The organism is Nocardioides cavernaquae (assembly GCF_003600895.1).
Taxonomy (GTDB): Bacteria; Actinomycetota; Actinomycetes; order Propionibacteriales; family Nocardioidaceae; genus Nocardioides; species Nocardioides cavernaquae.
Window position 1 is genome coordinate 3,400,208 of sequence record NZ_QYRP01000002.1, and the last position, 54,794, is coordinate 3,455,001.

The window sequence follows — 54,794 nt, forward strand, 5'->3', positions numbered from 1 at the left end:
GTCTGCCAGGCCTGGGGCTGGCCGCACCGCGACCAGGCCGACATCGCCCGCGCCTGGAAGCACATCCTCGGTGGCGTGCGGGACTTCAACGACCTCGAGCCTGAGCTGCTGGGCCGGGTCGAGGAGCTCATCGACTTCGTGACCGCGCCGTAGGTCAGCTGCGCAAAGGGCGCCCGAACTGGTCCTTGGAGTCGCCCGCGAGGATCACGATGCCATCGATGAACGGCCACAGGCCGCCGATGCCGCAGGTGAAGATCGTGACGAGAAGCTGCGCGACGCCGAGGCCGGTCTGGCCCATGTACATGCGACCGATGCCGAGCGGGATCAGAATCTGCAGCAGACCGGCGACCAGCTTGGACTTGTCGGAGTACGGCACACCGGTGAGCGGGTGGACGCCGTACGGCGCGGCAGGGTTGAAGCCCGGCGCGCCATAGGCCGGAGCCTGGTAGCCATAGGGACCCTGCGGCGGGACGGGCGGCTGCCCGTATGCGGGCGGCGGGGGCAGCGGGGGCAGCGGCTGGGTCGGCTCGTGGCCCTCGGGAGTCTGGGGCGTCTCGGTCATGCGAGGAGCCTAGGGGCGACGGGCGACGCTCGTGACCGGATCGGCCAGGCTGCGCCACTCAGTCTGCGCCGCTCAGTCTGGGCCGCCCTCGTCGGTGATCTCCCACTCGACCTCGAGCACCTGCGTCTGCTCGAAGGACTCCAGCTCACCGATCGCATCGGCCTCGCCGATCAGACGACGACGAACGCCGTCGGCGATCCGGCTGCTCATCGTCTCGATGGACTCGTAGACCCGGGCGGCACGCTCGTCGTGGACGGCCTGGATCCGTCGGCTGCGCTCGCGGGTGGCCGGGATGGCACGCAGGATCCCGAACGGGATCGCCGCGATCGCGCGGTGGCTCACCCGGGTGATCGAGCTGCCCATGGCCACGGCGTCCGTGCCTGTCTGGACTCCGTCGGCGATCCGCGCACGCATCGTCAGGAAGATCGTGCGTTCGTTGGACCATGCCTGTTGGCGTCGCACAGCTCGTTCCGCAGTGACCAGGGCGCGATCAGTGGCGAAGAAGAGGCGCACGGCGACGGCGGTCAGCAGGCCGACCACGACCAGTGCACCGACGGCACTAGCGAGCAGCATGGACACGCACTTCGACCTCGAGGCCCTGGTCGGCCATCTCCGCCACCATCTCGCGGGAGGCCTGCTCCAGCACGATCTTGCGGAGGCGCTCAGGGGCCATCGCGGCCAGCACGCCCGCGGCCTTGTTGCGCGACAAGGCGACGTCGAGCGGGTTCAGGACCTCCACCACCAGCAGGCGGCGGTTGCCCGCGCCCAGCGTGGCCTCGAGATCGGGTGCCATCGGCGGAGCGGGCTCGAGGAGGGACACCTCGTCGGCAAGGGCCTCGGCGCGCAGCTTGAGCGTGCGCAGCTGCCACAGCAGCAGACCGCAGATCACGGCCAGCACGACAGCAACGATCAGCGCCAGGACAGCAATGGCGAGAGTCATGCGGGATCCCTCCGACGACGCGCCCCGGCGAGGGCGCCTCTCTATTGTGCGGTCACGGAAGCAATTGGTGTAACACCGCGTCAGCCAACAGGCGTCCGCGTGTCGTGAGCACCAGCCGCTCGCTGTCCTCCAGCGGGCCCGGTTCCAGCAGTCCGTCGCCCACCAGCCCTGGCACCGCAGCGGCGCCCGCGGCATCGAGCACGTCGAGCGGGAGCCCGTCGCGCAGGCGCAGCTCGAGCAGCACCCGCTCGGTCCGGCGCTCCTCGTGAGTGAGCAGCTCACGCTCGTGCGCGGGCGACTCTCCCGCCGCCAGCCGCTGCGCGTAGGCGCTCGGGTGCTTGACGTTCCACCAGCGGACCCCGCCGATGTGGCTGTGCGATCCGGGGCCGATGCCCCACCAGTCAGCGCCCTGCCAGTAGAGCATGTTGTGGCGGCAGCGGCTCGCCTCGTCACGGGACCAGTTGGACACCTCGTACCAACTGAGTCCTGCGGCGCTGAGGAGCTCGTCGGCGACGAGGTACTTGTCGGCGAGGTCGTCGTCATCGGGCATCGGCAGCTCGCCACGTCGTACGCGGCGGGCGAGGGCCGTGCCTTCCTCGACGATCAGCGCATAGGCGCTCACGTGGTCGGGCTCGCACGCCAGCGCGGCCTGCACGGAGGTCTCCCAATCGGCAAGGGACTCCCCCGGCGTGCCGTAGATCAGGTCGAGGCTGACCTGGTCGAAGCCTGCTTCGCGGGCCCACTCGACCGCCCGCGGGACCCGCTCCGGGTCGTGGGTGCGGTCGAGGGTGGCCAGCACCGACGGCACCGCGGACTGCATCCCGAACGAGAGCCGGGTGTAGCCAGCCTTGCGCAGCTCCGCCAGGTACTCCGGCGAGACGCTGTCGGGGTTTGCCTCGGTCGTGACCTCGACCCCTGGGGCGAGCCCGAACTCCTCATCGATCGCCTTCAGCATCCGGCCGAGGTCGTGCGCGGGCAACAGCGTGGGCGTTCCGCCACCGAGGAAGACGGTCTCGACCGGCCGGTCGACCTGACCAAGGACCCGGCGCGCGAGGGCCATCTCGGCGACCGCCGTCTCGGCGTACGACGCCTGGTCGGCGCCGCCACCGAGCTCGGCAGAGGTGTAGGTGTTGAAGTCGCAGTAGCCGCAGCGCACGCGGCAGAACGGCACGTGCACGTAGAAGGCGAAGGGTCGCTGCTCCTGACCGGCCAGCGCGGTCGCCGGCAGGGTGCCGTCGAGAGGCGCGGGCTCGCCGTCAGGTTGCTTCACGCGACCATTCTCCCAGCCCCGGCGACGTGCCCGGACCAGCCTCACAGGGAACGCACAGCCGATGCCGCGACGGCGTACAGGCTCACTGCGCAGACTCGCCACATGAGCGAGCACACGACGAACGATCACAGGGAAGGCCTGGCCCACGACCTGCCCGGGCTGATGGCCCGCGGCTACGGCCGGCGCGGACTCCTCGGCCTGCTCGGCGGCGTGGGTGCTGCCACCCTCGTCGTCGCCTGCAGCGCCGATGACGGCCTGACCGATGTCTCCACGGCGGTCGGCGAGGGCGAGATCCCCGAGGAGACGGCCGGCCCCTACCCGGGCGACGGCAGCAACGGGCCCGACGTACTCAGCCAGTCCGGCGTGGTCCGCGAGGACATCACGAGGAGCTTCGGCTCCGGCTCCGGCGTCGCAGCCGGAGTGGCCACAACGATCCGGCTGCGCGTCCTGCAGCTCGAGGACGGCGAGTCCACGCCGCTCGCCGGAGCGGCGGTCTACCTCTGGCACGCCGACCGCGAGGGCCGCTACTCGATGTACTCCTCCGACATCGCGGACGAGAACTACCTGCGCGGCGTCCAGGTGGCCGACAAGGACGGGTGGCTCCAGTTCAAGACCGTCTTCCCGGGCTGCTACCCGGGCCGCTGGCCGCACGTGCACTTCGAGGTCTATCCGTCGGTGGACGACGCGACGTCAGCCTCCAACCGGATGCGCACGACCCAGCTCGCGCTGCCCGAGGCCACCTGCCGCGAGGTGTACGGCGTGGCCGAGGGGTACGACAGCAGCGTGGCCAACCTGGAGCAGCTGTCCCTCGACAGCGACAACGTCTTTTCGGACGGCTACTCGCTGCAGCTGGCCAAGGTGACCGGCTCGGCGCCGGGCGGCTACACGGCCACCCTGGCCGTGCCCGTCTGACCCTGTCGGCTCAGCGGACCGGGTGACCGGCCTCGGCCAGACCGGCCTTGACGTCGTGGATGCGCAGCGTGCCGAAGTGGAAGACGCTGGCCGCGAGCACCGCGTCCGCGCCGGCGTCGACGGCCGGGGCGAAGTGCTCGACAGCGCCCGCGCCACCAGAAGCGATGACCGGGATGTTCACGGCCTCGCGGACCATGCGGATCAGCTCCAGGTCGAAGCCGTCGCGGGTGCCGTCGGCGTCCATGGAGTTCAGCAGGATCTCTCCGGCGCCGAGCTCGGCGGCCTTGACCGCCCAGGCGACTGCGTCCAGGCCGGTGCCGGTGCGGCCACCGTGGGTGGTCACCTCGAAGCCGGAGTCCGTGCGGGCCTCCCCCTTCACGCGACGGGCGTCCACAGAAAGCACGAGGACCTGGTTGCCGAACCGGTCCGCGATCTCGGCCAGCAGCTCGGGCCGGGTGATCGCGGCAGTGTTGACGCCGACCTTGTCAGCACCGGCACGGAGCAGGCGGTCGACGTCAGCAACAGCGCGTACGCCGCCACCGACGGTCAGCGGGATGAACACCTCTTCCGCGACCTTGCTGACGATCTCCATCGTCGTGCCGCGCGCGTCGCTCGAGGCCGAGATGTCGAGGAAGGTGAGCTCGTCGGCGCCCTCGGCGTCGTAGATCCGCGCCAGCTCCACCGGGTCACCGGCGTCGCGCAGGTCGAGGAAATTGATGCCCTTGACCACCCGGCCGCCGTCGACGTCCAGGCACGGGATCACGCGGACCGCGAGGCTCATCCGAGTCAGGCCTGTCGGTCGGTGGGCAGGGTGAGGGCCAGCGCGTCCTCGAGGGTGAAGCGACCCTCGTAGAGCGCGGTGCCGGCGATCGCGCCCTCGACGCCGATCGGGACCAGCGTCATGAGCGCCAGGATGTCATCGAGGGTGGTCACGCCACCCGAGGCCACGACCGGAGCGTCGGTGCGCTCGCAGACCTGGCGGAGCAGGTCGAGGTTCGGGCCCTGGAGCATGCCGTCCTTGTTGACGTCGGTGACGACGTAGCGGGCGCAGCCCTCGGAGTCGAGGCGGGCCAGGGTCTCCCACAGGTCGCCGCCGTCGCGGGTCCAGCCGCGGGCGGCCAGCGTGGTGCCGCGGACGTCGAGGCCGATGGCTACGCGGTCGCCCCACGTGGCGATCGCCTTCGCGCACCACTCCGGCTGCTCGAGCGCAGCGGTGCCGATGTTGACGCGGCGGCAGCCGGTGGCCATCGCAGCCTCCAGCGACTCGTCGTCGCGGATGCCTCCGGACATCTCGACCTTGATGTCGAGGGCGCCGACGATCTGCGCCTGCAGCTCGCGGTTGTTGCCGTGGCCGAACGCCGCGTCCAGGTCCACGAGGTGCAGCCACTCCGCGCCCGCGTTCTGCCAGCGCAACGCCGCCTCGATCGGGTCGCCGAAGACCTTCTCGGATCCGTCCACGCCCTGCACGAGCTGGACGGCGTGGCCGCCCTTGATGTCGACGGCGGGAAGAAGTTCGAGGTAGCTGCTCATGGGGTGAATCCTAGGCAACGCGGCGCGGATGCCCGGCCCTCAGCGCGTGGGGTGGAACGACTCAGAGGTTGCTGACCCAGTTGCGCAGCAGCTGCGCACCGGCGTCGCCGGACTTCTCCGGGTGGAACTGGGTGGCGCTCAGCGGGCCGTTCTCGACGGCGGCGACGAAGCGGTCCCCTCCGTGCTCGGCCCAGGTGACGAGGGGCGCGCGGGTGCGGTCATTGGTGACCAGGTCCCACGAACGCACGCCGTAGGAGTGCACGAAGTAGAAGCGCTCGTCCTCGACACCGGCGAACAGGGAGGTGCCAGCCGGAACAGAAACGGTGTTCCACCCCATGTGCGGGACGACGGGTGCCTGGAGCCGCTCGACGACACCGGGCCACTCGTCGCAACCGTCGGTCTCGACACCGTGCTCGACACCCTTGGCGAAGAGGATCTGCATGCCGACACAGATGCCGAGCACCGGACGACCACCAGCAAGCCGGCGACCGATGATCCGCTCCCCCTTGATGGCGCGCAGGCCGGCCATGCACGCGGCGTACGCACCGACGCCCGGGACCAGCAGGCCGTCGGCCTCCAGCGCGGTCTCGAAGTCGGAGGTCAGCGTGACCTCGGCGCCGGCGCGCTCGACTGCGCGCACGGCGGAGCGGAGGTTGCCGGACCCGTAGTCGAGAACGGCGACGGAAGGCGCGCCCATCGTCAGATGACACCCTTGGTCGAGGGGATGCCGGTCTCGCGCGGGTCGAGCGCGATGGCATCGCGGAAGGCCCGGGCGAACGCCTTGAACTGCGTCTCGACCAGGTGGTGCGGGTCGCGACCGGCGAGCACGCGGACGTGCAGCGCGATCTGCGCCTGGAACGCGATCGTCTCGAAGACGTGGCGGGTCAGGGAGCCGACGTAGCCGTCGTTGCCGATCTGCACGTAGATCTGGCCCTCGGGCTCCCCCGTGCACACGCAGTAGGGACGACCGGAGATGTCGACGACGGCCTGCACCAGCGCCTCGTCGAGCGGGACAGTCGCGTCACCGAAGCGCCGCGTGCCCTTCTTGTCGCCCATCGCCTCCGCGAGCGCCTGGCCGAGCACGATCGCGGTGTCCTCGACCGTGTGGTGAGCGTCGATGTGGGTGTCGCCGACGGTGTGGACGGTGAGGTCGATCAGGCTGTGCCGCGCGAACGAGTTGAGCATGTGGTCGTAGAAACCCACGCCCGTCGAGATGGAAGCCTTGCCCGTGCCGTCGAGGTTGACCTCGACGTGGACCTTGGACTCCTTGGTCTCACGCGTGATCGTGGACGTGCGGCTCATCGGAGCTCCTTCACAACATCGGTCAGTGCAGTCTTGAAAGCAGTCATCTCGTCCGGCGTGCCGATCGAGACCCGCAGCCAGCCGTCCGGCCCGGTCTCCCGGATCAGTACGCCGCGGTCGAGCAGGCCCTGCCACACCGCGTGCCGGTCCTCGAAGAGTCCGAACAGCACGAAGTTCGCGTCGCTGTCCGCCACCTCGAAGCCCCGGTCGCGGAGCCAGCCTACGGTTTCGTCGCGCTCCTTGCGGAGCTCATCGACCTTGCCGAGCAGCTCATCGGCGTGGCGCAGGGCGGCCAGCGCGGTGGCCTGGCTCACCGCAGAGAGATGGTAGGGCAGGCGCACGACGCGGATCGCGTCGAGGATCGCCTTGTCAGCGGCCAGGTAGCCGAGCCGTAGCCCTGCTCCGGCGAAGGCCTTCGACATCGTGCGGGACACGACGAGGTTGCGGTAGCGAGGCAGCAGCTCGAGGGCGCTCGGCACCCCCTCGCGGCGGAACTCGCCGTACGCCTCGTCGACAACGAGCAAGGCCGACTCCCCCAGCTCCTCGCAGAGCACGCCGATCGCCTCGGGCGGCAGCGCGGTGCCGGTCGGGTTGTTCGGGCTCGGCAGGAGCACGACGTTGGGCCGGACCTCACGGATCAGGGCAACGGCCGCATCGAGGTCGAGCGAGAAGTCGGTCTCGCGCCGGCCGGCCACCCACGTCGTGTGGGTGTCGCGGGCGTATTCGGGATACATCGAGTACGTCGGGGCGAAGCTCAGCGCCGTGCGACCGGGACCACCGAACGCCTGCAGCAGCTGGAGCATGACCTCGTTGGAGCCGTTGGCCGCCCAGATCTCGTCGCGCGTCAGCCCCTGGCCACCGTCGGTGTTCAGGTAGGCAGCAAGCCCCTCACGCAGCGCGGTGAACTCACGGTCGGGATAGCGGTTGAGCGTGCGTGCCGCCTCGCGCACCGACGCCGCGATGTCGTCGAGGCAGGCCTCGGACGGACCATAGGGGTTCTCGTTGACATTCAGTTGAACGGGCGCTGCGTCCTTGGTGAGCTGCGGCGCGCCGTAGGGCTCGATGCCGGCCAGCTCGGGCCGGATGGGAGGAAAGCTCATGCGAACCTCACCCGCACGGCAGCGGCGTGGCCCGGCAGGTCCTCGGCCTCGGCCAGCGTGATCACGTGGTCGGCGACCTCCGCCAGCGCAGCGCGGCTGTAGTCGATGACGTGCACGGCCTTGAGGAACGAGCGCACGGACAGGCCCGAGCTGTGGCAGGCGCAGCCGGCCGTCGGGAGCACGTGGTTCGAGCCGGCGCAGTAGTCGCCGAGCGAGACCGGAGCGTGGTTGCCCACGAAGATCGCGCCGGCGTTGGTCACGCGCGCCGCCCAGTCGGCAGCGTCGACGGTCTGGATCTCGAGGTGCTCGGCGGCGTAGGCGTCGACGACCGCCAGGCCCTGCTCGAGGTCGTCGACCAGCACGATCGCCGACTGCTCTCCACCGAGCGCAGTGTTGATCCGCTCCTGGTGCTTCGTCGCGGCAACCTGCGCCACGAGTTCGATCTCGACCGCATCAGCCAGTGCGAGCGACGGCGTGACCAGAACAGACGAGGCGAGCGGGTCGTGCTCCGCCTGGGAGATCAGGTCCGCAGCAACGTACGCCGCGTCGGCGCTGTCGTCGGCGAGCACCGCGATCTCGGTCGGACCGGCCTCGGAGTCGATGCCGATCTGACCCTTGAGCAGGCGCTTGGCCGACACCACGTAGATGTTGCCCGGACCCGTGACCAGGTCAACGCGACGGCACGGGCCGGCGCCGTAGGCGTACATGGCGATCGCCTGGGCGCCGCCCACGGCGTACACCTCGTCGATGCCGAGCAGCGCGCAGGCGGCGAGGATCGTCGGGTGCGGCAGGCCGCCGAACTCCTTCTGCGGAGTCGAGGTCAGCGCGATGGACTTCACGCCCGCGACCTGCGCCGGGACGACGTTCATGATCACGCTGGAGACCAGCGGCGCGAGGCCGCCCGGGACGTAGAGGCCGACGCGGTTGACCGGGATCAGCTTGTGGGTGACCGTCGCACCCTCGCCGAGCGAGGTGACCGTGTCGTGCTCCATCTCGGCCTCGCAGGTGATCCGCAGGCGCCTGATCGACTCCTCCAGACCGGCCCGGATGTCGGGGTCGAGGTCCTCCAGAGCGCGCGCGATCGCCGAGACCGGGACAGCGATCTCGGTCTGCGTCACCCCGTCGAACCTGGCGGAGTACTCCACGATGGCGTCGACACCGCGATCGCGGACGTCGTCGCAGATCGGGCGGACGACATGAAGGGCAGCCTCGACGTCGAACGCAGCACGCGGGACAGCGGTGCGGTAGTCGACAGGCGTCCCGGTCTGGGCGCCCCGGAGGTCGATGCGGCGGATCATGGGGCAATTCTAGGTGGGCGCGCGGTCGCGCTTCCTCCGGATTCCACGTCGGCCGCGCACTAGGGTTGTTGACGTGACCGAGTCGCTGCCCATGTTCCCCCTGAACACGGTGCTGTTCCCGGGCGTGACGCTGCCGCTCCACGTCTTCGAGGACCGCTACCGGGCGCTGGTGCACGAGCTGCTGCGGATCAAGGATCCGAAGAAGCGGCTCTTCGGCACCGTCGCGATCCGCGAGGGCTTCGAGGTCGGCGAGCGACTCGGCGGCACCAGCGCGCACGGCGGCCAGTCGCTCTACCGCATCGGCTGCCTGCTCCAGCTCACCGAGGTCGACCAGAACGGCGACGGCACGTTCGACATCGTCGCGGTCGGCCGCGGGCGGCTCCGCCTCGACCGGCTCGACACCAGCGGGCCGTTCCTCGCCGGCGAGGTCGACCTGCTCCCCGACGACGATGCGTACGTCGCCCAGGAGGTCGCCGACCGCGCGTTCCTCACCTTCGAGCGCTACCGCGAGCGGCTCTCCGAGCTGCACGGCCACGAGGTCCTCGAAGGCGACCTCCCCCACGACCCGACGTACCTGTCGTGGAGCCTGGCCGCCACCTGCCTGCTCCCCCTGCCCGACCGGCAGTCGCTGCTCGAGGCCGAGGACACCCACCTGCGGCTGGCCATGGTGACCAAGCTGCTGCGCGACGAGCTGCGGGCAATGACGGCACTGCCGTCACTGCCCGCGATCGACGTCGCCCGGACCGGCTGGTCCCCCAACTGATCAGTCGGTGGTGAGCCGCACCAGCGTTCGTTCCTCGTCACCGGTGACGGTCCGGCTGAAGCCGAGTGCCTTCAAGGGCTCGACATCAGCGCGGTCCTCCTTCGAGTTGGCTTTCACCAGCCAGTTCTCGGCGTCGAAGTCGATGAAGAGCACGCTCGCAGCGTCGCCGGCCTCCGGGAGCACGGACTCGTAGGTCTTTGACCCACCCAGGCCCGAGGTGCCGGCGAGGTCGGCCAGGTGAGCGGCGTCGAGACCGACGAGGACATCGTCGCCGTCGCGCTGCCAGACGAGCGTCGGAACAGCTGCTCCCTTGAGCTTCTCCAGGGAGGCCTCGACCTTCGCGGGATCGCCGTTCACACGGAACGCGACCGGCATGCCTCCGCCGTCGAACATCTTCTCCGGGTTGAACCCGTCCGGGAACACGACGGCGAACCCGTCGCCGCCGAGTGCCTCGATGTCGGCCGGGTAGTCGAGACCGGTGCTGTTCTCGAACTCCTTGATCATGCTCTTCTCCGAGCCGCCCCACATGCCCATGCCGAAGGCATCGAAGAGGTGCTCCTCCCAGCCGTCGGCCAGCCCCGCGCCGTAGGCGATCGGGGCGGTGGCCGGGAACGTGTCGAGCAGATCGTCACCGCCACTCCCCGCGGCCAGGTCAGCGGCCCCCAGGTCCAGGTGGTCGGCCACGAGCTCGAACTCCAGGGCTCCGTCGGCGAAACGCACCACCCCTCCGGCACCGCGGAAGCCACTCAGCGCCGCGCGGACGTCCTCAGGCACCTCCGGCGTCAGGAACTCATCCTCCATGGCGGCCATGTCCTCATCGGACATCTCCTCGTCCTTCACCGCGGGCATCTCGTCGTCCGCAAGCTCCTGCGCCATCTCGGCGGTCAGTTTCGCGTGCTCGTCCAGCATCTCCTGGCGCGCTTCCGGCGTGAGCTGGAGCTCGTCCATCTCCGCCTCGGACATCACCTCGGTCGGCGCGGGGCCGTACTTCTTCTCGAGGTACGTCTCCTGCTCCTCGGACGTCATCTTCGTGAGGCGCTTCTCCTCCGCCTTCGTCATCGGCGCGTACGAGACGTCCCCGTCAGCGCTTCCCAACTCCGCCACGCCCTCCATCTCGGAGTCCATCGCCATGCCGATCCCGAACAGCGGGACCATGCCAGCGCCCATCCCGATCGGGTCGAGGCTGCTCAGACCCGACGCGGCCATCATGGCCAGGAACGGCTCCTTCTCGGCGGCCTTGAGGATCGCGTCACCTGCGGCAGGCGCGGCGTACAGGGTGACGACGCCGGCGTCGCCGGCCTTGTCCGTCCACTGCTGGAAGTCGGTGTCCTGCGACAGCGGAGCCTCGGCGCCATCGGCCAGCACCGCCTTCGCCACGGCGTCGGTCCGCGCCAGGACCGCCCACTTGCCGAGGACGGCGTGGCCCTGAGTTCCGCCACCGCACTTCTCGGCCTCATCGAGGCCCCTGTCCAGCCCTGGTCCGTCGGTGACCTCGAGCACGGTGACGAACTCCGGCTTGTCGTAACCGACAACGGCGATGGCTGCGCGACTGCCCACCCACGGCTCGACGTCCTTGAAGCCGAGATCGCACGTCAGGTCCGACATCGCCAGGTTGAAGAACCGCTCGCGCAGGTCGCCGGACTTGCCCGTGCCGAGCGAAGGAAACTCTCCGAGGAAGTCGGCGGCTTCCAGCTTCTGGCTTCCTGACGGGTCGAGGTCCACGGCGGCGTAGGCCAGCGTCGAGGCGGGTAGCGCCTCGGCCGGCTGCGGGCCGCGGGCGAGGAAGGCCTGACCGACCCACACTCCCCCGCCGACCACCGCCGCGACACCCACGACGCCGGCAGCCGCCAGGGCTGTACGACGCCTGCGCGGCGTGGATGGCGGGACGACCAGCTGGTCTCCCAGCCCGAGTGGTGCGGCTGCGTCGGTCATGTGCGATGCCTTCCCCCTGATGCCGGGCACGCGCCCGAGATGCGCCCGCGGCAGGAAAATGCACAAGGGCGCTCGCGCAGCGTAAGCCGCACGAGCGCCCTCAGTGGCGGAAATCAGCTCACTCGGTGGTGACCGTCAGCAGCGAGTGGCCCACGTCGCCGTCGGCCCAGCCGCTGACGCCGATGCCCTGGAGGGGCTTCACGTTGTCAACGATCTCGTCCGGAGCACCGAGGTCCGACAGCAGGTTGTCGAGCCAGTGGCTGCCGGCGTCGAAGTTGATGAAGAAGACACCCGTCGCGTCCTCGTCCTTCGGCACGACCTTCTCGAAGAGGTCGGTGTCGCCCAGACCCTTCTCAGCGGCCAGCTTGTCGGCGTACTTCGCGTTGATCGTGACCACGACGTAGTCGCCGCTGGTCTTGCTGACCACGAAGTTGCGGGGCATGTCGTACTTCGCGCCAGCGGCACGGAGCTTGTCGATGACCTTCTCGATGGCCTTGGGGTCGCCCTTGATCTTCAGGCCGACCGGGATCGCGGTGAAGTCGCCCTGCATGATCGCGTCAGCGTCGAAGTCGGCGTCGATGGCGAGCGCCAGCGACTCACCGGTGAGGGTCTCGATGTCCTCGGGAACCGAGAGGCCGGTCTCCTGCTCGATCATCTTGACGAGGTCGTCGGTCGACATGCCCGACTCTTCCTCGAGCATGGAGCCGTTGGCGTCGAGAGCCTTCTCGACCCAGCCGTCGGGCAGTGCCAGGCCGAACATGGCGGCCGTGGTCGCGGGCAGCGAGCTCGCCGCGAGCGTGCCGTCCTTGCTGAGCTTGCCGGTCACCGCGTCCTCGGGCTGCTCCATCGCGAACTCTGCCTCGAGGGAGCCGTCGGAGATGCGAACCGAACCACCGGCGCCCTTGAAGTCATCGACGAACTTCTTCGCCTCGGCGGGCAGGTCAGACGCGGGCATATCAGCAGCGAAGGCGTCGAAAGCCACCTTGGCGGCCTCGGGCGCGGCGTACAGCGACATGATGCCCGGGTCGCCAGCGGCGTCGATCCACCGCTGGAAGTCCTCGTCGTCAGAGAGCGGCGCCTTCTCGGCGTCCTTCACGACATCCTTCGCGATGGCCTCGGTCTCGGCGATGATCGCCCAGTCGCCGCTGACGGCGTAGCCGCCTTCCTCGCCCGACTCCTCGGAGTCCTCGGCCATGCAGGATGCGACCTTCTTCAGACCGGACTCGGCCTTGGCGGCGTCCTTGACCTGGAGCACGAAGACCGGCGCAGGCGTCTTGTCCTTGCCCTGGTCGATCGCAGCGATCGCGTAGCGGTCGCCCAGCCAGCCGTCGACGTCCTTGCTGAAGTCGAGGTCCTTGCAGAGACCGTCCTTCTGCATGGCCTCGAAGACCTTCTCGCGGATGTCGTCCTTGGTGCCGAGGTCCAGCTCGTCCTTGAACGCCGGGAACTTGTTCAGGACCCGGACTGCCTCGATCTTCTGCTCGCCCGTCGGGTCGAGGTCGATCGCGGCGTAGCCGAGCGTCGTGGACGCCGGCAGTGCCTCGGCCGGCTGGTCGCCCTGCTGGGTCCAGGCCTGGTAGGCCCAGGCGCCACCACCGGCAACCGCGGCAACGAGGACGGCGCCGCCAGCGGCGAGCGCGATGCGCTTGCGGCCCTTGGGCTGCGGCTCCTCGATGACGGTGGTGGGCTCCGGCGCAGAGGCGTCGGGAGGAATGACGTCAGACATGTATGTGGCTCCCCGTGATTGTGGTGCTGAAGGTCACCGGAGCCTACCGGCTCAGCGGACTCAGGCCCGGGAGTTCTCCACCGGCGCGGGCGATGTCGTGAGCAGCACGGCCAGCGCGCCGAGCATCGCTGCGAACGGGAACACGCACCACGCCGCTCCCGGCTGGACGCGCAGCATGCCGGGCACGGTCGAAAGCTCGGCGGCGCTGCGCGCCGATGCCTGAGGGTCCGCCGGGCTGAGCAGCAGCCCGACGCCGATCATCACCGCGCCCGCGATCACCGACCCGGCCAGCACTGCGAGGACCATGGTCAGCGGGTCGCGCCGACACCACCAGGTCAGCACCAGGCCGAGGACGAGTCCCACCGGCGCCGCGATGGCGACGTACGTGCCGGTGGAGCGGAACTCGCCGTCGGGCATGAAGTACGGCTCCTGGCGGAAGACCACCGCCTCCGGCGCTGGGTCCCACAACGCCCACCAGCTCACCCCTGCGGCAGCGCCGATGAAGCCGAACGCGAGCATCACCGCCAGCACGCCCAGCACGCGGCGCCTGCGTCCGCCGTCAGTTCGCAAGGCAGCCCGGCCCGAGCAGCTGCTTGAGATCGGCGAAGAGCGCCGGCGTGGGGGTGACCCGCAGCCTGTCGTCGAGCCGCAGCACGGTCGTGGCGTTGCGTGCCATCAGCCGGAGCTGCACCTCGGTGACACCCGGGTGCGTGCCGAGCACGTCCTTGAGCTGCTCGACCACGGGAGCCGTGCAGCGCGTCGACGGAAGCGAGATCACGACCGGTCCGCTCGGCCCGTCGGACAGGTCGGGCACAGTGACCTCCTGCGCCATGATCTCGGGGGTGTCCTTGCTCCGCGAGAGCCGGCCCTTGACCGTGATGATCGCGTCCTCGGCGAGGTATGGAGCGGCGAGCTGGTAGCTGCTCGGGAAGAGCAGCACCTCGATCGCACCCTCGAGGTCCTCGAGCGTGACCATCGCCCACGAGTCGCCGCGCTTGGTGATCTTGCGCTGGACGCTCGTGATCAGTCCGGACACCGTCACGAACGAGCCGTCCTGCCGCTCCTCGTCGAGCAGCAGCGCGCCGATCGAGCAGTCCGCGCTCTGCGACAGGATGTGCTCGAGGCCGAGCAGCGGGTGGTCGGAGACGTAGAGGCCGAGCATCTCGCGCTCGTTGGAGAGCAGCGTCGACTTGTCCCACTCGTCGATGTCGGGCACCGCGACCGTGACACCGAAGCCGCCACCCCCGTCACCGTCGTCGTCGAGCCCGGCGAAGAGGGAGTCCTGGCCGATGGCCTCGTTCTTCTTGATGTCGACGTACTGGTCGACGGCCGCCTCGTGCACCGTGACCAGCGCACGCCGCTTGTGACCCAGTCCGTCGAAGGCGCCGGCCCGGATCAGCGAGTCGACCAGCCGCTTGTTGCACACCGGCGCAGGCACCTTGGACAGGAAGTCGTTGAAGTCGGTGAACCGGCCCTTGTCCTGGCGCGCCTCGACGATGCCGTCGACCACGTTGGCGCCGACGTTGCGGATGGCGGTGAGGCCGAACCGGATGTCGGTGCCGACTGCAGTGAAGTTGTGGGCCGACTCGTTGACGTCGGGCGGGAGCACCTGGATCTTCATGCGGCGACACTCATTGAGGTAGATCGCCATCTTGTCCTTGTCGTTCTTCACCGAGGTGAGGAGCGCGGCCATGTACTCCGTGGGGTAGTTGGCCTTCAGGTAGGCGGTCCAGTAGGTGATGACGCCGTATGCCGCGGAGTGCGACTTGTTGAACGCGTAGTCGGCGAAGGGGACGAGGATCTCCCACAGCACCTTGACCGAGTCCTGGGGATAGCCGCGCTCGAGCATGCCGGCCTCGAATCCGGCGTACTGCTTGTCGAGCTCTTCCTTCTTCTTCTTGCCCATGGCGCGACGCATGTTGTCTGCGGCACCGAGCGAGAAGCCGGCGAGAACCTGGGCGATCGCCATGACCTGCTCCTGGTAGACGATGAGACCGTAGGTCTCACCGAGCACCTCCTGGAGCGGCTCCTCCAGCGCAGGGTGGATCGGCACGATCGGCTCGCGACCGTTCTTGCGGTGCGCGTACTTGTTGTGGGAGTCGGCACCCATCGGGCCCGGGCGGTAGAGCGCGGAGACGGCCGTGATGTCGGCGAACTGGTCGGGAAGCATCGAGCGCAGCAGCGCACGCATGCCGCCACCATCGAGCTGGAAGACGCCGAGCGTGTCGCCACGCCCCATCAGCTCGTAGGTCGCCCGGTCGTCGAACGGCACCTCCTCGAGGACCACGGTCTCGTCGCGGTTGGCCAGGATGTTGGCCAGCGCGTCCTCGAGCGTGTGGAGGTTGGACAGACCGAGGAAGTCCATCTTGACCAGGCCGAGCTCTTCGCACTTGGGGTACTCGAACTGGGTGATGATCTGGCCGTCTTGCTTCGGGTCCATCAGCGGGACCACGTCGATCAGCGGCTCGCTGGACATGATCACGCCGGCCGCGTGGACGCCGGTCTGCCGGATCTGGCCCTCGAGGCCGATCGCGGTCTGGTAGATCGTGCGGACGTCGTGGTCGGCCTCGTAGAGCGCCCGGAACTCGCCGCCGTCGGAGTAGCGCTTGTGCTCCGGGTTGAAGATGTCCTTGAGCGGGACGCCCTTGCCCATCACGTCGGCCGGCAGCGCCTTGGTGATGCGGTCGCCGATCGCGAAGCCGTGGTCGAGGATGCGCGCCGCGTCCTTGATCGCCTGCTTGGCCTTGATCCGGCCGAAGGTGGCGATCTGAGCGACACGCTCGGTGCCGTACTTCTCGGTGACGTACTGGATGACCTCGCCGCGTCGGTGGTCGTCGAAGTCGATGTCGAAGTCGGGCATCGAGGGACGCTCAGGATTGAGGAACCGCTCGAAGAAGAGGCCGTGCTCCAGCGGGCACAGGTCGGTGATCCGCAACGCGTACGCCGCGATGGACCCCGCGCCGGATCCACGACCCGGACCGACGCGGATGCCGTTGTCCTTGGACCACTGGATGAAGTCGGCAACCACGAGGAAGTAGCCGGAGTAGCCCTTGCCCGAGATGATCTCGAGCTCGAACTCGGCGCGGTCCTTGACCTCCTGGGTGAGGCGCTCACCCGGGTAGCGCGCCTCGAGGCCGCGGAAGACCTCCTTGCGCAGCCAGGACGCCTCGGTCTCCCCCGCCGGGATGTCGGCGCGCGCCATGTAGCCACCGGTGGACTCGGTGAACTCGACGTCGCAGCGCTCCGCGATCAGCAGCGTGTTGTCGCAGGCCTCCTTGAGGTCCTGCCTCCCCCACAGCTCACGCATCTCGGCAGCGGACTTGATGTAGTAGCCCTGGCCCTCGAACGCGAACCGCTTGCCGCCCTGGCTGTAGGGCGGCTCGGCCATGCGGCTGCCGGACTGGACGCACAGCAGCGCCTCGTGGGCGCCGGCGTCCTCGGGGTTGTTGTAGTGCGAGTCGTTGGTGGCGATGGGCTTGATGCCCATCTCCTTGCCGAGCTTGAGCAGGTCGTCGCGGACCCGCTTCTCGATGGAGATGTCGTGGTCCATCAGCTCGAGGAACACGTTGTCGCGGCCGAAGATGTCCTGCAGCTCACCGGCCTCGCGCAGCGCCTCGTCCCACTGGCCCAGCCGCAGCCGGGTCTGGATGGCGCCGGACGGGCAACCGGTCGAGACGATCAGGCCCTTGCTGTGCTCCTGGAGGAGCTCCTTGTCCATGCGGGGCTTGAAGTAGTAGCCCTCGAGGCTCGATCGGGACGAGAGCCGGAACAGGTTGTGCATGCCCTCGGTCGACTCGGCCCACATCGTCATGTGGGTGTAGGCGCCACCGCCCGAGACGTCGTCGCCGCCCTCCTCGGAGCGGTCGCCCTTGCCCCAGCGGACCCGGCGGCGCTCCTGGCGGGGCGTCCCCGGTGTCAGGTAGGCCTCGATGCCGATGATCGGCTTGACGCCGTACTTCCGGGCCTTGGAGTAGAAGTCGTAGGCACCGTGCAGGTTGCCGTGGTCGGTCATCGCGATCGCAGGCATGCCCAGGTCGGAGACGCGCGTGAAGAGCCCGTCGAGGAGCGAGGCTCCGTCCAGCATCGAGTACTCGGTGTGGACGTGGAGGTGAACGAACCCGTCCCCGGACCCTGCTGCCATGAACCTGTGGGCTCCTCTCAGAGCGCGCCGCAAGAGGCGGCAAGACGTGCGAAAAATGGGGCCAAGAATCAAGCTGGAACGGGGAAGGACCCCACTCTAGGTGATGCTGGACCCGACTCTAGGCAGGCCCACCGACACCGAGCGCAACGTCATCGGTCGCAGCAGAAATACCCGTTCATCGGCCGCCACCCACAGTGACTGTGGCCGACCCGCTGTTGTCCGCCGGGTCCATGTCCCAGGTCGGCGCCTGAGCCACGACGGTCGACGCCAGCGCGCCCTTGCTCGCGGTGACCGTCGTGCGGACGGTGACCGTGACTGTCGCACCTGGAGCCAGGCTGCCCAGGTTGCACTGCACGGTGGCCGGCGCACCTGCGGCGGAGCAGCTGCCCGCGGTGGTCGTGACGGACTGCAAAGTCAATCCGCTGGGCAGTCCCTGCGAGAGCGTGACGGCTGCCGCCGTCTGGGGACCGGTGTTCGTCACCTGCGCGGTCCAGATGGCGACCGCGCCCTTCTTCGCCCGGTCCGGCGTGACGGTGAGCCCGGTCGCCAGGTCGGCCGCGGCGTCCACGGTGAACGAGCGGGACGCCGGCGTCCCGTCGACGAGGCCCTCGGTATTGACCCCGCGGACTCGGAACTGATGGCTGGCGCCCGTCGTCAGCCCGGAGTACGTCGTCGGCGAGGTGCAGGCCTGCCAGGTTCCGGTATCGATCGAGCACTGGAACGACGCCGCCGCAGGGCTCGCGGTGAACCCGAAGGTGGCACTCGTGTCCCGCACCGTCCCGGTGGGCCCCGAGCCGATCGTGGTGTCGGGACCGTCGACCGTGAATGACCGGAGGGCCGGGGTCGGGTCGGTGTTTCCTGCGGAGTCGCTGGCACGGACCCGCAGCAGGTGCGAGCCGGCGGTCAGATCGGTGTAGATGACGCCGGGAGCACAGGCCTGCCAGGCCGTGGTCGAGTCCAGCGCGCACTCGAACGTCGCACCGGCCTCCGAGGCAGCGAACGAGAACGTGGCGGTCCGGGACCGGTGGACACCCGATGGACCCGCCGTGAACCAGGTGTCCGGGGGCGTCGTGTCCTCGGCCGGGGTGGCCCCTCGGAGCAGCACCAGGCCGTGGTTGTAGTCGGTGAGCATCAGGTCGGCCAGGCCGTCGTCCGAGACGTCGCCGATGGCGAGGCCCTTGGGGTCGTAGTGCGAGGCGTAGGGGATCTCGAACAGCGACTCGCCATGAGGCAGCGTGCCGGGCACGGCCTGCGGGAACACCCCGATCCGGTTCCATCCGCCGTGCGCGACGACGATGTCGCCCCTGCCATCTCCGGTCACGTCGGCCACCTCGACCGATTCAGGGATGTCGTAGGAGTCCAGCCGCACGGCAGGTCCGAGCGTGCCGTCGGGCTGCTGGCTCCGGGTCACCAGCCAGGCGTTGGGCCGGTTCCCGCCGACGCTTGCGACGACGTCCTGGAGCCCGTCGCCGTCGATGTCACCGGTGGCCAGTCCGTTCACTCCGGTCCATGGCGCCACGCCACCGGACGCATAGGTGACGGCGCCGGCGAAGCCGTGGTCGGGCAGCTGGGCCCACACCCGGATGCTGCCGGCACCCGCTCCGACAACGTCCGCCAGCCCGTCCCCGGTGACATCAGCAACCTCGACCTCGGTCTCGGGGCTCCCGGACAGCTGGGAACCGCGCGGGGACGGCATGAAGTCCCCCGCGATTGCCCACCACACCTCGATGCCGTACCGGGTGTTGACCACCAGGTCCGGCAGACCGTCCTCAGTGACATCCACGGCCTCGGCGTGGCGCGCCTCCTCGACCGGCACGGTCCACGAGAAGGAGAGCCCCTCGGGGCCCTGCGCGAAGATCATGACGCCCTCGGTCGTCACGACGGCGGCGTCCAGATCGCCGTCGCCGTCCAGGTCGGCGACCTCGACCGCCATCGAGCTGCCGTAGGCAGCGCCGGTGGCGAGAACGGCCGGGGCGTCCAGGCCTCCCCCACCCTGCTGCGGGTAGACCAGAAGGTTGAAGTCGGTGGCTGGCGACGCGTCGTACCCGGTGGTGACCAGCAGGTCGGGCAACCCGTCGCCGGTGACATCGCCCGTAGCCACCCCTTCGGCCTGCGAGCCCGGATTGATCGCGACGTACGGGTGGAACGACGGCACGATGTCGCCGCTCGCCGTCGCGGCGGGGCCCACGAAGAGGGTTGCCCCACCAGTTACGGCGGCGATGACGGCCGAGAGGTACCTGGCTGAGCGCATGGCTCCCCCAACACGGATGCGTCCGGATGTGTCCTTCAGGAACGCTAGCGGTCCGCTGCCGGCCTCTGCGACCGCGCATCGGGTCGATCGACGCAGCCGTCCGGGGGGTTTTCGGATGGCCCGAACTGCTCAGTCGCGGCCCGGGGTCGCGGCAGCGTCAAGGCTGGCCTCGATGATCGTGTGGACGATCCGCTGGACCGCCTCGGGCGGCAACAGCGGCACCATCGGAGCGATCCGCTCGGCGATCTGCTGCTCGCGCTCGGGGTCTCGGCCGGCCGGACCACCGACCGGCTTGATCTCCTGCACCGCCGCCGTCAGGGCAGTGCGCCGCGCCAGCAGCGCCGCGAGCTCGTCGTCGACCTCGTCGATCTGGGCCCGCAGGTAGGACAGCGGCTGCTCCCCCGCCCAGACCATGCGCAGGTCGGGTGCACCCTCGTCGTTGGCGCGGCCATCGGTCGACTCGAGCTCGAGCAGACCGTGCCGTGCGTAGAACGCCCGCGCGGGCACGTTGCTGGAGAAGACCCACAGGCCGAAGCCATCGGGGCGAAGCGCCTTCGCGAGGTCGAGGAGCGACGAGCCGACGCCGGAGCGCTGAGCCTCGGGCACGACGTACAGGTCGTCGAGCCAGGTGCCCGTCAGCCGGGCGAAGCCGACCGGGCCGTCACCGTCGTCGGCGACCCAGGTCTCGTCCATGCTCAGGCGAGCCGCGAGGTGCGCGCCCACCTCACGGTCGGCGTACGGGAGATCAGGCATCGGCGCGGCCTCGCGGGCAGCGCGCATCACCTGGACCAGCAGTGGCACGTCGTCAGCCACGGCGGGGCGCAGCATCAGGTCCGGATCGGCCGACATCGGATCAGTGGGCATCGCGGATGAGGTCGAGGGCCTTCTGGAGGTCGTCCGAGTAGGGCGACTCGAAGGTGACGTACTCCCCGGAGTCGGGGTGGACGAAGCCCAGCTTCACCGCGTGCAGCCACTGGCGCTCGAGCTTGACCCGCTTGGCGAGGGTCGGGTCCGCGCCGTAGGTCAGGTCACCGACACAGGGGTGCTTCATCGCGCTCATGTGCACCCGGATCTGGTGCGTCCGGCCGGTCTCGAGGTGGACCTCCAGCAGGCTGGCGAACCGGTGCGCCTCGAGGGTCTCGTAGTGCGTGATGCTGTGGCGCCCGTCGGCCATGACCGCGAACTTCCAGTCCGCCGAGGGATGGCGGCCGATGGGTGCGTCGATCGTGCCCTCGTGCGGATCCGGGTGCCCCTGGACCAGCGCGTTGTAGGTCTTGTCGACGGTCCTGTGGCGGAAGGCGTTCTTGAGCACGGAGTAGGCGTGCTCGGACTTCGCGATGACCATGACGCCCGAGGTGCCGACGTCGAGGCGCTGGACGATGCCCTCGCGCTCCTTGGCGCCGCTGGTGGAGATCCGGAAGCCGGCAGCAGCCAGGTGGCCGACGACGGTCGGACCGGTCCAGCCGGGGCTCGGGTGCACGGCAACGCCGACGGGCTTGTCGATGACCACGATGGAGTCGTCGTCGTGGATGATGCCGATGCCCTCGACGATCTCGGGCACGACCTCGAGCGGGTCGACCATCTTGGGGATGGTCACGTCGAGCATGGCGCCCTCGTGGACCCGCTCGGACTTGCCGACCGAGACGCCGTCGAGCTGCACGTGGCCGGCTGCCGCGAGGTCTGCCGCCTTGGTGCGCGAGAGGCCGAACATGCGGGCGATCGCGGCGTCGACGCGCTCACCGGCAAGGCCCTCGGGGATCAGGACGGTGCGCTGGTCAGTCACTGCTGGCCTTCTTCATCGGGGCGCTGCTGGGAAGGGGTGTCGCGCGAACCGTCGACGCGCACGCCTCGGAAGGACTGGATCACGATCAGCACGGCCGCGACATTGATGCAGATGTCCGCGATGTTGAAGATCGGCCAGCTGGGCAGCTCGAGGAAGTCCACCACGTGGCCGCGGAACGGCCCGGGAGCACGCAGGATGCGGTCGGTCAGGTTGCCGGCGACACCGGCGAGCAGCGCACCGAGGGCAACTGCCCACGTCCGGCTTCCCACGCGGCGGCTGACCCGCAGCACGATGACCGCAGCGACTGCCGCGATCAGGGTGAACACGATCGTGAAGGACGTGCCCGTGCCGAACGCGGCGCCAGGGTTGCGGGTCAGGTGCAGGCCGAGCAGGTCACCCAGCAACGGGACCCGCCCACGCCCGGGAAGCTCGGCGACCGCAATCACCTTGGTGACGACGTCGAGCAGGTAGAGACCAGCGGCAACCGCCACGAAGACACGCAGCGCCGCGCGCCGCGGTGCGGGGTCGGTCTGGTGCCCGGACTGATCCTGGCCGCTGGAGTTCAGCGACGCTCCTCGCGCTGCTTGCATGACATGCACAGTGTGGCACGCGGGAAGGCCATCACCCGCATCTTCCCGATGGGGTTGCCGCACGACTCACACACGCCGTAGCTGCCGTCCGCGATGCGCGACAGGGCACGCTCGGTCTGCGCCAGCATCTCGCGTGCGTTGGCGACCACGCTGAGCTCCTGGTCGCGCTCGAAGCTCGTCGCGCCCATGTCTGCCTGGTCGTGCCCGGCGCCGTCGCCGGCGTCCCGGAGCAGCCCGGCGAGCTCCTCCTCCTGCTCCTGCAGCTCACGGCGCAGTCGTGCTGCGTGCTCGTTGAGCTCGGCCAGCACCTCGTCGAGCTCGGCCTTGGTCCAGGCGTCCTCACCCTCGAGTACGGCGAGGCCCGCGGCGCCGCGCGCACGCGTGGCCGGCTTCCGGGCGGGCGTGGCCCGCTTGACCGCTGACGTGGCCGCCTTCTTCGCGGCGGAGGCCGCTGCCTTCTTCGCCACGGGAGCAGCCTTCTTCGCCGCATCCGATGCGGCCTTCTTGGCCACGGGAGCTGCCTTCTTGGCAGCCGACGTTGCGGCCTTCTTGGCGGTCGGGGCGGCCTTCTTCGCAGCGCTGGAGGCAGCCTTCTTGGCCGTGGGTGCGGCCTTCTTCGCAGCGCTGGACGCCGCCTTCTTGGCGGCACCGGTCGCGGCCTCGACGACGTCTTCGGAGCGCGGACGACGCCCGATCACCTTCTTGGCGGCGGTGACCGCTGAGCCCGTGAGCGTCTTCCTGCTGCTGCGTGCCATGGACCGTTGCCTCCTGCGCCGGGCATTGGAAACGGGTGACGTGCGCCACCCGGGTGCCGGAAGGCTAGTCCCCCTCTGGTCACGACTCAAACCGCCACTCGGGTAAATGAACCGGGACTCGCGAAATAGAAGGCGGCCGGACCCCTGAAGGGATCCGGCCGACGCTTCGTCGTGGCTGTCTTGCGAGGCTGAACTCAGCCCTCGTCCTCGCCGAGAATCGAGCGGAGGCGCTTGGGCGCCTGCGCCGACGACTCGGCCGGAGCGCCCTCAGGGGCGTTCTCGAGGGACTCGAGCTGCTGGGTGAAGTAGCTCTTCAGGCGCGAGCGGTACTCACGCTCGAAGGAGCGCAGGTTCTCCACCTCGGTGGTGAGCTTGGCCTGCTCCTTCTCCAGGTCACCGAAGAGCTGCGTGCGCTTCTCGGCGGTCTCGGAGTCGAGCATCTGGGCGCGCGTGCGGGCGTCGGACTCCATGCGGTCAGCCTTGACCTTGGACTCGGACTCGAGACGCTCGGCCTTGGTGCGGGCCTCGCCGACGATCTTGTCGGCTTCGTTCTTCGACTCCTCGACGAGCTCGTCCGCGTTGCGGGTCGCGATCTCCAGGAGACGTGCGGCAGCGTTGGAGGCATCGGCGACGGTGACGACCTTGATGGTCTCCACCGGAGCGGCGGGAGCCTCCACCTTCGCGGGCTCGGGCGCCTTGACGGGCTCCGGAGCCTTGACCGGCTCGGCAACCTTCGCCGGGGCAGGAACCTCGACCGGGGCGCCGCCCTGAGCCGCGCTCAGCTTCGAGCGCAGGTCTTCGTTCTCCTTGGTGAGGCGCGCGAGCTCAGCCTCGACCTCATCGAGGAACTGGTCGACCTCGCCCATGTCGTAACCCTCACGGAGTCGGACAGGAGTAAATCGCTTGTTACTCACGTCCTCCGGCGTCAACGGCATGACCTCACCCATTCGTATCTCGTAGCGATCGGAACTTCTGCGTGAACAATAGCGTCTGTATCGAGCCGCGCAGCATCGCGTCTAGGGACATCCCCCGGGGGCCCGAGAAAGGCCAGCGCCGATCCGGAGGACATTCCGGACCGGCGACTGAGCGATGAGCAATCAGCTCTGGTTGAAGAAGCCACCCTCGGCGATGCGTGCCTTGTCCTCGGCAGCGATCGTCACGTTGGGCGGGGAGAGCAGGAAGACCTTGTTGGTCACGCGCTCGATGGAGCCGCGCGTCGCGAAGACCAGACCCGCCGCGAAGTCGACCAGGCGCTTGGCGTCCTGGTCACCCATCTCGGAGAGGTTCATGATCACCGGAACGCCGTCGCGGAAGTTCTCACCGATGGTGCGCGCCTCGTTGTAGGTGCGCGGGTGCAGCGTCGTGATCCGGGACAGCTCTGTGATCGTCGGGCCCGCGGCAGGCGCAGGGCGACGACGCTCGCTGATGTCGGCCACCGGCGCGGGTCGCGGGGCAGCAGCCTGGCGGCTCGGCGCAGCGGCACGGGGCTCGGCAGGGTGACCGTCGTGCTCGTCGTAGTCATCGGCATACCGGCCGTCTTCGACCAGACCGAGATACTCACCGATCTTGCGCATGGTGCTCATGCGTCTGTCCTCCGATACTCGTCCGCCGCCTCGTGGTGGCGCCTTGCGTGTGACACTACTTGACTCCCGCGCGCGATCCGAGCACCGCGCTCCCAACGCGCACGTGTGTCGCGCCATAGGAAATCGCCTGCTCGAGGTCCCCACTCATCCCCGCGGACAGAACCGTCGCCGCGGGGTGCTCGTCGAGGAACCGACCGCGGATCGCAGCCAGCCGCTCGAAGGCAGCTGACGGGTCCTCCCCCAGCGGCGCAACAGCCATCAGGCCGCGCAGCGAGAGGTGGTCGGCATGCGCCACGGCCGCGGCGAGCGGGGCCAGGTCGACCGGGTCGGCACCGGCCCTGCCCCCGGCGCCGAGGGGATCGAGACTCACCTGCAGGAGCACGTCGACGAGCCGGCCTCGCGTGCCCGCACCGCGATCGAGCGGGCCGACCAGCTTGAGCCGGTCCACCGACTCGACCACGTCGGAGTACGCCGCGACGGCAGCCGCCTTGTTGGACTGCAACCCGCCAATGTAGTGCCACCTCAGCGGGAGATCGCCGCACTCTGCAGCCTTCGCCTCGGCCTCCTGGTGACGGTTCTCGCCCACGTCGGTGACCCCGAGATGGGCCAGGAGCCGCACGTCGGAGGCGGGGAAGAACTTCGTGACCACGACGAGCGACACGTCACCGTGAGGGCGCCCCGCAGCCGACTCCGCGGCGGCGATCCGCGCACGAGTGGCAGCCAGGTTGGCGGCGAGCTCGTCGCGACGCAGGACCTGGCCGGTCATCCACGGATCCTGATCAGGCCCGCCAGTCGCCCGGCCCGCGCTCCGTCGCGGCGGTGGGAGTAGAGCGCCTCGGTCTCGAGGGTGCACGGCGCGACCTCGATCACGGTGACGCCGTCCCGTTGGAGCTGCGCATGCACTCCGGCTCCGAGCGCCAGCGACGGAGTGCCCCAGGTGGTCGTCGCGCGGGTCGCGGGCTCGATGGCCGCGACCTCCTCCTGCATGGCGGGCGGCACCTCGTAGCAGCCGCCGCAGATGTGCGGGCCGATCCAGGCCGTGATGTCGGTGGCGCCGAGATCGCGCATGCGGGCAACCGTCGCCGGGACGACGCCCTTCTCCACGCCGAGTCGACCTGCGTGGGCGGCGCCGATCACCCCGGCAGCGGCGTCGGCCAGCAACACGGGCACGCAGTCTGCGACCCGGACCGCGAGCACGACGCCCCGGCGGTCGGTCACGATGCCATCGCAGACCGGTGACCGGCCGCCGACGCCATCGGTGAGCGCGACATCGTTGCCGTGCACCTGCTCCATGTCTGCCAGCACGGCCTCACCCGGAGCGAAGTCCGCCAGGACACGACGCCAGTTCTCCGCGATCGCGGCGGGGTCATCCCCCTGCGGGACCCGGGCGAGGTTCAGCTCGTCATAGGGGGACGCACTGACCCCGCCGTACCGGTCCGTGAAGGCAATCTCCACGGAACCCGGGCCGACGGGGCCGTGGGTCGATCTGTGTGCGTGCACTCCGGTTACTTGAGCCGGGTCACTTCAGGAAGTCCGGCACGTCCAGCTCGTCGTCGTCGAACTGGACCGGACGAGCGGGCCGGGTCGGCTGCGCAGGCTGGGCCTGGGGGGCAGGCTGCGACACGGGCGCGGCGGGGGCAGCCGGGCGGGACGGCGCCTGGTTGTTGATCTGCGTGGCAGCGGCGCGGACCTCGGCCTGCGTGGCCTGCGGCTTCTCGCGACGAAGGACGGTGCCCTCGTCGCGACGCTTCGGGACACCACCGTCGAAGCCGGCGGCAATGACGGTCACGCGGACCTCGTCACCGAGCGCGTCGTCGATGGTCGCACCGAAGATGATGTTGGCGTCGGGGTGCACGGCCTGGGCGACGAGCGCCGCAGCCTCGTTGATCTCGAAGAGGCCGAGGTCGGAGCCACCGGCGATCGAGAGCAGCACGCCGTGGGCGCCGTCGATGCTCGCCTCGAGCAGCGGGGAGGACACAGCCATCTCCGCGGCCTGGACCGAGCGGTCGTCGCCGCGGGCCGAGCCGATGCCCATGAGGGCCGAGCCCGCGTTGGACATGACCGACTTGACGTCAGCGAAGTCGAGGTTGATCAGACCGGGGGTCGTGATCAGGTCGGTGATGCCGGAGACACCCTGCAGCAGCACCTGGTCGGCCTGCTTGAACGCGTCGAGCATCGACACGCTGCGGTCGCTGATCGAGAGCAGCCGGTCGTTGGGGATGACGATGAGGGTGTCGACCTCTTCGCGCAGGCGGCTGATGCCGTCCTCCGCGGAGTTGGCGCGACGGCGACCCTCGAACGCGAAGGGGCGCGTCACGACACCGATGGTCAGCGCGCCGAGCGAGCGGGCGATGCGGGCCACGACCGGCGCACCGCCGGTGCCCGTGCCGCCACCTTCACCCGCGGTGACGAAGACCATGTCGGCGCCCTTGAGCACCTCTTCGATCTCGTCCGCGTGGTCCTCGGCGGCCTTCTCGCCCACGTCGGGGTTGGCGCCGGCACCGAGACCGCGAGTGAGCTCGCGGCCGATGTCGAGCTTGACGTCGGCGTCACTCATGAGGAGCGCCTGTGCATCGGTGTTGATGGCGATGAACTCGACGCCCTTGAGGCCGACGTCGATCATCCGGTTGACGGCGTTGACGCCACCTCCACCAATACCTACGACCTTGATGATGGCCAGGTAGTTCTGTGCTGCTGCCATGGCGGCTGTGCCTCTCCCGATCGATGTCTGGGTCTGCCCCGATGTGGGGGTCGTGCGGTGCTTGGGGAAGTCGCTGGGCCGGAACCCTAACCCTCAAGTCGAGGGTTATAGTTATGTCAACCTCGCGTTGGTGAAGACAGTACGGATCGCTGGCGCAAGGTCCAGACCGACACGCGGGACGCGCCGAACTTTTCGATCAACGGGTCGTGGGCTGACCCGGCACGCTGACGTCGTACGACGTGGCGTCCTTGCTCGTGGCGAGCAGCGCATCGAGGACCCGGGCCTTGTCGTGGGCCTGGTCAGCACTCCCCCACAGGACCTTCTTGCCGTCGCGAAGGGTCAGGATGATCTCGTCGCGCGTCTTCACGTCGACATAGGCGACCCGGCGCGAGACCTTCTCCGGGAGTACGCCGATCACCTCGGCGGCCTCCGACATCGCATCCGTGCGGGTGTCGGGCGCGGTGCGGATCAGAGGCAGGTCCTTGGGCCGGGTGGCGTAGGTGCGGAAGACGACACCGTCGGCGTCCATCCCACGGAGCCTGTCGCCCTCGTCGATGACCGCGACGGCCTGTCGCTCGGTCACATCGATGCGCACGTGGTGGGGCCACGAGCGCGAGACGTCGACGGACTCCACCGCCGCGAGGTTCTCCACACGGGCCCGGATGGCGTCGAGGTCGGCACGCGCGAGGGGCACGCCTTCGACGACACCGGCGGCCCGGGTCACCTGCTGCCTGGAGAGCATCGAGGTGCCGTGCACCTCGACCCCACGGACCGCCAGGACCGACGAGGCGAAGACCATCCAGACCAGCGCCACCAACAGGCCGACCAGGACCAGCAGCACCAGGGCGATGCGCCAGGTGCCCCAGCGCCGGGCCCACTGGCGTCGCGCGAACCGGCGCCGGGTCGCCTCGACGACGTCGGCACTCGAGCGCGGACGGCCCAGGAGGTCACGCATCGCGGGTCTCCAGGAGCGCCAGGACCTCCGGTCCGACCTTCGTGATGGTGCCGGCACCCAGGGTCAGCACCATGTCTCCGGGACGCGCCCGCTCCGCGAGCGCAGCAGCCACGTCGCCGAGCTCGGGCACGAAGGCGACCGCACCCTCGGGCAGCGGCACGGCGTCGGCAACGAGCTGACCGGTCACGGCCGGGTCGGCCTCCTCGCGGGCGAGGTAGACGTCGGTGACGACGACCTCGTCGGCGGCACCGAGCTCGACACCCATCTGCTCACCGAAGATGCGCGTGCGCGAGACCAGGTGCGGCTGGAACGCCACGATCAGGCGCCCCTCCCCGGCCACCGAGCGCGCGGCCTGCAGGTCGCCGTGGATCTCGCTGGGGTGGTGGGCATAGCTGTCGTAGACCCTGATGGCTCCGGCGCCCGCTCCCACTGTTCCCTTCAGCTCCATGCGCCGGCGGGTGCCGGTGAAGGCGGCCAGCCCTTCGCGCAGCAGCTCGGCGGAGAGGCCGAGCTCGAGGCCGACGGCCAGGGCCGCCAGCGAGTTCAGCACGTAGTGGGCGCCGGGGATCTGCAACGTCAGAACGCCCAGCGACACTCCGCCATCGGGGCCGCGGCGTACCTCGAAGGTGGTGCGGGTCCCGTCGTGGCGCAGGTCGTGGGCCGACAGGTCAGCATCGGCGGACAGGCCGTAGGTGACCACGCGGAGGCCACGGGCGCGCGCCTCGCCGGCGAGCGAGGCGGTGGCATCACTGTCGGCCCAGGTGATCAGCAGCCCACCCGGCTCGATGCGGTCGAGGAAGTCGACGAAGGCGGCCTGGTAGGCCTCCTCGGTCCCCCACTGGTCGAGGTGGTCGGCGTCGACGTTGGTCACGACCGCGATCTCGGGGCTGTAGACCAGGAAGGCGCCATCGCTCTCGTCGGCCTCGGCCACGAAGAGGTCGCTCGCGCCGTCGGCCGCGTTGACGCCGGTCGAGGAGAGGTCGCCACCGATCGCGTACGTCGGGTCGGCAGCGGCCGCCTGCAGGGCAACGGTCACCAGCGAGGTGGTGGTGGTCTTGCCGTGGGTGCCGGCGATGGCGATCGTGCGCTTGCCCGCCATGACCGCGAAGAGCGCAGCCGAGCGCGGCAGGATCCGCAGGCCCTGGGCCACCGCGGCGACGTACTCGGGGTTGTCCTCGCGGATCGCCGTGGAGACCACGAGCGTGTCGACGTCGTGCACCTGCTCGGCGGCGTGGCCGATGTGGACGCGGGCGCCCAGCTCGCGAAGCGCGTCGAGCGTGGGTGAGTCGTTGCCGTCGGACCCGCTGACCTCGATGCCGCGGGCGAGCATGATGCGCGCGATCGCGGAGAGGCCGGCGCCACCGATGCCGACGAAGTGCACGCGTCCCAGCTCGGACGCGGGCAGCAGGGTGTCGGGAACGGGAACCCTCATCGGGAAGCCTCCAGGATGAGAGCGGCGAGCTTGTCGTCCGCGTCGAGCGGGATGACGTCGGCCGCGGCAGCGCCCATCGCGGCGAGGCGGGACGGGTCGCTGAGCAGGGGCACGAGGTTGTCAGCGACCCAGCCGGGCGTCAGGTCGGCGTCGGCGACCAGCAGGCCGCCGCCGGCGTCGACGACCGGCCTGGCGTTGAGGGCCTGCTCGCCGTTGCCGATCGGCAGCGGGACGTAGACCGCGGGCAGGCCGACGCCCGAGGTCTCGACCACCGTGTTGCTGCCGCAGCGGCACAGGACCGCGTCCGCCGCGGCCAGCGCCAGGTCCATGCGGTCGACGTAGTTGACGACGACGTACGGCGCGGTGCCCTCGGGCCCGGCGGGGACCTCGAGGGTGTTCTTCGGGCCGATGACGTGCAGCACCTGGATGCCGGCCTCGCCGAGCGCCTGGAGCGCTCCGGAGACGGCGGCGTTGATGCGCTGGGCGCCCTGCGAGCCACCGGTCACCAGCAGGGTCGGCCGGTCGGCGTCGAGGCCGAACTCCGCACGGCCCTCGCCGCGCAGCGCTCCGCGGTCGAGGGTGGAGATCATCCGGCGGATCGGCAGGCCGGTGTAGAGCGCGGGCTCGCGCCTCTTCGCCCTCAGCGGGGTGTCCGGGAAGGAGATCGCGACGTGCGGGGTCAGCCGTGCGCCGAGCCGGTTGGCGATGCCGGGCAGGGCGTTGCCCTCGTGCACCACGATCGGGATGCCGCGCTTGCGGGCGGCGAGATAGGCCGGCACCGAGACGTAACCACCGAATCCGACGACCACGTCGGGCTTCACCCGGTCCACGATCTCGAGTGCGGCCCGCTTGGCGGCGCGAAGCCGCTTCGGCGTCTGCAGCAGCGCCTTGCCGGGCTTGCGCGGGAGGGGAACGCGCGGCACGAACTCGAGCGGGAAGCCCGCCTCGGGGATCAGCCGCGCCTCGAGGCCGGTCTCGGTGCCGAGGCACGTGATCTCGATCGTCGGGTCGTGCCGCAGCAGGGCCGCTGCGGTCGCGAGCAGCGGTGAGGTGTGACCGGCAGTGCCACCACCGGCGAGCAGGACGCGCATCACTGAACCTTCTTCTGAACCTTCTGTTGGCCCATCAGAGACCACGACGGGACTTGCCGGACAACCCCGCGGGCGCCTGGCGCTTGCGCGCCGCCAGGGCACGCGCGGCCTCCGGCTCGCGTCGGGCGAACCCGATCAGCAGACCCATCGCCACCAGGGACGGCAGGAGTGCGGAACCACCGTAGGACACCAGCGGGAGCGGGATGCCGATGACCGGGAGCAACGAGAGCACCATGCCCACGTTGACGATCATCTGACCCAGCAGCCACACGGTGATGCCGAACGAGACGTAGCGCACGAACGGGTCGCGGGTCTGGGTGGCGACGCGGATCGCGGCGTAGGCGATGGTGAGGAAGAGGCCGAGCACGAGGAGCGTGCCGATCAGGCCGAGCTCCTCGCCGAGCACGGCGAAGATGTAGTCGGTGTGCGCCTCCGGCAACGTGCCCCACTTCTGCTGCGAGGCACCGATGCCCTTGCCGAAGAAGCCACCGGTCGAGAGCGCCAGCAGGCCGTGAGCGGCCTGCCAGCCGGAGTCGTGGTAGTCCTTGAACGGGTCGGTGAAGTTGAGCAGTCGCCCACGCCGCTCGGGGCTCGTCGTCGCGAGGTAGAAGGCGCCGACACCGATGATCGACATCGCCATCGCGAAGAGGCGCATCGGGGCACCGACCACCCAGAGCATGCCGAGCATGATCGCGAAGAGCACGAGTGCGGTGCCGAGGTCGCGCTGCAGCAGCACGAGACCGGTCACCAGCGCCATGCCGGGCACGACCGGCACCAGGATGTGGTGCAGGTCGCCCAGCCGGCGCTCCTTGTTGGCGTAGACGTGCGCCGCCCACAGGATCACCGCGAGCTTGGCGATCTCGGACGGCTGGATCACGAACGGGCCGACACCGAGCCAGTTGGTCTGGTGGTTGCGGGTGACGCCGAGGGGCGTCAGTGTCAGCGCGAGCAGCACCATCGAGCCGAGCAGGCCCCAGGTCGAGAGCTTGCGGATCAGCGGCTGCGGCAGCCGGGTCGCGACGTAGGCCGCCGGCAGGCCGAGCACGACCCACATCAGCTGGCGCTTGACGATCGCGTAGGAGTCGCCCGAGTCGGCGTAGGACTCCACGCTGGACGCGCTCAGCACCATGATCAGGCCGAGGGTGAGCAGCAGGACCGACGAACCGATCAGCAGGTAGTACGACGTGAGCGGCCGGTCGAGAGCCTCCCGGGACGCGGCGAACCAGGTGGTCGCCGGCCGGGTCTCTTCGGGGTTCGCGGTCGTCATCGGGCCCATCCTCCCCGGAGCGACGGCGGCGTCCCGGCACATCTGGCGCGTGTCGCGCTCATGCCCCGCGGAGGCCGTCGCGCACGGCTGCAGGGGGTACGCCGTGAGCCAGCGCGAGCGCTGCGGCCGCGAGCGCGCGGGTCACCTCGACCGGGTCCTGCGACGGCAGGTCGGACAGTGCGCAGAGCTCCGCCGCCGAGGTCGAGCGCTGCGGGATGAAGGCACGCTCCACGAGCAGGTCCTCGACCAGGCCGAGCATGCCGACACCCGGGGTGCCGAGGGTGATGCCGATCGCGCGGGCGCCGTCGAGGACGTCTGCCTCGCGCACGAGCTCCTCGGTCGAGGGCGTCGTCGTGTCGGCGGTGATGTAGATGCAGGCCACCTGGACGTTCTCGTAGGCGACTGCGCGGACCGCCTCTCCCCCATCGAGCACGACGGTGGCGAGCGGGCTCATCGAGGTCAGGTCACGCAGCTGGGTGTCGTCGAGGGCCACGATCAACGCGTCGTACGGCGTGGGGTCCATGACCGCCTCGACGAGCGGGAGCCCGACGATGCCGGCGACCGCGGGCCGCAGGCCGCCCGCGAGCAGGATCCGCTCGGTCAGGAGGGCCACGTCGGCGACCCCTTCGCTGCCGGCCACCACGAGCCACGGGATGGACGTCTCGGGGTCGCGCAGGCGCCAGGCCAGCTCGACCTCGCCCCAGATGGGTACGCCGCGGCGACGGGCCTGCGTGAGCAGGCGTGCGTCGTCGGGGAACTCCGGGGAGGCGATCAGCAGGTCCGCGTGGTCCGGGAGTCCGAGGGTGGCCTCCGGGCCGAGCACGACCGAGGCGCCGAGGACGTCGAGCAGCTCGGCCTTCTCGTCGCGGCCCGGGTCCTCCTCCTCGGTGACCGTGTCGAGCGCCATGACGCTGGCGCCGAGGTGGTTGAGGTTGTCGGCGGCCGCGAAGCCGGCGCGGCCGAAGCCCGCGACGACCACGTGGACGCCCTCCCAGGGGCCCGACCGGTCGAACGAGCCGATCGGGCGGGGGTCAGACACCCGCGACCCATTCGGCGTAGAAGATGCCGACGCCGAGCGCGACCATCAGGCCGGTGATGATCCAGAACCGGATGACGACCGTGACCTGCTCCCACCCGAGCATCTCGAAGTGATGGTGGATCGGGGCCATGCGGAAGATGCGTTTGCCCTTGGTGGCCTTGAAGTAGCCCACCTGCATCATTACCGAGAGCGTCTCCATGACGAAGAGGCCGCCGAGGATCAGCAGCAGCAGCTCGGTGCGGGTCAGGATGGCGAAGCCGGCCAGGCCGCCGCCGAGCGCGAGCGAACCGGTGTCGCCCATGAAGATCTGGGCGGGTGAGGCGTTCCACCACAGGAAACCGAAACAGGCGCCCGTGATCGCCGAGCCCACGACTGCGAGGTCGAGCGGGTCGCGAACGTTGTAGCAGCTGCTGACCGCCTCGCTCAGGCCGCACTGCTGGTTGTTCTGCCAGATGTTGATCAGCGTGTAGGCGCCGAAGACCATCATCGACGCACCTGCAGCGAGGCCGTCGAGGCCGTCGGTGAGGTTCACGGCGTTGCTCGTGCCGGTCACGATGACCCAGATCAGCAGCACGACCAGGATCGCCGGAAGGGTCCAGACCTCCCAGTCGCGCAGGAACGAGATGTTGCGTGACGCGGGCGTGAGTCCGCGGTCGTTCTCGAGCCAGCTCGAGATCGCCAGGCCACCGAAGACCAGGGCCACGAACGTCTGGCCGATCATCTTGGCCCGGCTGCGCAGCCCGAGGTTGCGCTGGCGGTAGATCTTGATGAAGTCATCGAGGAAACCGACCAGGCCGCACCCGGCGAAGAGGAACAGCAGCAGCAACGCCGACGCCGAGGGCATCTCGCCCGTGATCAGCTTGGCCAGGCCGTAGGCGATCAGCGAGGCGAGGATGATCACGATGCCGCCCATGGTGGGCGTGCCCCGCTTGGTCTTGTGGCTGTCCGGCCCGTCCTCGCGGATCTCCTGGCCATAACCCTTGGCCGTGAGCACCCGGATCGCGTAGCGCGTGCCGATCAGGGAAAGCAGGAGGGAGAGACCACCGCTCAGCAGGATCGCTCTCATCGGCGCTACTCCTCCTCCAGCAGCCCTTCGGCCACCAGTTCCAGCGCGGCGCCGCGCGATGCCTTGATCAGCACCACTGCACCGCCACGATCCGCAACTGCTTCATTCCTGCAGTTCTCGCGCAACCATGCCAGAGCCGAGGCCCGGTCTGCTGCTGACACGGCGGTCCCGGACCACGATGTGACATTGCCCGCGCCCTCGAGCATGGGCGCAGCGGCCTCTCCGATCACCAGGAGTACGTCGACCCCGACGGTCGCGGCGTACGCACCGACACCTTCGTGTGCGGCCGCCGCGTCGGGCCCGAGCTCGCGCATCTCGCTGAGCACGGCGATCGTGCGGCGCCCCGTGCGGTCGCCGATGCCGCCCAGCGCGTCCAGCGCCGCACGCATCGAGTCGGGGTTGGCGTTGTAGGCGTCGTTGATGACGGTCACGCCGTCGGACCGGTCGTGCACCTCCATCCGCCAGCGCGACAGGCTTCGGGCCTGCTCGAGCGCGGTGAGGATCGTCGCAGCGTCGACGCCGGCACCGAGTGCCATCGCGGCGGCGGCCGCGGCGTTGAGGACCTGGTGTGCTCCGATCTCGAGCAGCTGGACGCGGGCAGTCGTGACGGGCCCGCCAGCGCTGGCGGCGAGCGCGAACCCGGCAGCGGGCCGCCCGAGCTCGTCCAGCTCCACAGGGCCGGTTCCGACGGTCCCGGCGATCCGGGCTCCGCTCTGGCCGGCACCCCACCAGATCACGGGTGCCTGCGTGCGCGGCGCCATCGCGGCGACCAGCGGGTCGTCGGCGTTCAGGACGGCCACCCCGTCAGGGGCGAGGCCCTCGATGATCTCGCCCTTGGCCTGGGCGATCGCCTCGCGCGAACCGAACTCCCCCAGGTGCGCGGTGCCGACGTTGATGACGGCCGCGATGTCGGGGCGGGCGATCTCGCAGAGGTAGGCGATGTGTCCGAGGCCGCGGGCCCCCATCTCCACCACCAGGAAGCGCGTCGAGGGCACGGCCCGCAGCACCGTCAGCGGGACGCCGATCTCGTTGTTGAAGTTGCCTGCGGTGGCGACGGTCTCCCCCGCGGCGGAGAGGACCTGCGTCAGGAAGTCCTTGGTGCCGGTCTTGCCCTGGCTGCCGGTGAGCGCGAGGACGGTCATCCCGGGCAGCGCGTCACGGACGTGGCGAGCCAGCTTGCCGAGTGCAGCAACAGGATCCGGCACGACGACGGTCGGTGCGTCAGTGGCCCGGGAGCCGAGAACACCTGCCGCTCCGGCGGCGACCGCGCCCGCGGCGTACGTGTGGCCGTCGACGTGCTCGCCGGCGATCGCGACGAAGAGTCCGCCCTGCTCGACCAGCCGGCTGTCGACGAAGGCCGGAGCCGAGACGAGGGTGTCGGCGCCGTGGAGCTCGCCTCCGACAACCGCAGCGATCTCGGAGAGCCGCAGCGGGATCACAGCTCCCCCCCGATCCGGGCAAGCTCCTCGCGGACCACGACGCGATCGTCGAAGGGGTGCACGACGCCTGCGACTTCCTGACCGGTCTCGTGGCCCTTGCCCGCCACCAGCACGATGTCCCCCGGACCAGCCGAGGACAGCGCCACCCGGATCGCCTCGCGACGGTCGCCGACCTCACGCACCTCGCCGGCGCCATCGCGGGTGCCCTCGAGCACGGCAGCCCGGATCACGGCGGGGTCCTCCGAGCGGGGGTTGTCGTCGGTGACGATCACCAGGTCTGCCAGCCTCGCTGCGATCTCACCCATCACCGGGCGCTTGCCGGTGTCGCGGTCACCGCCGGCACCGATCACGCAGATCAGCCGGCCACCCGCCTGCGCGGTGAGCGGGCGCAGCGTGCTCAGGGCCGCCTCCACTGCGTCAGGCTTGTGGGCGTAGTCGACGACGACATGGAAGTCCCGTCCCGTCTCCACCTGCTCGAGCCGGCCCGGGACGCCGCCGGAGCGACCGAGTCCCTCGGCCACCTCCTCGGGGTCGAAACCCGCCTCCGCAGCAGCGGCGATCGCGGCGAGGGCGTTGGAGACGTTGAAGGCACCCGCGATCGGGACCGACGTGACGACCCGGACGTTGCCCGGACCGGTCACCGTGAAACGCGAACCGTCGGCGCCCGCCTCGATGGCACTCGCCTGCCAGTCGGCGCGAGCGCCCGTGATGCTGAAGGTGCGGACCGGGATCCCGCGCGGGTCCGAGGCGAGCTGGTGGACCAGCAGCCGGCCGTGCTCGTCATCGATGTTGACCAGCGCGAGCCGCGCCCGGTCCCGGGCGAAGAGCTTGCGCTTGGCGGCGAAGTACTCGTCGAGGTCGGCGTGGAAGTCGAGGTGGTCGCGGCCCAGGTTCAAGAAGACCGCGACGTCGAAGGTGACACCGTCGACGCGGCCCAGCACCAGCGCGTGGCTGGAGACCTCCATCGCGCACGCGTCGACCTGCTTCTCCACCATGACCGCGAAGAGGCCGTGCAGATCGGGCGCCTCCGGGGTGGTCAGGGCGGTCTTGATGTCCACGCCGTTGATGCGCGTGCCGACCGTGCCGATGACGGCCGCGGGCACACCGGCTGACTCGAGCGCGAGCTCGGCAAGACGTGTGGTCGTCGTCTTGCCTTGGGTGCCGGTCACCGCGATCAGCCGCAGGTGGCGGGCCGGGTCGCCGTAGACGTGGGCGGAGAGCGTGCCGAGCACCGCGCGCGGGTCGGGGACCACGAGCACCGGGACGTCCAGGTCCAGCCCGGCCACGATCTCGGCGCCCGCGGCGTCCGTCACGATCGCCGCGGCACCTGCCTCGACCGCTGCCGCGGAGTACGACGCGCCGTGGGCGCGCGTGCCCGGGAGGGCGGCGTACAGGTCGCCGGGGTGGATGCGCTGGGTGCTGAGACTGATGCCCGTGACGCCGGCAGCAGCGCCGGGATCGGGCAGGCCGAGCCAGGCCGCAACCTGGACCAGTGGAGTGCTGTGCGCGGCAACGGGTCGTGGATCGGTCACGAGGTCACGCTATCGGGCACGCTCGGTGCCCCACGTGGTCTCGTACGGCGAGGCGGCCACGTCCGTCGGCGGGACGGCGTAGTGGCGCAGCAGGTAGCTCATGATCCGCTTGAAGGCGGGGCCGGCCGTCAGACCACCAGCGCCACCGTCGACGCCCTTGAGCACGACGAAGACGGTGAAGCGCGGCTCCTCGGCGGGCGCGAAACCGACGAAGGAGTTGTCGTTGATGTCATCGACGTAGACGCCGTTGCGGACCACCTGCGCGGTGCCGGTCTTGCCGGCGACGCGGTAGCCGGGAACGCGGGCCAGCGGCGCGGTGCCCTCTTCGGGGTCGAGGACCGTCTCCATCATCCGCGACATCTTGGCGGCCGTCTCGGCGCTGATGACGCGTTCGCTGGTGGTGTGGGCGGTGCCGACCTCGACGCCGTCCTCGCTCTTCGCGCTGCCCTGGATCAGGCTCGGCGAGACCCGGACGCCGCCGTTGGCGACGGTGTTGATCGCCGCGACCATCTGCAGGGGCGTGACCGTGAGGCCCTGGCCGAAGGCGATCGTCGCCTGGGTGAGTGCCTGCCACGGTGCCGCCGGGACAACGCCCGCGCTCTCGCCCCGGAGACCGACGTTGGTGCGGGTGCCCAGCCCGAACGCGGTGAGGTACTTGCGGAGATCCGCACTCTGGAGCAGCTCCGAAGCCATCGCGGTGCCGATGTTGGACGAGCGGGACAGCACACCGGCCAGGGTCAGCCGGATCGTGCCCTGGCGGCCGTGGTCGCCGATGGACCGGCTGTCGCGGATGAGCTTCTCGGGAATGGTGAGCCGGGTGTGAGGTTCGGCCTTGCCCTCGTCCATGACCGAGGAGAGCGTCAGCACCTTCTCGACCGAGCCGGGCTCGTAGGGCTCCTGAGCGCCCTTGGACCCGTAGTACTCCTTGTCGGTGCGCAACGGGTGGTTGGCATCGAAGGTCGGGTAGTCGGCGTAGGCGAGGAGCTCGCCGGTGCGGGTGTCCATGACGATCGCGGTGCCGGAGTCGGCGTGCCAGTTCTCGACCGACTTGGCCAGGACGCGCTGGGTGAACCACTGCGTGTCGCGGTCGATGGTGAGCGTCAGCGCCTTGCCGTTGGTCGGCTTGGTGACCGTGTTGTCGGCAAGCGGGAGCACCTTGCCCTTCACCTCGAGGTAGCGCGCGCTGCCGTCCTTGCCCGCGAGGACCTTGTCGAAGGTGCGCTCCAGACCGGCCAGCGGGCCGCTCTTCTCGTCCTCACCGACGAAGCCGACGATGTTGGCCGCCACGTCGTCCAGCGGGTAGGTGCGGATCGGGTCACGCTCGGTGGTCAGGCCATCGAAGCCGAGCTCGTCCGCCTTCTCCAGGACATCGCGCGCCTGGGAGGCCGGGACCCGTCGCGCGACGTACTGGTAGTGGCTGCCGTCGCCGGTCGTCTTGCGCAGCCGCGTGAGCGTCGTGAAGTAGTCGACGCCGAGCTCGTCGGCGAGGAACGTCGCCATCGCGCTGGCCCTGGATGCGGTGAGCTGGGGGTTGGCGATGACCATCAGGCCGTCCATGGACGAGGCCAGTTCCACGCCGTTGCGGTCGCGGATCGCGCCGCGCTCCGCCGGCAGGACGATGTCCTGCAGACCCTCGGCCTCGGCCAGCTTGGCGTAGGACTCCGGATCGAGCGCCTGCAGCTGCACGAGGCGAGCTGCGAAGAACGACAGCACGATCGCGATGACCAGGAAGCCGAAGCGGAGCCGGAACTTCCCGGATGCGGTGAGCGCACCGCGCGCTGCTCCCCCGCGACCCGGTCCCCGCGGGCCCTGGGACGGGCCATCGGCGGAGGCTCTGCCCGGAGACGGGCGGGGCGGCGCGGTGCGGGTCGACACGTGAGTCCTTCGGAAGGGTCGATGGGCCCAACAGGTCAGTTGGCCGGAACTCCATTAGACCGGGCGCCACGGGTCGTTGCGGTCTGCCCGGAGGGCGTGTCGCCGGTGTTCTGGGTGGTGTTCGTCGCGGTCTGCTTCGCCGCGGCATCGACCGGCTTGAGCTTCACGACCGTGCGCTCGGGAACGAGCGAGTCCGGGCGACGCGGCGCCGGCGGGCGTACGTCGAGGGCCTGGGACGGCTCGCCACAGCTCGGGGTCAGCTTGTTGGTGCCGAGGTAGAGGAAGCGGGGGCAGGCCGGCACCACCATGCCGAGCTTCATCGCCCGCTCGCCGATGCGCTGCGGGTCGCGGAGCTCGTCGAGGTCCGCCTGGAGCGACTGCTCCTGCGAGCGGAGGTCCGCGGCCTGCAGCTCGAGGTCCTCGGCGGTGAACGAGTTCTGCTGCATGGTCGTGTTGAACATCAGCAGACCGACGACGCCGGCCAGCAGGATCATGCTGACCAGCATCACGAAGGGCACCTTCGGTGCCCGCACCCGACTGCGCGGCACCACCCGCAGGCGGGCACGCTCGACGGCCTCCTCCGCAATCCTCTGGACGCGGATGCGGGACTGCTGCGGGGTGCTCACGAGAGGGCTCCTTCACGGACGCGCTCGACGGCGCGGAGGCGAACGCTGGCGGCTCGGGGGTTTTCGGTCAGCTCGGGCTCGACGGCCTTCTCGGCACCGCGCGTGCGGTTGACGAAGACCGGCTGACGGTCGGCGGGGACCACCGGCATGTCGTGGGGTACGTCGAGGCGGGTCACGGCGGTGAAGGCCTGCTTCACCAGCCGGTCCTCGAGCGAGTGGTAGGACTCGACGACGACGCGGCCACCGACCGCCACCGCCTTGAGAGAGGCCGGGATGGCGCGACGCAGGACGTCGATCTCGTCGTTGACCTCGATGCGGAGCGCCTGGAAGGTGCGCTTGGCGGGGTGCCCGCCGGTGCGCCGCGCGGGCGCCGGGATCTCGGCGTACAGGAGCTCGACGAGGCGACCCGAGCGGGTCCACGGCTCCTTCTCGCGCTCGGCGACGATCGCGCGGGCGATCTTGCGCGCGAACTTCTCCTCGCCGTACCACTGCAGGATCCGGGCGATCTCCTCCACGGGGTACGTGTTCAGGATGTCCGCTGCGGTCATGCCCGTGCCGTCGTTCATACGCATGTCGAGCGGAGCGTCCTCGGCGTAGGCGAAGCCCCGCTCGCGGACGTCGAGCTGCATGGAGGAGACACCGAGGTCGAACAGGACGCCCTGCACGGACGGCAGTCCGAGGTCCGCGATCACGTCGAGGATCTCGTCGTACACCGCGTGGACGCCGGTGAACCGGTCACCGAAGGGAGCCAGGCGCTCCCCCGCCATCCGCAGCGCGTTGGGGTCGCGGTCGATGCCGATGACACGGGCGTTCGGGCACGCGCTCAGCACAGCCTCGCTGTGGCCGCCGAGGCCGAGCGTGCAGTCGACGAGCACGGAGCCGGGCTGCTCGAGGGAAGGCGCCAGCAGCGCGACGACCCGGTCGAGGAGGACGGGGACGTGGCGGGGAGAGGTCATGGTGCGGACTACCCCTGCCCGCCGCTGGCGATGATCAGGAGCAACGCGAGGCTGCAGACGACTGACAAACCTGCCGAGAGCGCCATCACGGCCAGGACCTCGCGGGCCTGCTCGCGTACCCGCGGTGCGGGTGCGTCCGTGACGTTGGTGCTCATCTCGACCCTTCAGGTGCGGGGCGACGAGTCGCCCCATGACGTGATGCCGATTCGCCGGACCAGGTCCCTGCCCACTCCCGTGGTGGGGGAAGTCGTCGCCTGGAACCGGGGAAGGTGCCCCAGGGGACGGACAGGAGTGGGCACGAGACCTCGTCCTGCGAATCAGCTTTGGTGTTGTTGGTGGATCAGATCCCCGGGAAGACCTCATCCGAGAGCTCGGAGAACTTCTGCTCCTGCTCCTCGGAGTAGGTCGCCCAGGACGTCGGGTCCCAGATCTCGATCCGGTTCATCGCGCCGATCACCATGACGTCCTTCTCGAGGGACGCGTAGTCCCTCAGGACGGACGGGATGGAGATCCGGCCCTGCTTGTCGGGGATCTCCTGCGACGCGGCCGCGAACAGCATGCGGACGTAGTCACGAGCTCCCTTGTTGGTGACTGGCGCCTCGCGGAGCCGGTCGGTCATGCCTGCGAAGTCCGACATCGACCAGACGGTGAGGCAGCGCTCCTGACCACGAGTCACCACGAGCCCCTCCGCCAGCTGATCCCGGAACTTGGCCGGAAGGAAGAGACGCCCCTTGTCATCGAGCTTGGGGGTGTAGGTGCCGAAGAACATCTCGCCGCACCCCTTTCCCCCACTCTTCCTCCACTGCGCTCCACTTTACTCCACTACCCACCACCGTCAACCATCTGAGGCGCAATTTGCTCCCTTTTTCAGGGAGTAGCCGTTGCCGATGGAGCCGCACGGCGGGAGGTGTCGATTCGGACGCACTTTTCGAAGCGCTCTCCGGCTCCCTTCGGCGCGGCGCTACGGTGGCCTCGTGGCAGTGGAGACAGGCGACCTCGAGACGCTCACGCGTGTCACGGGACGGGTTCGCCAGAACATCGAGCGCGTGATCGAAGGCAAGCCCGACGTGGTCGGGACGGCACTCGTCGTGCTGCTCGCCGAGGGGCACTTGCTGATCGAGGACGTGCCCGGCGTCGGCAAGACGATGCTCGCCAAGGCGCTGGCCCGTTCGATCGAGGGCAGCGTCAAGCGCATCCAGTTCACGCCCGACCTGCTCCCCTCCGACGTCACAGGGGTCAGCGTCTTCAACCCCGACACCCGGACCTTCGAGTTCCATCCGGGCGTTGTCTTCGCCAATGTCGTGGTGGGCGACGAGATCAACCGCGCCTCACCGAAGACGCAGTCCGCGCTGCTCGAGTGCATGGAGGAGCGCCAGGTCACCGTCGACGGCAACACCGTCGAGCTCGAGTCTCCGTTCCTCGTCATCGCCACCCAGAACCCGATCGAGATGGAGGGCACCTACGCCCTCCCCGAGGCGCAGCGCGACCGCTTCATGTGCCGGGTCTCGATGGGCTATCCCCCACTCGCCGCCGAGCTCGCGATGCTCGACAGCCACACACGCCGCAACCCGCTCGACGACCTCGAGCCGGTCACCGACGCCGCCGAGCTCCGGAAGCTCGTGCACATCGTCGGCTCGGTCCACGTCTCTGACGCCGTTGCCCGCTACGCCGTGGCCCTGACCACTGCCACACGCACCAGCCCCGACCTCGTGCTCGGCGCATCACCCCGCGCGACACTCCACCTGGTCCGCGCGGCGAAGGCCCACGCCGCGCTGCAGGGGCGCTCCTTCGTCCTGCCCGACGACGTGCTCGACCTCGCACCCCTGGTGCTGACCCACCGCCTCATCCCCAACGTCGAGGCGTCGCTGTCCGGGCGCACTCCGGCGTCGATCCTGAGCGGCATCGTGTCCCGGGTTCCCGTCCCGGCCAGCAGCACCTCCCACGGCTGAGGGCAGCACCATGCGCAGCGGGCTCGGCGCCCTCACGACTCGGGGTCGCACGCTCCTGGCCGGCGGGATCACCGCCCTGTTCTGTGGCATCGCCCTGGGCCAGGTCGCACTGAGCCGGGTGGGGCTGCTCCTCGTCGTACTTCCCGTGGCGAGCGCTGCGCTGATCGGCCTCAGTCGCTACCGGCTCTCGCTGGCCCGCGCCGTGGAGCCCCGACAGGTTGCCGCAGGCCAGTCGTCCCTCGTCACCCTCGAGATCAGCAATGCAGGGCGCGCCCTGCTCGGCACGGTGCGGCTGGAGGACCAGGTGCCGTGGGCGCTCGGCTCGCGCCCCCGCTTCGTGCTCGGCGGACTGACTCGCGCCTGGGAGCGCCGGGTGGACTACACGGTGCGGTCCGACGTGCGTGGGCGCTTCGTCCTCGGGCCGATGACCGCCCGCGTCACCGATCCGTTCGGGCTGGTGGAGCTCTCCCGGTCCTTCCAGACCCAGGCGGAGCTGATCGTGACGCCGACGGTCGTCCGCCTGCCGATGACGGGCCTGAGCGGAGCGTGGACCGGCGCCGGCGACAACCGGCCCCGCGCCTTCGCGAGCGGCAGCGCTGAGGACGTCACCGTTCGGGAGTACCGCCACGGCGATGCGCTCCGCCGCGTCCACTGGCGCAGCAGTGCCCGCACCGGCGAGCTGATGGTGCGCCGCGAGGAGCAGCCCTGGCAGTCGCGGGCCACGGTCTTGCTGGACAACCGGGTCTCCGCACACCGGGGCCACGGCGCCGCGTCGTCACTCGAGACGGCCGTCTCGATGGCAGCCTCGATCGTCACGCACCTGGCCGAGCGCGGCTTCACCGTCCGCCTGGTCACGGCCGACGGGGCGAACGCAGCCCGCAGCGATGCGTGGCACGAGCGGAGCTCCGGCCCGGACACGCGCCGGCTCCTCGAGGAGCTGGCCGTCGTGGACGGCGTACGCCGCGGGGTGCTGGAGACCAGCTGGGTCGCTGACACCGCGCGCACGGGGATGCTCATCGCCGTGCTCGGCGAGGTGACCGAGCACGACCGTGCAGCCCTGCACCGGATGGTCCACCACTCCGAGTCTCCCCTCGCGATCGCGCTCGACGTCGACGGGTGGCTCGGCCGGCCGGCCGCCGACCCGGCACTGTCGCTACGCACCCTGGGCTGGCGGGCCGTTGCCGCAGGCCCCGGGGTCTCACTCCCGCAGCTCTGGCAGGACCTTGCCTCCGCACCCACCCGGCGCAGCTCATGAGGCGTGCCGGAGCACAGCCGCTCCTGACCGCTCTCACCGCGCTCACCTCGTGGGTCATCCTCGTTGCGTGGGAACGGCTCAGCGAGCTGCCGGGCGACCTGCTCGGACAGGTCTTCATCGGCATCGCCCTCATCGCCGCCACCGGCGCCCTGCTCCGCCTCGCCTCCCTGTCCTGGCTCGTGGTGCTCAGCGGCCAGCTGCTGGTTGCGCTGCTCGTGGTCCATGGCTTCTGGGGCTCCGGCGGGTTGCCGACGCCGACCTCGGTCCGGGCTGCCGTCGAGGCGGTCGCAAGCGCCGTCGACTCCGCGGGCACCTACCGAGCGCCGGTCGGCGACGACGTTCCGACGATCCTCCCGCTGCTGCTGGGCGGTGCCCTGGCCGTCCACCTGGTCGTCGACCTGGTGGCCGTCACCCTCGGCCGCGTGGCGGTGGCCGGGCTGCCGTTGCTGATGGCCTACACGGTGCCGGTGAGCATCCTCGGGACCCCGACCGCCTGGCCCGCCTTCGTGATCGGCGGTGCGTGCTTCCTGGGAATGCTCTTCGCTGACGAGCGCGGCCGGCTCGAGCGGTGGGGCCGCCGGATCGAGACCGGCGACCGACCACGCGGCGGAGCGCTGATCGGCGCCGCGGCGCTGACGGCGGCAGTCCTCGTCTCCGCAGTCCTTCCCAGCCAGCCCACGCTGACCCTTCCCGGGTTCGGCACCGGCAACTCCGGCCCGGTCCGGATCACCGACCCGATCGCCGACCTCAAGCGCGACCTCGTGCTCGGGGCGGACATCCCACTGCTCCGGGTGAAGGTGACCTCAGGGCCCAGCACCCCCGCCCCGTCCTACGTCCGGCTCACCGTGCTCGACGAGTTCGACGGGAAGTCATGGCGACCCGGCGACCACCCGCGGCCACAGAGCCAGTCGGCGACGGGCGAGATCCCGCTGCTCGGCCTTGACCCGAGCCAGCCCGGTGAGACCATCGGGTGGCAGGTGAGCGTCACCGAACGCCTCGCGTCCTCGTGGCTCCCGACCCCGCGCTACCTCCGCTCGATCGAAGCCGGCTCCGACTGGCGCTACGGCGCGGACACCCTCGACTTCCGCGCCGTCGACGACGTGACCACGGCTGGACTCTCCTATCCCCTGACCGAGTTCCGTCCCACCCTGACCGCCGACCAGCTCGCGGCGGCGGGTCCGGCGCCCGACCAGATCCAGGACGACTACACCCGGCTCCCGCGCGCCGCCGACAGCCTTCGCACCGTGGCGGAGCGGGAGACCCGGGGAGCGTCGACGGACTACGACCGCGGGGTGGCGTTGCAGCGGTTCTTCCAGTCGGAGTTCACCTACTCGACCCGGATCGCGCCCGGCAACGGGCTCGCCGCCCTGGAGCACTTCCTCAGCCCGGACGGCCGCGAGGGCTACTGCGAGCAGTTCGCTGCGGCAATGGCGGTGCTCGCCCGAGAGCTGGACATCCCTGCCCGCGTCTCCGTGGGGTTCCTGTCCGGCGACCGCACGACCACCGACACCTATGAGTTCAGCAGCCACGACCTGCACGCGTGGCCGGAGCTCTACATCGCAGGTGCCGGGTGGGTGATGTTCGAGCCGACGCCCACCTCGCACACCGTCGCCGTTCCCGGCTACACCCGCCCCACCGCGCAGCCGTCGAGCGGGCCCTCTGCGACTGCCACCCCGTCGACCGTTCGGCCGTCCATCTCGGCCGGCACGAAGCCACGCCCCGAGACCGGGTCGTCCGGGCAGGACACCTCCAGCGAGCTCCTCACGACCTGGCTTCCGGCAGTCGGCGTCGGCGCGTTCGCCCTGCTCCTGCTCGGAGCGCTGCCACGGGCACTGCGTCGCCGCCGCCGGGCCCGTCGGATGGCAGCAGCGACCCCCGAGGAGATGTGGGCCGAGCTCCGCGACACCGCTATCGACCTCGGCGTGCCGTGGCCCGAGGAACGGTCACCCCGCGCCACTGGTCTCGCGCTCGCCGGCACCGTCAACTCGGTGCCCGAAGCCCCGGCCGCGCTGCGACGACTGGTGACCACGCTCGAGACCGCGCGCTACGCGCCGGCCGGGGAGCAGCCACCGCTCGACGACCAGCTCGCCGTGGACACCGAAACCTGCCTCGAGGCGTTGCGCGACGGCGCATCGCCGGCAGCACAACGCCGGGCTCGCTGGTGGCCACGCTCACTGCACCGGCGTACGACGCGCAGCGGCGCACGCGTCAGGCAGGAACATGCTTCGGGCGTGGTCGATCAACTCGACCCGCCGGCAGACGCCTGAGGAGACGGCGCCTGAGGAGACTCAGTCCTCGTGGCGGTGGCGCCAGCGGTCCATGCGGTCGTGGAGCGAACCCTGGTCATGCGCCGACGGGGTCGGGCGGGCGCGCAGCGCAGAGAGCGCATAGGTCGCGCTGAGCAGCATGACCACAAAGCCCAGGACAGCAACCGGGATGAGCTCGGTCACCGCCCCGTCATCAGCAGGGCGACTCCACCGAGGAACGCGACCCCGGCCAGCAGTGCACGCTGACGAGCGGCCCGACGAAACGAGCTGCCACGCAAGGTGGACGCAAACTTCGGGTCCTCTTCGGTGAGTGCGCGCTCCATCTGCTCGAGCAGGCGAAGCTCCTCCTCCGACAGTGGCATGGCTCCTCCTCACCTGGGCCGCACGGATGATCTGCCATCAGTCTAGGCAGCCGTTCTCGCCGGTGGTAGCCGCCGGTCCGGAAATTTCGTGAATGTCTCGCGAATCAGTGCGTTGCGAGCACGTGGATCTGTGTTGCCAGAGGCAGGTACTCCGGTCTTTCGGCGACCGCTTGCTCGAGCTCGAGGAGCGCGTCAGCTGCCCCGACCTCGGCGTCGAGGACGGCGCCAGGAACCAGATCGGTGAAGACCCGCACCGCATGCTGAGCGGTCACCGCGAACCCAGCCGCGTCGAGCAGCGCGACGATCTCGGCAGCCGTCCAGCGGCGCCCGGTGCCACGCCCTCGCGCCGGCACCTCACCCGGACCACCGTCGAGGAGGGTCAGCGCCTGGCCGAAGTGGCCGGCCATCGCGCGGCCAGGACGGCGCATGGCGCTGCGCGACGAGCAGGCTGAGCGTGCCGCCCGGTCGCAGGACGGTGGCGATGGTCGCCAACGCGGCAGCCGGGTCATCGCTGACCTCCAGCACCCCGTGGCACAGCACGACATCGACACTGGCGCCCGGCACGAGCTCCAGCAACGTGGAGAGGTCGCCCTGCTGGGCAGTCACCCGCTCCGCAACGCCTTGCTCCTGCGCGCGTCGGCCAAGTGCGGCCAAGGCGTCCGGGCTCGGGTCGACCACGCGAACGTGATGCCCCAGCTCGGCGACCCGGACAGCGAAGCCACCCGTGCCACCGCCGATGTCGAGCACCGTTGCTCCGGGCTGGCCTGCCAGAACGGCGTCGAGAGCGTTCCACACCACTGTCGTGCGTGCGGCCGCACGGCGTTCGCCGGGTCGCTCGCGCTCGCTGCCTGCCACTCCACCGGTGCCTGCCATGGATCCCACCCTAGTAGGACAGAGATCAGGCGCCCGCGCGAAGCGCGGCCGGAACACGATCTCCTCCTCGACCGGCAGGTGCGGCGCCAGGCCCAGCGCCTGCTCGATCACGGAGAGGAAGCGGTCTGCGTCACGCACGAGGTCGTCCGCATCCCGCTCGGACACCGCACGACGCGAACCCGCCTCGGCTGCCGCGCGCTTGGACGCACCCGCGGCGAAGAACGCGGACCACTCCGTCAGCTCGGGCGCCACCTCCGCGAGCAGGACCCAGGCGTTCTTCTGGCGCCGGCGCTTGGGGTCCGGGTGGGCCCGGGCGGCGAGCAGTGCCGCCGCGGCGCGCAACGCAGCGACATGGGCGTGGGCGTAGCGGGTCGGGACGTCACTCGTCGTGATCGCTTCACGCAGCGACTCGGCAGCGCGCTCGAGGTAGGCGTGCGTCGTCGCGGGCAACAGCATCATCGGGAATCTCCTTCGGTCGTCGACCCGCCTGATCGAACAGTTGTTCGAACAAGAGGAACGCTACACCTGCCCTCCGACAACAGGACAACCTCGACCGCGTGCCCTGGGGAAAACTGGTCCGACTAGGGTCGAGGGCATGGACGAGCACCCCTCGATCACGAGTTTTCGCGCTGAACTGGAGCGTCTCGGCGGCACCGGCGAGGTGATCGTCCTCCCCGAATCCGCGCACACGGCAGCCCTGGCCGCCGCCGCGCTCGGCTGCGAGGTCGGTGCCATCGCGAACAGCCTGCTGTTCTCCAGCGACAACGAGCCCGTCCTGGTCCTCACCAGTGGCGCACACCGGGTGGACACGACCGCGACGGCCGCGCGCATCGCCGTACCGAAGCTGAAGCGGGCTGACGCCGACTTCGTCCGCAACCACACCGGGCAGGTGATCGGCGGCGTGTCCCCCATCGCGCACCCCAGCCCGATCCCGACCTGGGTCGACATCTGGCTGCAGAAGCATCCCGTCCTGTGGGCAGCGGCCGGACACCCGTCGGCGGTCTTCTCCACGACCTACGACGAGCTCCTCCGCCTGACCGGCGGCACCGCGATCGAGGTGGACTGAATGATCGAGATCTGGCTCAACCCTGCCTGCTCCAAGTGCCGCACGGCCGTCAGCGAGCTCGACGCCACCGGCGCGGACTACACCGTCCGGCGCTATCTCGACGAGCCGCCGACCGCCGCCGAGCTCGAGGATGTCCTTGCCCGCCTGGGCGTGGACCCGTGGCACATCGCGAGGACGGGCGACGCGAAGGGGCTCGGCGTGACGCTCCCACCCAGGGACGAGGCGCACCGCGGCGACTGGCTGGCGCTGATGGTGCACAACCCGCGCCTGATCCAGCGCCCGATCATCACCGCAGGCGACGGCACGACCGTGGTCGGGCGCGACGCCGAAAGCCTGGCAAAGGTCATCGCCGCAGGCTGAGCCGCCCGTTAGATTCAGCGCGTGGAAAGTCTTGCGCTCGTCTTCTCCAGCGGCTGGGCCAGCGGCGTCAACAGCTACCTCGTTCTCCTCGTGCTGGGGCTCGCGGAGCGATTCGGGACGTTCGGCCAGCTCCCCGACGTCCTGGGACGCTGGGAGGTGCTCGCCGCGGCCGGGTTCATGTTCGCCATGGAGTTCGTCGCGGACAAGATCCCCTACGTCGACTCGACCTGGGACGCGATCTCCACAGCGATCCGCCCCACCGTCGGCGCAGTGGTCGGTGTCCTGCTCGCCGGCGACGCCGACAGCCTGAACCAGGCCGTCGCGGGTGTCGTCGGAGGCAGCTCCGCGCTCGCCGCCCACAGCGTGAAGGCCGGCACCCGGCTGGCGATCAACGCCTCCCCGGAGCCGGCCACCAACATCCTGGCCAGCCTCGCCGAGGACTCGGCGGTCTTCGTCGTGATGCTCTTCGCCCTGCACCACCCCTACATCGCCGCGTCGATCGCCGCGACGCTGCTGGTGATCGGACTGGTCGTCCTCTACTACGCGATCAAGCTGATCCGGCGTGGCTGGCGGAGGTGGAAGCGGACGGACCGCCGTCCATCCGCCTACGCCTGACCCCTAGGGTGCGCTCATGGCACGTATTGCAGTGATCGGCGGCGGGTTCGGCGGACTCGCCTCCGCAGCCCGGCTGGCCAAGCTCGGCCACGACATCACCCTCCTCGAACGCGGCAAGCACCTCGGCGGTGCCGTCAGCACGATCGGTCCGAGGGCTTCACGTGGGAGCCGGCCCGACCTCGACGCTCCTGCCTGCCGTGATCCGGGACCTGTTCCGCAAGTCGGGCCGACCCCTCGAGAAGGAGCTCGACCTCGTCCCCCAGGACGTCGTGCGCGAGCACTGGTTCGAGGACGGCCCACCGTCGCGTGCGCGGCGGCTCACGCGGAGTGCAGTACGACGCGTCGAGGAGCGTCGAGGTCGGCCGGCATCCCACTGAAGCCCTCGGACCGATCGTGCTGACGCACCGCCGAGGTGCTTGCCGCGTTCGAGGAGGGTGATGTCGTGGCCGAGCTTGGCCAGCCGGGCTGCGGAGGCGAGTCCGCCGAACCCGCCGCCGATCACTGCAATACGTGCCATGAGCGCACCCTAGGGGTCAGGCGTAGGCGGATGGACGGCGGTCCGTCCGCTTCCACCTCCGCCAGCCACGCCGGATCAGCTTGATCGCGTAGTAGAGGACGACCAGTCCGATCACCAGCAGCGTCGCGGCGATCGACGCGGCGATGTAGGGGTGGTGCAGGGCGAAGAGCATCACGACGAAGACCGCCGAGTCCTCGGCGAGGCTGGCCAGGATGTTGGTGGCCGGCTCCGGGGAGGCGTTGATCGCCAGCCGGGTGCCGGCCTTCACGCTGTGGGCGGCGAGCGCGGAGCTGCCTCCGACGACACCCGCGACGGCCTGGTTCAGGCTGTCGGCGTCGCCGGCGAGCAGGACACCGACCACTGCGCCGACGGTGGGGCGGATCGCTGTGGAGATCGCGTCCCAGGTCGAGTCGACGTAGGGGATCTTGTCCGCGACGAACTCCATGGCGAACATGAACCCGGCCGCGGCGAGCACCTCCCAGCGTCCCAGGACGTCGGGGAGCTGGCCGAACGTCCCGAATCGCTCCGCGAGCCCCAGCACGAGGAGAACGAGGTAGCTGTTGACGCCGCTGGCCCAGCCGCTGGAGAAGACGAGCGCAAGACTTTCCACGCGCTGAATCTAACGGGCGGCTCAGCCTGCGGCGATGACCTTTGCCAGGCTTTCGGCGTCGCGCCCGACCACGGTCGTGCCGTCGCCTGCGGTGATGATCGGGCGCTGGATCAGGCGCGGGTTGTGCACCATCAGCGCCAGCCAGTCGCCGCGGTGCGCCTCGTCCCTGGGTGGGAGCGTCACGCCGAGCCCCTTCGCGTCGCCCGTCCTCGCGATGTGCCACGGGTCCACGCCCAGGCGGGCAAGGACATCCTCGAGCTCGGCGGCGGTCGGCGGCTCGTCGAGATAGCGCCGGACGGTGTAGTCCGCGCCGGTGGCGTCGAGCTCGCTGACGGCCGTGCGGCACTTGGAGCAGGCAGGGTTGAGCCAGATCTCGATCATTCAGTCCACCTCGATCGCGGTGCCGCCGGTCAGGCGGAGGAGCTCGTCGTAGGTCGTGGAGAAGACCGCCGACGGGTGTCCGGCCGCTGCCCACAGGACGGGATGCTTCTGCAGCCAGATGTCGACCCAGGTCGGGATCGGGCTGGGGTGCGCGATGGGGGACACGCCGCCGATCACCTGCCCGGTGTGGTTGCGGACGAAGTCGGCGTCAGCCCGCTTCAGCTTCGGTACGGCGATGCGCGCGGCCGTCGCGGTCGTGTCCACCCGGTGTGCGCCACTGGTGAGGACCAGGACGGGCTCGTTGTCGCTGGAGAACAGCAGGCTGTTCGCGATGGCACCGACCTCGCAGCCGAGCGCGGCGGCGGCCAGGGCTGCCGTGTGCGCGGATTCGGGGAGGACGATCACCTCGCCGGTGCCGCCGAGACGCTCCAGTTCAGCGCGAAAACTCGTGATCGAGGGGTGCTCGTCCATGCCCTCGACCCTAGTCGGACCAGTTTTCCCCAGGGCACGCGGTCGAGGTTGTCCTGTTGTCGGAGGGCAGGTGTAGCGTTCCTCTTGTTCGAACAACTGTTCGATCAGGCGGGTCGACGACCGAAGGAGATTCCCGATGATGCTGTTGCCCGCGACGACGCACGCCTACCTCGAGCGCGCTGCCGAGTCGCTGCGTGAAGCGATCACGACGAGTGACGTCCCGACCCGCTACGCCCACGCCCATGTCGCTGCGTTGCGCGCCGCGGCGGCACTGCTCGCCGCCCGGGCCCCCGGACCCCAAGCGCCGGCGCCAGAAGAACGCCTGGGTCCTGCTCGCGAGGTGGCGCCCGAGCTGACGGAGTGGTCCGCGTTCTTCGCCGCGGGTGCGTCCAAGCGCGCGGCAGCCGAGGCGGGTTCGCGTCGTGCGGTGTCCGAGCGGGATGCGGACGACCTCGTGCGTGACGCAGACCGCTTCCTCTCCGTGATCGAGCAGGCGCTGGGCCTGGCGCCGCACCTGCCGGTCGAGGAGGAGATCGTGTTCCGGCCCGCGCTTCGCGCGGGCGCCTGATCTCTGTCCTACTAGGGTGGGATCCATGGCAGGCACCGGTGGAGTGGCAGGCAGCGAGCGCGAGCGACCCGGCGAACGCCGTGCGGCCGCACGCACGACAGTGGTGTGGAACGCTCTCGACGCCGTTCTGGCAGGCCAGCCCGGAGCAACGGTGCTCGACATCGGCGGTGGCACGGGTGGCTTCGCTGTCCGGGTCGCCGAGCTGGGGCATCACGTTCGCGTGGTCGACCCGAGCCCGGACGCCTTGGCCGCACTTGGCCGACGCGCGCAGGAGCAAGGCGTTGCGGAGCGGGTGACTGCCCAGCAGGGCGACCTCTCCACGTTGCTGGAGCTCGTGCCGGGCGCCAGTGTCGATGTCGTGCTGTGCCACGGGGTGCTGGAGGTCAGCGATGACCCGGCTGCCGCGTTGGCGACCATCGCCACCGTCCTGCGACCGGGCGGCACGCTCAGCCTGCTCGTCGCGCAGCGCCATGCGGCCGTCCTGGCCCGCGCGATGGCCGGCCACTTCGGCCAGGCGCTGACCCTCCTCGACGGTGGTCCGGGTGAGGTGCCGGCGCGAGGGCGTGGCACCGGGCGCCGCTGGACGGCTGCCGAGATCGTCGCGCTGCTCGACGCGGCTGGGTTCGCGGTGACCGCTCAGCATGCGGTGCGGGTCTTCACCGATCTGGTTCCTGGCGCCGTCCTCGACGCCGAGGTCGGGGCAGCTGACGCGCTCCTCGAGCTCGAGCAAGCGGTCGCCGAAAGACCGGAGTACCTGCCTCTGGCAACACAGATCCACGTGCTCGCAACGCACTGATTCGCGAGACATTCACGAAATTTCCGGACCGGCGGCTACCACCGGCGAGAACGGCTGCCTAGACTGATGGCAGATCATCCGTGCGGCCCAGGTGAGGAGGAGCATGCCACTGTCGGAGGAGGAGCTTCGCCTGCTCGAGCAGATGGAGCGCGCACTCACCGAAGAGGACCCGAAGTTTGCGTCCACCTTGCGTGGCAGCTCGTTTCGTCGGGCCGCTCGTCAGCGTGCACTGCTGGCCGGGGTCGCGTTCCTCGGTGGAGTCGCCCTGCTGATGACGGGGCGGTGACCGAGCTCATCCCGGTTGCTGTCCTGGGCTTTGTGGTCATGCTGCTCAGCGCGACCTATGCGCTCTCTGCGCTGCGCGCCCGCCCACCCCGTCGGCGCATGACCAGGGTTCGCTCCACGACCGCATGGACCGCTGGCGCCACCGCCACGAGGACTGAGTCTCCTCAGGCGCCGTCTCCTCAGGCGTCTGCCGGCGGGTCGAGTTGATCGACCACGCCCGAAGCATGTTCCTGCCTGACGCGTGCGCCGCTGCGCGTCGTACGCCGGTGCAGTGAGCGTGGCCACCAGCGAGCCCGGCGTTGTGCTGCCGGCGATGCGCCGTCGCGCAACGCCTCGAGGCAGGTTTCGGTGTCCACGGCGAGCTGGTCGTCGAGCGGTGGCTGCTCCCCGGCCGGCGCGTAGCGCGCGGTCTCGAGCGTGGTCACCAGTCGTCGCAGCGCGGCCGGGGCTTCGGGCACCGAGTTGACGGTGCCGGCGAGCGCGAGACCAGTGGCGCGGGTGACCGTTCCTCGGGCCACGGCACGCCGAGGTCGATAGCGGTGTCGCGGAGCTCGGCCCACATCTCCTCGGGGGTCGCTGCTGCCATCCGACGGGCCCGGCGGCGGCGACGCAGTGCCGTGGCAGCGCTCCGAGCAGGAGCAGGGCGAACGCGCCGACGCCGACTGCCGGAAGCCAGGTCGTGAGGAGCTCGCTGGAGGTGTCCTGCCCGGACGACCCGGTCTCGGGGCGTGGCTTCGTGCCGGCCGAGATGGACGGCGAACGGTCGACGGGGTGGCAGTCGCAGAGGGCCCGCTCGACGGCTGCGCGGTGGGGCGGGTGTAGCCGGGAACGGCGACGGTGTGCGAGGTGGGCGTCGGCTCGAACATCACCCACCCGGCACCTGCGATGTAGAGCTCCGGCCACGCGTGCAGGTCGTGGCTGCTGAACTCATAGGTGTCGGTGGTCGTGCGGTCGCCGGACAGGAACCCCACGGAGACGCGGGCAGGGATGTCCAGCTCTCGGGCGAGCACCGCCATTGCCGCAGCGAACTGCTCGCAGTAGCCCTCGCGGCCGTCCGGGTGAGGAAGTGCTCCAGGGCGGCGAGCCCGTTGCCGGGCGCGATCCGGGTCGAGTAGGTGAACTCCGACTGGAAGAACCGCTGCAACGCCACCCCGCGGTCGTAGTCCGTCGACGCTCCCCGGGTCTCCCGCTCCGCCACGGTGCGAAGGCTGTCGGCGGCGCGCGGGAGCCGGGTGTAGTCGTCCTGGATCTGGTCGGGCGCCGGACCCGCCGCCGCGAGCTGGTCGGCGGTCAGGGTGGGACGGAACTCGGTCAGGGGATAGGAGAGTCCAGCCGTGGTCACGTCGTCGACGGCGCGGAAGTCGAGGGTCCGCGCCGTAGCGCCAGTCGGAGCCGGCTTCGATCGAGCGGAGGTAGCGCGGGGTCGGGAGCCACGAGGACGCGAGGCGTTCGGTGACGCTCACCTGCCACCCGATGGTCTCACCGGGCTGGCTCGGGTCAAGGCCGAGCAGCGGGATCTCGCCCGTCGCCGACTGGCTCTGTGGCCGCGGGTGGTCGCCGGGTCGCCATGACTTCCCGTCGAACTCGTCGAGCACGGTGAGCCGGACGTAGGACGGGGCGGGGGTGCTGGGCCCTGAGGTCACCTTCACCCGGAGCAGTGGGATGTCCGCCCCGAGCACGAGGTCGCGCTTGAGGTCGGCGATCGGGTCGGTGATCCGGACCGGGCCGGAGTTGCCGGTGCCGAACCCGGGAAGGGTCAGCGTGGGCTGGCTGGGAAGGACTGCGGAGACGAGGACTGCCGCCGTCAGCGCCGCGGCGCCGATCAGCGCTCCGCCGCGTGGTCGGTCGCCGGTCTCGATCCGGCGGCCCCACCGCTCGAGCCGGCCGCGCTCGTCAGCGAAGAGCATTCCCAGGAAGCACGCACCGCCGATCACGAAGGCGGGCCAGGCGGTCGGGGTCCCGAGGATGCTCACCGGCACCGTGTAGGCCATCAGCAACGGCA

The 54,794-nt window shown here is 70.1% G+C and carries 57 protein-coding genes and 2 pseudogenes (1 of these 59 cut by a window edge); 13 read left to right on the forward strand and 46 right to left on the reverse strand.

Features of this window, described 5'->3' with window-relative positions; all coding sequences use genetic code 11:
• Positions 1–153, forward strand: partial view of a DUF3097 domain-containing protein gene (locus D4739_RS16380; RefSeq protein WP_120061595.1) — the 3' end only. The gene continues 696 nt to the left of window position 1, outside the view; the window shows 153 of its 849 coding nt (coding positions 697–849); its start codon lies beyond the left edge, outside the window; it ends in the stop codon at positions 151–153.
• A gap of 1 nt (position 154) precedes the next feature.
• On the opposite strand, the gene D4739_RS16385 is transcribed toward D4739_RS16380, so the two are convergent.
• The 4 genes from D4739_RS16385 to hemW all read right to left on the reverse strand — a co-directional run bounded on the left by D4739_RS16385 (position 155) and on the right by hemW (position 2,772).
• A complete protein-coding gene (locus tag D4739_RS16385) occupies positions 155–562 on the reverse strand; it encodes a TM2 domain-containing protein (RefSeq protein WP_120061596.1) in 408 nt (135 codons plus the stop codon).
• 72 nt (positions 563–634) lie between these two features.
• Positions 635–1,135, reverse strand: coding sequence for a hypothetical protein (locus D4739_RS16390; RefSeq protein ID WP_120061597.1), 501 nt, complete (start codon positions 1,133–1,135; stop codon positions 635–637).
• A complete protein-coding gene (locus D4739_RS16395) occupies positions 1,122–1,502 on the reverse strand; it encodes a hypothetical protein (RefSeq protein WP_120061598.1) in 381 nt (126 codons plus the stop codon). The genes D4739_RS16390 and D4739_RS16395 overlap by 14 nt, the downstream gene beginning before the upstream one ends.
• A 52-nt stretch (positions 1,503–1,554) precedes the next feature.
• Positions 1,555–2,772, reverse strand: coding sequence for a radical SAM family heme chaperone HemW (hemW, locus tag D4739_RS16400; RefSeq protein ID WP_120061599.1), 1,218 nt, complete (start codon positions 2,770–2,772; stop codon positions 1,555–1,557).
• Between the two features lie 102 nt (positions 2,773–2,874).
• Here hemW and D4739_RS16405 point away from each other — a divergent pair, with 102 nt between their 5' ends.
• A complete protein-coding gene (locus D4739_RS16405) occupies positions 2,875–3,684 on the forward strand; it encodes a dioxygenase family protein (protein ID WP_120061600.1) in 810 nt (269 codons plus the stop codon).
• A gap of 10 nt (positions 3,685–3,694) precedes the next feature.
• Here the strand turns inward: D4739_RS16405 and hisF are convergent, their stop codons facing one another.
• From hisF to hisD, 6 genes are all read right to left on the reverse strand, one after another.
• Positions 3,695–4,465, reverse strand: coding sequence for an imidazole glycerol phosphate synthase subunit HisF (gene hisF, locus D4739_RS16410; RefSeq protein ID WP_120061601.1), 771 nt, complete (start codon positions 4,463–4,465; stop codon positions 3,695–3,697).
• Between the two features lie 5 nt (positions 4,466–4,470).
• On the reverse strand, positions 4,471–5,214 hold the full coding sequence (priA, locus tag D4739_RS16415; RefSeq protein WP_120061602.1) for a bifunctional 1-(5-phosphoribosyl)-5-((5-phosphoribosylamino)methylideneamino)imidazole-4-carboxamide isomerase/phosphoribosylanthranilate isomerase PriA: 744 nt from the start codon (positions 5,212–5,214) through the stop codon (positions 4,471–4,473).
• Between the two features lie 61 nt (positions 5,215–5,275).
• Positions 5,276–5,911 carry an imidazole glycerol phosphate synthase subunit HisH gene (gene hisH / locus D4739_RS16420; protein ID WP_120061603.1) on the reverse strand — a complete coding sequence of 212 codons (636 nt, stop codon included), beginning with the start codon at positions 5,909–5,911 and terminating at the stop codon, positions 5,276–5,278.
• A 2-nt stretch (positions 5,912–5,913) separates the two neighbouring features.
• Positions 5,914–6,516, reverse strand: a complete 603-nt coding sequence (hisB, locus tag D4739_RS16425) for an imidazoleglycerol-phosphate dehydratase HisB (protein WP_120061604.1) — start codon at positions 6,514–6,516, stop codon at positions 5,914–5,916.
• Positions 6,513–7,616, reverse strand: coding sequence for a histidinol-phosphate transaminase (locus D4739_RS16430; protein ID WP_120061605.1), 1,104 nt, complete (start codon positions 7,614–7,616; stop codon positions 6,513–6,515). The genes hisB and D4739_RS16430 overlap by 4 nt, the downstream gene beginning before the upstream one ends.
• Entirely contained in the window at positions 7,613–8,914 is a 1,302-nt protein-coding gene (gene hisD / locus D4739_RS16435) for a histidinol dehydrogenase (protein WP_120061606.1), read from the reverse strand. The genes D4739_RS16430 and hisD overlap by 4 nt, the downstream gene beginning before the upstream one ends.
• Positions 8,915–8,987: 73 nt before the next feature.
• On the opposite strand from hisD, the gene D4739_RS16440 reads away from it, so the two are divergent.
• Complete coding sequence (locus D4739_RS16440) at positions 8,988–9,677, forward strand: LON peptidase substrate-binding domain-containing protein (protein WP_120061607.1); 690 nt, start codon at positions 8,988–8,990, stop codon at positions 9,675–9,677.
• Here D4739_RS16440 and D4739_RS16445 read toward each other — a convergent pair whose 3' ends face one another.
• From D4739_RS16445 to mraZ, 27 genes and pseudogenes are all read right to left on the reverse strand, one after another.
• Positions 9,678–11,609, reverse strand: a complete 1,932-nt coding sequence (locus tag D4739_RS16445) for an Rpb4 family DNA-directed RNA polymerase subunit (protein ID WP_120061608.1) — start codon at positions 11,607–11,609, stop codon at positions 9,678–9,680.
• 118 nt (positions 11,610–11,727) lie between these two features.
• Positions 11,728–13,335: a DUF3352 domain-containing protein gene (locus D4739_RS16450; protein WP_120061609.1), complete on the reverse strand. Its 1,608-nt coding sequence runs from the start codon at positions 13,333–13,335 to the stop codon at positions 11,728–11,730.
• Between the two features lie 60 nt (positions 13,336–13,395).
• A complete protein-coding gene (locus tag D4739_RS16455; RefSeq protein ID WP_120061610.1) occupies positions 13,396–13,875 on the reverse strand; it encodes a hypothetical protein in 480 nt (159 codons plus the stop codon).
• 19 nt (positions 13,876–13,894) lie between these two features.
• The gene (dnaE, locus tag D4739_RS16460) at positions 13,895–17,476 is read right to left on the reverse strand and encodes a DNA polymerase III subunit alpha (RefSeq protein WP_120061611.1); all 3,582 of its coding nucleotides are present in this window, start codon (positions 17,474–17,476) and stop codon (positions 13,895–13,897) included.
• 175 nt (positions 17,477–17,651) lie between these two features.
• On the reverse strand, positions 17,652–19,727 hold the full coding sequence (locus tag D4739_RS16465; protein WP_120061612.1) for an FG-GAP-like repeat-containing protein: 2,076 nt from the start codon (positions 19,725–19,727) through the stop codon (positions 17,652–17,654).
• Positions 19,728–19,856: 129 nt separating this feature from the next.
• Entirely contained in the window at positions 19,857–20,576 is a 720-nt protein-coding gene (locus tag D4739_RS16470) for a GNAT family N-acetyltransferase (RefSeq protein ID WP_120061613.1), read from the reverse strand.
• Positions 20,577–20,580: 4 nt separating this feature from the next.
• The gene (locus D4739_RS16475; protein WP_120061614.1) at positions 20,581–21,510 is read right to left on the reverse strand and encodes an RluA family pseudouridine synthase; all 930 of its coding nucleotides are present in this window, start codon (positions 21,508–21,510) and stop codon (positions 20,581–20,583) included.
• Positions 21,507–22,100 (reverse strand): signal peptidase II, encoded by a 594-nt coding sequence (locus D4739_RS16480; protein WP_120061615.1) that lies wholly within the window; start codon positions 22,098–22,100, stop codon positions 21,507–21,509. Before D4739_RS16480 ends, D4739_RS16475 begins: the two co-directional genes overlap by 4 nt.
• Positions 22,073–22,855, reverse strand: a complete 783-nt coding sequence (locus D4739_RS17405; RefSeq protein WP_120061616.1) for a TraR/DksA family transcriptional regulator — start codon at positions 22,853–22,855, stop codon at positions 22,073–22,075. The genes D4739_RS16480 and D4739_RS17405 overlap by 28 nt, the downstream gene beginning before the upstream one ends.
• A gap of 194 nt (positions 22,856–23,049) precedes the next feature.
• A complete protein-coding gene (locus D4739_RS16490) occupies positions 23,050–23,802 on the reverse strand; it encodes a DivIVA domain-containing protein (protein WP_120061617.1) in 753 nt (250 codons plus the stop codon).
• A gap of 150 nt (positions 23,803–23,952) precedes the next feature.
• Positions 23,953–24,429 carry a cell division protein SepF gene (locus D4739_RS16495; protein WP_220699405.1) on the reverse strand — a complete coding sequence of 159 codons (477 nt, stop codon included), beginning with the start codon at positions 24,427–24,429 and terminating at the stop codon, positions 23,953–23,955.
• A 64-nt stretch (positions 24,430–24,493) separates the two neighbouring features.
• The gene (locus tag D4739_RS16500) at positions 24,494–25,204 is read right to left on the reverse strand and encodes a YggS family pyridoxal phosphate-dependent enzyme (protein WP_120061619.1); all 711 of its coding nucleotides are present in this window, start codon (positions 25,202–25,204) and stop codon (positions 24,494–24,496) included.
• The gene (gene pgeF, locus D4739_RS16505; RefSeq protein ID WP_120061620.1) at positions 25,201–25,893 is read right to left on the reverse strand and encodes a peptidoglycan editing factor PgeF; all 693 of its coding nucleotides are present in this window, start codon (positions 25,891–25,893) and stop codon (positions 25,201–25,203) included. Before pgeF ends, D4739_RS16500 begins: the two co-directional genes overlap by 4 nt.
• Before the next feature lie 306 nt (positions 25,894–26,199).
• Positions 26,200–27,139 (reverse strand): annotated as a pseudogene (gene ftsZ / locus D4739_RS16510) (cell division protein FtsZ); the annotation flags it as partial.
• A 196-nt stretch (positions 27,140–27,335) separates the two neighbouring features.
• Positions 27,336–28,094: a cell division protein FtsQ/DivIB gene (locus D4739_RS16515; RefSeq protein WP_120061622.1), complete on the reverse strand. Its 759-nt coding sequence runs from the start codon at positions 28,092–28,094 to the stop codon at positions 27,336–27,338.
• Positions 28,087–29,526, reverse strand: a complete 1,440-nt coding sequence (gene murC / locus D4739_RS16520) for a UDP-N-acetylmuramate--L-alanine ligase (protein WP_120061623.1) — start codon at positions 29,524–29,526, stop codon at positions 28,087–28,089. Before murC ends, D4739_RS16515 begins: the two co-directional genes overlap by 8 nt.
• The gene (gene murG, locus D4739_RS16525) at positions 29,523–30,617 is read right to left on the reverse strand and encodes an undecaprenyldiphospho-muramoylpentapeptide beta-N-acetylglucosaminyltransferase (protein ID WP_120061624.1); all 1,095 of its coding nucleotides are present in this window, start codon (positions 30,615–30,617) and stop codon (positions 29,523–29,525) included. Before murG ends, murC begins: the two co-directional genes overlap by 4 nt.
• Positions 30,618–30,651: 34 nt before the next feature.
• Positions 30,652–31,884: a putative lipid II flippase FtsW gene (ftsW, locus tag D4739_RS16530; protein WP_120061625.1), complete on the reverse strand. Its 1,233-nt coding sequence runs from the start codon at positions 31,882–31,884 to the stop codon at positions 30,652–30,654.
• 58 nt (positions 31,885–31,942) lie between these two features.
• Positions 31,943–32,923 carry a Mur ligase family protein gene (locus D4739_RS16535; RefSeq protein WP_120061626.1) on the reverse strand — a complete coding sequence of 327 codons (981 nt, stop codon included), beginning with the start codon at positions 32,921–32,923 and terminating at the stop codon, positions 31,943–31,945.
• Positions 32,916–33,989, reverse strand: coding sequence for a phospho-N-acetylmuramoyl-pentapeptide-transferase (mraY, locus tag D4739_RS16540; protein WP_120061627.1), 1,074 nt, complete (start codon positions 33,987–33,989; stop codon positions 32,916–32,918). The genes D4739_RS16535 and mraY overlap by 8 nt, the downstream gene beginning before the upstream one ends.
• 5 nt (positions 33,990–33,994) lie before the next feature.
• Complete coding sequence (locus tag D4739_RS16545) at positions 33,995–35,428, reverse strand: UDP-N-acetylmuramoyl-tripeptide--D-alanyl-D-alanine ligase (protein WP_120061628.1); 1,434 nt, start codon at positions 35,426–35,428, stop codon at positions 33,995–33,997.
• On the reverse strand, positions 35,425–36,960 hold the full coding sequence (locus D4739_RS16550) for a UDP-N-acetylmuramoyl-L-alanyl-D-glutamate--2,6-diaminopimelate ligase (RefSeq protein WP_182920458.1): 1,536 nt from the start codon (positions 36,958–36,960) through the stop codon (positions 35,425–35,427). The genes D4739_RS16545 and D4739_RS16550 overlap by 4 nt, the downstream gene beginning before the upstream one ends.
• Before the next feature lie 9 nt (positions 36,961–36,969).
• Complete coding sequence (locus tag D4739_RS16555) at positions 36,970–38,835, reverse strand: peptidoglycan D,D-transpeptidase FtsI family protein (RefSeq protein WP_120061629.1); 1,866 nt, start codon at positions 38,833–38,835, stop codon at positions 36,970–36,972.
• Positions 38,836–38,870: 35 nt separating this feature from the next.
• A complete protein-coding gene (ftsL, locus tag D4739_RS16560) occupies positions 38,871–39,461 on the reverse strand; it encodes a cell division protein FtsL (RefSeq protein ID WP_120061630.1) in 591 nt (196 codons plus the stop codon).
• Positions 39,458–40,417, reverse strand: coding sequence for a 16S rRNA (cytosine(1402)-N(4))-methyltransferase RsmH (gene rsmH / locus D4739_RS16565; protein ID WP_120058513.1), 960 nt, complete (start codon positions 40,415–40,417; stop codon positions 39,458–39,460). Before rsmH ends, ftsL begins: the two co-directional genes overlap by 4 nt.
• 8 nt (positions 40,418–40,425) lie before the next feature.
• Positions 40,426–40,572, reverse strand: a complete 147-nt coding sequence (locus D4739_RS16995) for a hypothetical protein (protein ID WP_182920237.1) — start codon at positions 40,570–40,572, stop codon at positions 40,426–40,428.
• A 185-nt stretch (positions 40,573–40,757) separates the two neighbouring features.
• Positions 40,758–41,186, reverse strand: coding sequence for a division/cell wall cluster transcriptional repressor MraZ (mraZ, locus tag D4739_RS16570; protein ID WP_120058515.1), 429 nt, complete (start codon positions 41,184–41,186; stop codon positions 40,758–40,760).
• A 205-nt stretch (positions 41,187–41,391) separates the two neighbouring features.
• Here mraZ and D4739_RS16575 point away from each other — a divergent pair, with 205 nt between their 5' ends.
• From D4739_RS16575 to D4739_RS16585, 3 genes are read left to right on the forward strand one after another with little or no spacing between them, the layout of a single operon-like run.
• The gene (locus D4739_RS16575) at positions 41,392–42,366 is read left to right on the forward strand and encodes an AAA family ATPase (RefSeq protein ID WP_238473439.1); all 975 of its coding nucleotides are present in this window, start codon (positions 41,392–41,394) and stop codon (positions 42,364–42,366) included.
• Between the two features lie 10 nt (positions 42,367–42,376).
• A complete protein-coding gene (locus D4739_RS16580) occupies positions 42,377–43,621 on the forward strand; it encodes a DUF58 domain-containing protein (RefSeq protein ID WP_120058519.1) in 1,245 nt (414 codons plus the stop codon).
• A complete protein-coding gene (locus tag D4739_RS16585; RefSeq protein WP_120058521.1) occupies positions 43,618–45,888 on the forward strand; it encodes a transglutaminase TgpA family protein in 2,271 nt (756 codons plus the stop codon). Before D4739_RS16580 ends, D4739_RS16585 begins: the two co-directional genes overlap by 4 nt.
• Positions 45,889–45,909: 21 nt before the next feature.
• Here D4739_RS16585 and D4739_RS17255 read toward each other — a convergent pair whose 3' ends face one another.
• From D4739_RS17255 to D4739_RS17270, 4 genes are all read right to left on the reverse strand, one after another.
• Complete coding sequence (locus tag D4739_RS17255) at positions 45,910–46,071, reverse strand: hypothetical protein (RefSeq protein WP_238473688.1); 162 nt, start codon at positions 46,069–46,071, stop codon at positions 45,910–45,912.
• Entirely contained in the window at positions 46,068–46,250 is a 183-nt protein-coding gene (locus tag D4739_RS17260; RefSeq protein ID WP_238473689.1) for a DUF3040 domain-containing protein, read from the reverse strand. Before D4739_RS17260 ends, D4739_RS17255 begins: the two co-directional genes overlap by 4 nt.
• 104 nt (positions 46,251–46,354) lie before the next feature.
• On the reverse strand, positions 46,355–46,657 hold the full coding sequence (locus tag D4739_RS17265) for a class I SAM-dependent methyltransferase (RefSeq protein ID WP_238473690.1): 303 nt from the start codon (positions 46,655–46,657) through the stop codon (positions 46,355–46,357).
• Positions 46,605–47,582, reverse strand: coding sequence for an SAV_6107 family HEPN domain-containing protein (locus tag D4739_RS17270; protein ID WP_238473691.1), 978 nt, complete (start codon positions 47,580–47,582; stop codon positions 46,605–46,607). Before D4739_RS17270 ends, D4739_RS17265 begins: the two co-directional genes overlap by 53 nt.
• 136 nt (positions 47,583–47,718) lie before the next feature.
• Between D4739_RS17270 and D4739_RS16605 the strand changes: the two genes are divergently transcribed.
• From D4739_RS16605 to D4739_RS16620, 4 genes are read left to right on the forward strand one after another with little or no spacing between them, the layout of a single operon-like run.
• A complete protein-coding gene (locus D4739_RS16605) occupies positions 47,719–48,189 on the forward strand; it encodes a YbaK/EbsC family protein (RefSeq protein ID WP_120058531.1) in 471 nt (156 codons plus the stop codon).
• The gene (locus D4739_RS16610; RefSeq protein WP_238473440.1) at positions 48,190–48,549 is read left to right on the forward strand and encodes an ArsC/Spx/MgsR family protein; all 360 of its coding nucleotides are present in this window, start codon (positions 48,190–48,192) and stop codon (positions 48,547–48,549) included.
• A 21-nt stretch (positions 48,550–48,570) separates the two neighbouring features.
• Positions 48,571–49,164 (forward strand): DUF4126 domain-containing protein, encoded by a 594-nt coding sequence (locus D4739_RS16615; protein ID WP_120058533.1) that lies wholly within the window; start codon positions 48,571–48,573, stop codon positions 49,162–49,164.
• Positions 49,165–49,180: 16 nt separating this feature from the next.
• Positions 49,181–49,564, forward strand: coding sequence for an FAD-dependent oxidoreductase (locus tag D4739_RS16620; protein ID WP_238473747.1), 384 nt, complete (start codon positions 49,181–49,183; stop codon positions 49,562–49,564).
• Here the strand turns inward: D4739_RS16620 and D4739_RS16625 are convergent.
• The 4 genes and pseudogenes from D4739_RS16625 to D4739_RS16640 all read right to left on the reverse strand — a co-directional run.
• Positions 49,490–49,681, reverse strand: a pseudogene (locus tag D4739_RS16625) (FAD-dependent oxidoreductase); the annotation flags it as partial. The gene D4739_RS16620 and the pseudogene D4739_RS16625 sit on opposite strands and share 75 nt — an antisense overlap.
• Positions 49,682–49,697: 16 nt before the next feature.
• Positions 49,698–50,291 carry a DUF4126 domain-containing protein gene (locus D4739_RS16630; RefSeq protein WP_120058533.1) on the reverse strand — a complete coding sequence of 198 codons (594 nt, stop codon included), beginning with the start codon at positions 50,289–50,291 and terminating at the stop codon, positions 49,698–49,700.
• Positions 50,292–50,312: 21 nt separating this feature from the next.
• Complete coding sequence (locus D4739_RS16635; protein ID WP_238473440.1) at positions 50,313–50,672, reverse strand: ArsC/Spx/MgsR family protein; 360 nt, start codon at positions 50,670–50,672, stop codon at positions 50,313–50,315.
• Complete coding sequence (locus D4739_RS16640; RefSeq protein ID WP_120058531.1) at positions 50,673–51,143, reverse strand: YbaK/EbsC family protein; 471 nt, start codon at positions 51,141–51,143, stop codon at positions 50,673–50,675.
• 136 nt (positions 51,144–51,279) lie between these two features.
• Here D4739_RS16640 and D4739_RS16645 point away from each other — a divergent pair, with 136 nt between their 5' ends.
• The 3 genes from D4739_RS16645 to D4739_RS17275 all read left to right on the forward strand — a co-directional run bounded on the left by D4739_RS16645 (position 51,280) and on the right by D4739_RS17275 (position 52,793).
• A complete protein-coding gene (locus D4739_RS16645) occupies positions 51,280–51,711 on the forward strand; it encodes an SAV_6107 family HEPN domain-containing protein (protein ID WP_120061631.1) in 432 nt (143 codons plus the stop codon).
• A 25-nt stretch (positions 51,712–51,736) separates the two neighbouring features.
• Positions 51,737–52,507, forward strand: a complete 771-nt coding sequence (locus D4739_RS16650) for a methyltransferase domain-containing protein (RefSeq protein WP_120058526.1) — start codon at positions 51,737–51,739, stop codon at positions 52,505–52,507.
• 103 nt (positions 52,508–52,610) lie between these two features.
• Positions 52,611–52,793, forward strand: coding sequence for a DUF3040 domain-containing protein (locus D4739_RS17275; protein WP_238473689.1), 183 nt, complete (start codon positions 52,611–52,613; stop codon positions 52,791–52,793).
• A gap of 178 nt (positions 52,794–52,971) precedes the next feature.
• On the opposite strand, the gene D4739_RS16660 is transcribed toward D4739_RS17275, so the two are convergent.
• Positions 52,972–54,794: transglutaminase TgpA family protein (locus tag D4739_RS16660; protein WP_147384976.1), on the reverse strand; the 1,823-nt coding region annotated here is incomplete at its 5' end.

What these genes read in the sequence shown, in the direction of transcription:
- D4739_RS16635 (WP_238473440.1), bottom strand. Translation starts at nt 50,672, where the DNA reads ATGATCGAGATCTGGCTCAACCCTGCCTGCTCCAAGTGCCGCACGGCC.
- D4739_RS16995 (WP_182920237.1), bottom strand. Translation starts at nt 40,572, where the DNA reads ATGAGCACCAACGTCACGGACGCACCCGCACCGCGGGTACGCGAGCAG.
- D4739_RS16445 (WP_120061608.1), bottom strand. Translation starts at nt 11,609, where the DNA reads ATGACCGACGCAGCCGCACCACTCGGGCTGGGAGACCAGCTGGTCGTC.
- hisF (WP_120061601.1), bottom strand. Translation starts at nt 4,465, where the DNA reads ATGAGCCTCGCGGTCCGCGTGATCCCGTGCCTGGACGTCGACGGCGGC.
- D4739_RS16470 (WP_120061613.1), bottom strand. Translation starts at nt 20,576, where the DNA reads ATGTCGGCCGATCCGGACCTGATGCTGCGCCCCGCCGTGGCTGACGAC.
- D4739_RS16495 (WP_220699405.1), bottom strand. Translation starts at nt 24,429, where the DNA reads ATGCGCAAGATCGGTGAGTATCTCGGTCTGGTCGAAGACGGCCGGTAT.
- D4739_RS16500 (WP_120061619.1), bottom strand. Translation starts at nt 25,204, where the DNA reads ATGACCGGCCAGGTCCTGCGTCGCGACGAGCTCGCCGCCAACCTGGCT.
- D4739_RS17270 (WP_238473691.1), bottom strand. Translation starts at nt 47,582, where the DNA reads ATGATGCTGTTGCCCGCGACGACGCACGCCTACCTCGAGCGCGCTGCC.
- hisH (WP_120061603.1), bottom strand. Translation starts at nt 5,911, where the DNA reads ATGGGCGCGCCTTCCGTCGCCGTTCTCGACTACGGGTCCGGCAACCTC.
- D4739_RS16650 (WP_120058526.1), top strand. Translation starts at nt 51,737, where the DNA reads ATGGCAGGCACCGGTGGAGTGGCAGGCAGCGAGCGCGAGCGACCCGGC.
- D4739_RS16640 (WP_120058531.1), bottom strand. Translation starts at nt 51,143, where the DNA reads ATGGACGAGCACCCCTCGATCACGAGTTTTCGCGCTGAACTGGAGCGT.
- rsmH (WP_120058513.1), bottom strand. Translation starts at nt 40,417, where the DNA reads ATGACCTCTCCCCGCCACGTCCCCGTCCTCCTCGACCGGGTCGTCGCG.
- D4739_RS16490 (WP_120061617.1), bottom strand. Translation starts at nt 23,802, where the DNA reads ATGGGTGAGGTCATGCCGTTGACGCCGGAGGACGTGAGTAACAAGCGA.
- D4739_RS16580 (WP_120058519.1), top strand. Translation starts at nt 42,377, where the DNA reads ATGCGCAGCGGGCTCGGCGCCCTCACGACTCGGGGTCGCACGCTCCTG.
- D4739_RS16450 (WP_120061609.1), bottom strand. Translation starts at nt 13,335, where the DNA reads ATGTCTGACGTCATTCCTCCCGACGCCTCTGCGCCGGAGCCCACCACC.
- D4739_RS16465 (WP_120061612.1), bottom strand. Translation starts at nt 19,727, where the DNA reads ATGCGCTCAGCCAGGTACCTCTCGGCCGTCATCGCCGCCGTAACTGGT.
- D4739_RS16480 (WP_120061615.1), bottom strand. Translation starts at nt 22,100, where the DNA reads ATGCAAGCAGCGCGAGGAGCGTCGCTGAACTCCAGCGGCCAGGATCAG.
- D4739_RS16645 (WP_120061631.1), top strand. Translation starts at nt 51,280, where the DNA reads ATGATGCTGTTGCCCGCGACGACGCACGCCTACCTCGAGCGCGCTGCC.
- D4739_RS16605 (WP_120058531.1), top strand. Translation starts at nt 47,719, where the DNA reads ATGGACGAGCACCCCTCGATCACGAGTTTTCGCGCTGAACTGGAGCGT.
- D4739_RS17260 (WP_238473689.1), bottom strand. Translation starts at nt 46,250, where the DNA reads ATGCCACTGTCGGAGGAGGAGCTTCGCCTGCTCGAGCAGATGGAGCGC.
- D4739_RS17275 (WP_238473689.1), top strand. Translation starts at nt 52,611, where the DNA reads ATGCCACTGTCGGAGGAGGAGCTTCGCCTGCTCGAGCAGATGGAGCGC.
- D4739_RS16515 (WP_120061622.1), bottom strand. Translation starts at nt 28,094, where the DNA reads ATGCGTGACCTCCTGGGCCGTCCGCGCTCGAGTGCCGACGTCGTCGAG.
- D4739_RS16430 (WP_120061605.1), bottom strand. Translation starts at nt 7,616, where the DNA reads ATGAGCTTTCCTCCCATCCGGCCCGAGCTGGCCGGCATCGAGCCCTAC.
- murC (WP_120061623.1), bottom strand. Translation starts at nt 29,526, where the DNA reads ATGAGGGTTCCCGTTCCCGACACCCTGCTGCCCGCGTCCGAGCTGGGA.
- D4739_RS16395 (WP_120061598.1), bottom strand. Translation starts at nt 1,502, where the DNA reads ATGACTCTCGCCATTGCTGTCCTGGCGCTGATCGTTGCTGTCGTGCTG.
- D4739_RS16390 (WP_120061597.1), bottom strand. Translation starts at nt 1,135, where the DNA reads ATGCTGCTCGCTAGTGCCGTCGGTGCACTGGTCGTGGTCGGCCTGCTG.
- D4739_RS16405 (WP_120061600.1), top strand. Translation starts at nt 2,875, where the DNA reads ATGAGCGAGCACACGACGAACGATCACAGGGAAGGCCTGGCCCACGAC.
- mraZ (WP_120058515.1), bottom strand. Translation starts at nt 41,186, where the DNA reads ATGTTCTTCGGCACCTACACCCCCAAGCTCGATGACAAGGGGCGTCTC.
- D4739_RS16385 (WP_120061596.1), bottom strand. Translation starts at nt 562, where the DNA reads ATGACCGAGACGCCCCAGACTCCCGAGGGCCACGAGCCGACCCAGCCG.
- ftsW (WP_120061625.1), bottom strand. Translation starts at nt 31,884, where the DNA reads ATGACGACCGCGAACCCCGAAGAGACCCGGCCGGCGACCACCTGGTTC.
- D4739_RS16620 (WP_238473747.1), top strand. Translation starts at nt 49,181, where the DNA reads ATGGCACGTATTGCAGTGATCGGCGGCGGGTTCGGCGGACTCGCCTCC.
- priA (WP_120061602.1), bottom strand. Translation starts at nt 5,214, where the DNA reads ATGAGCAGCTACCTCGAACTTCTTCCCGCCGTCGACATCAAGGGCGGC.
- hisD (WP_120061606.1), bottom strand. Translation starts at nt 8,914, where the DNA reads ATGATCCGCCGCATCGACCTCCGGGGCGCCCAGACCGGGACGCCTGTC.
- hisB (WP_120061604.1), bottom strand. Translation starts at nt 6,516, where the DNA reads ATGAGCCGCACGTCCACGATCACGCGTGAGACCAAGGAGTCCAAGGTC.
- D4739_RS16585 (WP_120058521.1), top strand. Translation starts at nt 43,618, where the DNA reads ATGAGGCGTGCCGGAGCACAGCCGCTCCTGACCGCTCTCACCGCGCTC.
- mraY (WP_120061627.1), bottom strand. Translation starts at nt 33,989, where the DNA reads ATGAGAGCGATCCTGCTGAGCGGTGGTCTCTCCCTCCTGCTTTCCCTG.
- D4739_RS17265 (WP_238473690.1), bottom strand. Translation starts at nt 46,657, where the DNA reads ATGGCCGGCCACTTCGGCCAGGCGCTGACCCTCCTCGACGGTGGTCCG.
- D4739_RS16610 (WP_238473440.1), top strand. Translation starts at nt 48,190, where the DNA reads ATGATCGAGATCTGGCTCAACCCTGCCTGCTCCAAGTGCCGCACGGCC.
- D4739_RS17405 (WP_120061616.1), bottom strand. Translation starts at nt 22,855, where the DNA reads ATGGCACGCAGCAGCAGGAAGACGCTCACGGGCTCAGCGGTCACCGCC.
- murG (WP_120061624.1), bottom strand. Translation starts at nt 30,617, where the DNA reads ATGCGCGTCCTGCTCGCCGGTGGTGGCACTGCCGGTCACACCTCACCG.
- dnaE (WP_120061611.1), bottom strand. Translation starts at nt 17,476, where the DNA reads ATGGCAGCAGGGTCCGGGGACGGGTTCGTTCACCTCCACGTCCACACC.